This window comes from Rothia sp. SCPM-O-B-18226 (M350) (assembly GCF_058213595.1).
The window spans coordinates 402958-460143 of sequence record NZ_JBYQJS010000001.1; the positions used below are offsets into that span (position 1 = coordinate 402958).

49 protein-coding genes and 4 tRNA genes (1 of these 53 only partly in view) are annotated in these 57186 nt (G+C 63.6%); 24 read left to right on the forward strand and 29 right to left on the reverse strand.

Annotated features, from left to right (window positions below; translation table 11 throughout):
- Positions 1-17: 17 nt before the first annotated feature.
- The 6 genes from AC3E6W_RS01745 to gluQRS form a co-directional block, all read right to left on the reverse strand.
- Positions 18-470, reverse strand: coding sequence for a PLD nuclease N-terminal domain-containing protein (locus AC3E6W_RS01745; RefSeq protein WP_083309873.1), 453 nt, complete (start codon positions 468-470; stop codon positions 18-20).
- Between the two features lie 111 nt (positions 471-581).
- The gene (locus tag AC3E6W_RS01750) at positions 582-1496 is read right to left on the reverse strand and encodes a 1,4-dihydroxy-2-naphthoate polyprenyltransferase (RefSeq protein ID WP_070680060.1); all 915 of its coding nucleotides are present in this window, start codon (positions 1494-1496) and stop codon (positions 582-584) included.
- A 91-nt stretch (positions 1497-1587) separates the two neighbouring features.
- Positions 1588-2913, reverse strand: a complete 1326-nt coding sequence (locus AC3E6W_RS01755; protein ID WP_490652197.1) for an AMP-binding protein — start codon at positions 2911-2913, stop codon at positions 1588-1590.
- A gap of 153 nt (positions 2914-3066) precedes the next feature.
- Positions 3067-4020, reverse strand: a complete 954-nt coding sequence (locus tag AC3E6W_RS01760) for a 1,4-dihydroxy-2-naphthoyl-CoA synthase (protein WP_070680066.1) — start codon at positions 4018-4020, stop codon at positions 3067-3069.
- A 207-nt stretch (positions 4021-4227) separates the two neighbouring features.
- Positions 4228-5715: a sodium/proline symporter PutP gene (gene putP / locus AC3E6W_RS01765; protein WP_070680069.1), complete on the reverse strand. Its 1488-nt coding sequence runs from the start codon at positions 5713-5715 to the stop codon at positions 4228-4230.
- 419 nt (positions 5716-6134) lie between these two features.
- On the reverse strand, positions 6135-7139 hold the full coding sequence (gene gluQRS / locus AC3E6W_RS01770; protein WP_490652198.1) for a tRNA glutamyl-Q(34) synthetase GluQRS: 1005 nt from the start codon (positions 7137-7139) through the stop codon (positions 6135-6137).
- 177 nt (positions 7140-7316) lie between these two features.
- Between gluQRS and AC3E6W_RS01775 the strand changes: the two genes are divergently transcribed.
- Complete coding sequence (locus AC3E6W_RS01775; RefSeq protein ID WP_049331743.1) at positions 7317-8225, forward strand: MBL fold metallo-hydrolase; 909 nt, start codon at positions 7317-7319, stop codon at positions 8223-8225.
- Between the two features lie 164 nt (positions 8226-8389).
- On the opposite strand, the gene AC3E6W_RS01780 is transcribed toward AC3E6W_RS01775, so the two are convergent.
- The 3 genes from AC3E6W_RS01780 to AC3E6W_RS01790 form a co-directional block, all read right to left on the reverse strand.
- Complete coding sequence (locus tag AC3E6W_RS01780; RefSeq protein WP_070680078.1) at positions 8390-9409, reverse strand: glycosyltransferase; 1020 nt, start codon at positions 9407-9409, stop codon at positions 8390-8392.
- A 224-nt stretch (positions 9410-9633) separates the two neighbouring features.
- Positions 9634-11526, reverse strand: coding sequence for a 2-succinyl-5-enolpyruvyl-6-hydroxy-3-cyclohexene-1-carboxylic-acid synthase (gene menD, locus AC3E6W_RS01785; RefSeq protein ID WP_049343222.1), 1893 nt, complete (start codon positions 11524-11526; stop codon positions 9634-9636).
- Between the two features lie 128 nt (positions 11527-11654).
- Positions 11655-12692 carry an o-succinylbenzoate synthase gene (locus tag AC3E6W_RS01790; RefSeq protein WP_049343249.1) on the reverse strand — a complete coding sequence of 346 codons (1038 nt, stop codon included), beginning with the start codon at positions 12690-12692 and terminating at the stop codon, positions 11655-11657.
- 400 nt (positions 12693-13092) lie between these two features.
- Here AC3E6W_RS01790 and AC3E6W_RS01795 point away from each other — a divergent pair, with 400 nt between their 5' ends.
- Positions 13093-14517 (forward strand): phosphatase PAP2 family protein, encoded by a 1425-nt coding sequence (locus tag AC3E6W_RS01795; RefSeq protein WP_080978737.1) that lies wholly within the window; start codon positions 13093-13095, stop codon positions 14515-14517.
- A gap of 188 nt (positions 14518-14705) precedes the next feature.
- Positions 14706-15083 carry a cupin domain-containing protein gene (locus AC3E6W_RS01800; protein WP_049331751.1) on the forward strand — a complete coding sequence of 126 codons (378 nt, stop codon included), beginning with the start codon at positions 14706-14708 and terminating at the stop codon, positions 15081-15083.
- A gap of 209 nt (positions 15084-15292) precedes the next feature.
- On the opposite strand, the gene AC3E6W_RS01805 is transcribed toward AC3E6W_RS01800, so the two are convergent.
- The 3 genes from AC3E6W_RS01805 to AC3E6W_RS01815 all read right to left on the reverse strand — a co-directional run bounded on the left by AC3E6W_RS01805 (position 15293) and on the right by AC3E6W_RS01815 (position 17876).
- Positions 15293-16072, reverse strand: coding sequence for an amino acid ABC transporter ATP-binding protein (locus AC3E6W_RS01805; protein ID WP_049343223.1), 780 nt, complete (start codon positions 16070-16072; stop codon positions 15293-15295).
- 34 nt (positions 16073-16106) lie between these two features.
- Positions 16107-16910, reverse strand: a complete 804-nt coding sequence (locus AC3E6W_RS01810) for an amino acid ABC transporter permease (RefSeq protein WP_049343224.1) — start codon at positions 16908-16910, stop codon at positions 16107-16109.
- A 126-nt stretch (positions 16911-17036) separates the two neighbouring features.
- Positions 17037-17876 (reverse strand): ABC transporter substrate-binding protein, encoded by an 840-nt coding sequence (locus AC3E6W_RS01815; protein ID WP_049343225.1) that lies wholly within the window; start codon positions 17874-17876, stop codon positions 17037-17039.
- Between the two features lie 276 nt (positions 17877-18152).
- Between AC3E6W_RS01815 and AC3E6W_RS01820 the strand changes: the two genes are divergently transcribed.
- The 4 genes from AC3E6W_RS01820 to AC3E6W_RS01835 all read left to right on the forward strand — a co-directional run bounded on the left by AC3E6W_RS01820 (position 18153) and on the right by AC3E6W_RS01835 (position 22142).
- Positions 18153-18884, forward strand: a complete 732-nt coding sequence (locus tag AC3E6W_RS01820; RefSeq protein ID WP_049343226.1) for a demethylmenaquinone methyltransferase — start codon at positions 18153-18155, stop codon at positions 18882-18884.
- A gap of 104 nt (positions 18885-18988) precedes the next feature.
- Complete coding sequence (locus AC3E6W_RS01825; protein ID WP_049343227.1) at positions 18989-20050, forward strand: polyprenyl synthetase family protein; 1062 nt, start codon at positions 18989-18991, stop codon at positions 20048-20050.
- Between the two features lie 356 nt (positions 20051-20406).
- The gene (locus tag AC3E6W_RS01830; protein WP_049331769.1) at positions 20407-21990 is read left to right on the forward strand and encodes a sodium-dependent transporter; all 1584 of its coding nucleotides are present in this window, start codon (positions 20407-20409) and stop codon (positions 21988-21990) included.
- An 8-nt stretch (positions 21991-21998) separates the two neighbouring features.
- On the forward strand, positions 21999-22142 hold the full coding sequence (locus AC3E6W_RS01835) for a methionine/alanine import family NSS transporter small subunit (RefSeq protein WP_080974908.1): 144 nt from the start codon (positions 21999-22001) through the stop codon (positions 22140-22142).
- Between the two features lie 108 nt (positions 22143-22250).
- Here the strand turns inward: AC3E6W_RS01835 and rarD are convergent, their stop codons facing one another.
- Entirely contained in the window at positions 22251-23276 is a 1026-nt protein-coding gene (gene rarD, locus AC3E6W_RS01840) for an EamA family transporter RarD (protein ID WP_049343228.1), read from the reverse strand.
- A 184-nt stretch (positions 23277-23460) separates the two neighbouring features.
- Positions 23461-24774, reverse strand: a complete 1314-nt coding sequence (locus tag AC3E6W_RS01845) for a DUF6882 domain-containing protein (RefSeq protein WP_049343229.1) — start codon at positions 24772-24774, stop codon at positions 23461-23463.
- 348 nt (positions 24775-25122) lie between these two features.
- Here AC3E6W_RS01845 and AC3E6W_RS01850 point away from each other — a divergent pair, with 348 nt between their 5' ends.
- On the forward strand, positions 25123-26457 hold the full coding sequence (locus tag AC3E6W_RS01850) for an SseB family protein (RefSeq protein WP_049331777.1): 1335 nt from the start codon (positions 25123-25125) through the stop codon (positions 26455-26457).
- Between the two features lie 133 nt (positions 26458-26590).
- Here the strand turns inward: AC3E6W_RS01850 and AC3E6W_RS01855 are convergent, their stop codons facing one another.
- Positions 26591-27187, reverse strand: a complete 597-nt coding sequence (locus tag AC3E6W_RS01855) for a Fur family transcriptional regulator (RefSeq protein ID WP_193389467.1) — start codon at positions 27185-27187, stop codon at positions 26591-26593.
- A gap of 239 nt (positions 27188-27426) precedes the next feature.
- Between AC3E6W_RS01855 and AC3E6W_RS01860 the strand changes: the two genes are divergently transcribed.
- Positions 27427-27690, forward strand: coding sequence for a hypothetical protein (locus tag AC3E6W_RS01860; RefSeq protein WP_049346852.1), 264 nt, complete (start codon positions 27427-27429; stop codon positions 27688-27690).
- Between the two features lie 147 nt (positions 27691-27837).
- Entirely contained in the window at positions 27838-28722 is an 885-nt protein-coding gene (htpX, locus tag AC3E6W_RS01865; RefSeq protein WP_049346850.1) for a zinc metalloprotease HtpX, read from the forward strand.
- 207 nt (positions 28723-28929) lie between these two features.
- On the opposite strand, the gene AC3E6W_RS01870 is transcribed toward htpX, so the two are convergent.
- Positions 28930-29421, reverse strand: a complete 492-nt coding sequence (locus AC3E6W_RS01870; protein ID WP_049343233.1) for a YajQ family cyclic di-GMP-binding protein — start codon at positions 29419-29421, stop codon at positions 28930-28932.
- Between the two features lie 140 nt (positions 29422-29561).
- Between AC3E6W_RS01870 and AC3E6W_RS01875 the strand changes: the two genes are divergently transcribed.
- The 3 genes from AC3E6W_RS01875 to AC3E6W_RS01885 all read left to right on the forward strand — a co-directional run bounded on the left by AC3E6W_RS01875 (position 29562) and on the right by AC3E6W_RS01885 (position 30892).
- Positions 29562-29951, forward strand: a complete 390-nt coding sequence (locus AC3E6W_RS01875) for a hypothetical protein (protein ID WP_049346848.1) — start codon at positions 29562-29564, stop codon at positions 29949-29951.
- A gap of 177 nt (positions 29952-30128) precedes the next feature.
- Positions 30129-30210: transfer RNA gene (locus AC3E6W_RS01880), tRNA-Tyr, on the forward strand.
- Between the two features lie 304 nt (positions 30211-30514).
- Positions 30515-30892: a thioredoxin family protein gene (locus AC3E6W_RS01885; protein WP_049346847.1), complete on the forward strand. Its 378-nt coding sequence runs from the start codon at positions 30515-30517 to the stop codon at positions 30890-30892.
- 87 nt (positions 30893-30979) lie between these two features.
- Here the strand turns inward: AC3E6W_RS01885 and AC3E6W_RS01890 are convergent, their stop codons facing one another.
- A complete protein-coding gene (locus AC3E6W_RS01890; RefSeq protein WP_490652199.1) occupies positions 30980-32218 on the reverse strand; it encodes a DNA-3-methyladenine glycosylase family protein in 1239 nt (412 codons plus the stop codon).
- A 169-nt stretch (positions 32219-32387) separates the two neighbouring features.
- On the opposite strand from AC3E6W_RS01890, the gene AC3E6W_RS01895 reads away from it, so the two are divergent.
- The 5 genes from AC3E6W_RS01895 (at position 32388) to AC3E6W_RS01915 (ending at position 37445) form a co-directional block, all read left to right on the forward strand.
- Positions 32388-34175: a DUF2079 domain-containing protein gene (locus AC3E6W_RS01895; RefSeq protein WP_490652200.1), complete on the forward strand. Its 1788-nt coding sequence runs from the start codon at positions 32388-32390 to the stop codon at positions 34173-34175.
- Positions 34176-34819: 644 nt separating this feature from the next.
- Positions 34820-36934 carry a DEAD/DEAH box helicase gene (locus tag AC3E6W_RS01900; protein ID WP_080975277.1) on the forward strand — a complete coding sequence of 705 codons (2115 nt, stop codon included), beginning with the start codon at positions 34820-34822 and terminating at the stop codon, positions 36932-36934.
- 258 nt (positions 36935-37192) lie between these two features.
- A tRNA-Thr gene (locus AC3E6W_RS01905) sits at positions 37193-37264 on the forward strand.
- A 34-nt stretch (positions 37265-37298) separates the two neighbouring features.
- Positions 37299-37372 (forward strand) — tRNA-Met (locus AC3E6W_RS01910).
- 1 nt (position 37373) lies between these two features.
- A tRNA-Thr gene (locus AC3E6W_RS01915) sits at positions 37374-37445 on the forward strand.
- 170 nt (positions 37446-37615) lie between these two features.
- Here the strand turns inward: AC3E6W_RS01915 and AC3E6W_RS01920 are convergent.
- Entirely contained in the window at positions 37616-38617 is a 1002-nt protein-coding gene (locus AC3E6W_RS01920) for an LLM class flavin-dependent oxidoreductase (RefSeq protein ID WP_490652201.1), read from the reverse strand.
- 193 nt (positions 38618-38810) lie between these two features.
- Between AC3E6W_RS01920 and AC3E6W_RS01925 the strand changes: the two genes are divergently transcribed.
- The 3 genes from AC3E6W_RS01925 (at position 38811) to AC3E6W_RS01935 (ending at position 41077) form a co-directional block, all read left to right on the forward strand.
- Positions 38811-39263 carry a MaoC family dehydratase N-terminal domain-containing protein gene (locus AC3E6W_RS01925; protein WP_070483612.1) on the forward strand — a complete coding sequence of 151 codons (453 nt, stop codon included), beginning with the start codon at positions 38811-38813 and terminating at the stop codon, positions 39261-39263.
- Positions 39263-39724 (forward strand): MaoC family dehydratase, encoded by a 462-nt coding sequence (locus AC3E6W_RS01930; protein ID WP_049346397.1) that lies wholly within the window; start codon positions 39263-39265, stop codon positions 39722-39724. Before AC3E6W_RS01925 ends, AC3E6W_RS01930 begins: the two co-directional genes overlap by 1 nt.
- 246 nt (positions 39725-39970) lie before the next feature.
- Positions 39971-41077: a UDP-N-acetylmuramate dehydrogenase gene (locus tag AC3E6W_RS01935; protein ID WP_490652202.1), complete on the forward strand. Its 1107-nt coding sequence runs from the start codon at positions 39971-39973 to the stop codon at positions 41075-41077.
- Positions 41078-41265: 188 nt separating this feature from the next.
- Here the strand turns inward: AC3E6W_RS01935 and AC3E6W_RS01940 are convergent, their stop codons facing one another.
- Positions 41266-42210, reverse strand: a complete 945-nt coding sequence (locus AC3E6W_RS01940) for a histidine kinase (protein WP_490652203.1) — start codon at positions 42208-42210, stop codon at positions 41266-41268.
- Between the two features lie 117 nt (positions 42211-42327).
- Positions 42328-43731, reverse strand: a complete 1404-nt coding sequence (locus AC3E6W_RS01945) for an MFS transporter (protein WP_490652204.1) — start codon at positions 43729-43731, stop codon at positions 42328-42330.
- Positions 43732-43943: 212 nt separating this feature from the next.
- Between AC3E6W_RS01945 and AC3E6W_RS01950 the strand changes: the two genes are divergently transcribed.
- Positions 43944-44321, forward strand: a complete 378-nt coding sequence (locus AC3E6W_RS01950) for a TIGR02611 family protein (protein ID WP_049331811.1) — start codon at positions 43944-43946, stop codon at positions 44319-44321.
- Between the two features lie 114 nt (positions 44322-44435).
- Here AC3E6W_RS01950 and asd read toward each other — a convergent pair whose 3' ends face one another.
- From asd to AC3E6W_RS01985, 7 genes are all read right to left on the reverse strand, one after another.
- Entirely contained in the window at positions 44436-45575 is a 1140-nt protein-coding gene (gene asd / locus AC3E6W_RS01955) for an aspartate-semialdehyde dehydrogenase (protein WP_049331813.1), read from the reverse strand.
- 188 nt (positions 45576-45763) lie between these two features.
- Positions 45764-46453 (reverse strand): dihydrofolate reductase, encoded by a 690-nt coding sequence (locus tag AC3E6W_RS01960; protein ID WP_490652398.1) that lies wholly within the window; start codon positions 46451-46453, stop codon positions 45764-45766.
- Positions 46454-46477: 24 nt separating this feature from the next.
- A complete protein-coding gene (locus tag AC3E6W_RS01965; RefSeq protein WP_490652205.1) occupies positions 46478-47362 on the reverse strand; it encodes a thymidylate synthase in 885 nt (294 codons plus the stop codon).
- Positions 47363-47497: 135 nt separating this feature from the next.
- Entirely contained in the window at positions 47498-48508 is a 1011-nt protein-coding gene (locus tag AC3E6W_RS01970) for an NUDIX hydrolase (protein ID WP_049331818.1), read from the reverse strand.
- Between the two features lie 255 nt (positions 48509-48763).
- On the reverse strand, positions 48764-51034 hold the full coding sequence (locus AC3E6W_RS01975) for an RNA degradosome polyphosphate kinase (protein ID WP_080975241.1): 2271 nt from the start codon (positions 51032-51034) through the stop codon (positions 48764-48766).
- 114 nt (positions 51035-51148) lie between these two features.
- The gene (mshD, locus tag AC3E6W_RS01980) at positions 51149-52183 is read right to left on the reverse strand and encodes a mycothiol synthase (RefSeq protein ID WP_143131605.1); all 1035 of its coding nucleotides are present in this window, start codon (positions 52181-52183) and stop codon (positions 51149-51151) included.
- A 122-nt stretch (positions 52184-52305) separates the two neighbouring features.
- Positions 52306-52983: a winged helix-turn-helix transcriptional regulator gene (locus AC3E6W_RS01985; protein WP_049343273.1), complete on the reverse strand. Its 678-nt coding sequence runs from the start codon at positions 52981-52983 to the stop codon at positions 52306-52308.
- A 502-nt stretch (positions 52984-53485) separates the two neighbouring features.
- Between AC3E6W_RS01985 and AC3E6W_RS01990 the strand changes: the two genes are divergently transcribed.
- Together AC3E6W_RS01990 and ygfZ are read left to right on the forward strand one after the other, a co-directional pair.
- Positions 53486-54178, forward strand: a complete 693-nt coding sequence (locus AC3E6W_RS01990; protein ID WP_049331824.1) for a heme-binding beta-barrel domain-containing protein — start codon at positions 53486-53488, stop codon at positions 54176-54178.
- A 70-nt stretch (positions 54179-54248) separates the two neighbouring features.
- Complete coding sequence (ygfZ, locus tag AC3E6W_RS01995) at positions 54249-55502, forward strand: CAF17-like 4Fe-4S cluster assembly/insertion protein YgfZ (RefSeq protein ID WP_490652207.1); 1254 nt, start codon at positions 54249-54251, stop codon at positions 55500-55502.
- Positions 55503-55599: 97 nt separating this feature from the next.
- Here ygfZ and AC3E6W_RS02000 read toward each other — a convergent pair whose 3' ends face one another.
- Together AC3E6W_RS02000 and AC3E6W_RS02005 are read right to left on the reverse strand one after the other, a co-directional pair.
- The gene (locus AC3E6W_RS02000; protein WP_049343271.1) at positions 55600-56631 is read right to left on the reverse strand and encodes a 6-phosphofructokinase; all 1032 of its coding nucleotides are present in this window, start codon (positions 56629-56631) and stop codon (positions 55600-55602) included.
- Positions 56632-56987: 356 nt separating this feature from the next.
- On the reverse strand, positions 56988-57186 hold the final stretch of the coding sequence (locus AC3E6W_RS02005) for a pyridoxal phosphate-dependent aminotransferase (protein ID WP_049343270.1). The gene runs 1004 nt beyond the window's last position; 199 of the gene's 1203 nt are visible here — the last part of the coding sequence; its start codon lies off the right edge, out of view — the gene reads right to left on this strand; its stop codon occupies positions 56988-56990.

Sequence of the window (57186 nt, forward strand, 5' to 3'; positions counted from 1 at the left end):
TGGGGAATCGTACCGGGCTATCGGCTCGGGTCGTCCTCCGGACGTTCGCCTTCGGTCCCTTCATTTTCGGACCGTTTATGTTCGGGGTTAGAATCCTCGTGCCCGTCGGTGCCGGCTTCTCGAGATGCGCGCTCCGCCTCGCGGCTGGCGCGTTCGCGCTCGGCCTTCGCCTTGAGCCAGCGCAGGTAGGCCTCATCGTCGTCGGGGGAAGCCATCGAGGGGGCGTTGCCTCGCTGAGCCGCGCCGGGCAGAGAGATAGAGCCGCGGGCGCCGCGCTCCCGCTTGGGGCGGCCCAGCAGCAACCACAGCACGGGACCCACCACAGGGAAGAACAGGGTGACGAGAACCCACAGCCACTTGGGCAGGGTACGCTCCTCGCGCGCGGGGGTGCGCACGGCATCCAGAAGGGCGTAGATGGTCAGGCCCACCACGAGGGCGCCCGCACCAATAATCAGCATGGCTCGAAACATAGAACCACTATGACATATCGCGGGTCGTCGCCAAAAGCGAGTCAGCTCAGGACTGATCCACCGCCGCCGTGCGGTATCGAAGGAGCAAAACTTTTGGAGGGCTCCGGCGGCTTAGTAGCCGGTGAACACCTGAATTTCGTGGCTGATGATATCCAGCGAACCCAGCCACACGGCCAGCGCCAGGAGCACCGAGTACACGAGCGCCACGATGCCAGCCTGCTTCAGCACGGGAATCAGCTCGCGGCCACCACGCATCCACACAGTCGTGCAGGAGTGAACGGTCGGGCCCACGAGCACGAAGACCAGCATGAACCAGGGGTTCTGGTCGAGCAGCAGGACGGTCAGGAGCAGCGCGAGGGCCATCTCCGCGATGTAGGCGACGCGCGACCAGCGCTCGCCCAGGCGCACCGCAAGGGTCAGCTTGCCGGCCTCGATATCGGTGGGGATGTCACGCACGTTATTCGCCATGAGCAGTGCGCAGGAAATCAGGCCAATACCGATAGCCCCCACCCAGCCCAGCAGGGTCAGCGTGTGGGCCTGCGTGTAGAGGGTGCCCAGGGTGGCGACCAGACCAAAGTAGACGAAGACGAACACATCACCCAGGCCCATGTAGCCGTAGGGGTGCTTGCCGCCCGTGTAGCCCCAGGCCGCAAAGACACTCGAGGCGCCAATCGCCAGGAACCACCACTGGTTTGCCAGGGCCACCAGCACCAGGCCCGCCAGCATTGCCGCACCGAAGCACGCGAATGCGGCGTACTTGACCGAACGGGGGCTGGCCACGCCCGAACCGACCAGACGCAGGGGCCCCACGCGGTCTTCGTCGGTACCCTTAATGCCGTCGGAGTAGTCGTTGGCGTAGTTCACACCCACCTGCAGGAAAAATGCGACCAGGAAGGCCAGGAAGGCGTACAGCGGCTTGTACTCGCCAATCTCGTAGGCAGCGGCCGAACCGGCAATAATGGGAGCGACGGCAAGCGGCAGGGTGCGCAGGCGCGCGCCTTCAATCCATTGAGCGGCAGTGGCCACGGGGGTTCCTTCCAGGGGTTGATGCGTTTGCGGTGAGGAGGGCTACGGGAGGTACGGGACGGCGCCGTGAGGCAGAACCGCGGCGCGAATACTATCCGCGCGAGGCCTCCCGATAGTCCCTGTCCAGGATACTGTATATTTCGCGGCGGTCCGGTTTGCCGGTGCTGGTAAGCGGGAAGTCGGGCAGGATGCTCAACAGCTTGGGCGCCGCCGCCACACCCAGGCGTTTGATGCAGAGGCTGCGCAGGGCCTCGCGTAGCTCCGCGTTCTCGGCGAGGGCCGTAGCCGCGCCCTCGGCCGGGGATACGAGCGTGAGGGCGGCCGTCACGGCGGAGCCCCAGCGTGCATCCGGCAGACCGCACACGAGGGCTTCGCGCACGGCGGGGTGGCTCTCAAGAGCCTCAGCTACCGCGCGGGCCGAAATTTTGACGCCGCCGGTGATGATGATGTCGTCGCTACGCCCCAGCACGCGTAGGATGCACGGCTCGCCGGGGGCGTGAGTGCTCAGCAGGCCGTAGTCGTCGGTGCGGTACCAGCGGGTGCCGTCGGCAGCGGCGAAGAAATGCTCTGCGGTACGACCGGGGTCGCCCAGGTAGCCCTGCGCCAGATGCGCGCCGCTGATCCAGATGCGACCAACATGCGCCGGGTCCTCAATCGTTAGCTCCGTACCCGCGGAGGGCACGCTCGGCATGCCCTCTTCCGGCACGAGCTCCACCCGCACGCCGGGCAGCGCCCGGCCGGAGTAGATGCACCCGCCGGCGGTCTCGGCGCTACCGTAGGTGGTCACGATGTTGAGCCCCAGCTCTTGGGCGGCTGCGAGCAGGTCAGCGCTGGCGGGGGCACCTCCGAGCAGAATCCCGGTAAAGGAGCGGAGCGCGGCGTAAATCTCTTCGCCCGTGCGCGGCTCGTTCCGGGCCGTCTCGAGAAGCTTGTGCAGCTGGGTGGGCACGAGCGAAACAAAGCGACGGGTGGAGCTCAGCCGCTCGACCGCCCGCAGGAAGACATCGGGGCTAAAGTGCACCGGCTCGGTCACGGAGCGTGCGATGACAGGCTCGGTTCCGGCCAGCACCGAGCGGGCCAGAACCTGGGCGCCCGCAACATAGTGCGCGGGTAAGGCTAGAAGCCACTGGGAGGCCTCGCTTCCCGCGCTCTTGAAGAAGCCCTCGGTAGCCTCCGCGCTCGCCCGCAGGGCCCGGGCGCTCAGCGCGGTGTGCTTGGGGATTCCGGTGGAACCGGAGGTACCCACGAGCAGGGCGACGGAATCCTGATCGTTCCCCGCGAAGATTCGCCCGAAAGAATCCAGAAGGGCCCGCGGATCGGCGGGCCGATCGGCCCGCAAGCGTACCGCGTGAGGGTGCAGGGCATCCTCCCCGGGGGCGGGTAGGGGCTCGAGCCCGGGTACGGGGGTGGTAATCATAGAAAGTCCTTAGCGGCTGTTCGTAGCGGCTGTGCTCTAGTGGCGTGTCATGCGCCGGGGCTGCAATAACGCGCCCAACAACGCGCCGGAGCCGGATTCTTAGCTGAGGGTCTCAGGGGTGAATCCGGCTCCGAGCCTGTTCATTTGAAGCTACTAGAAGTAGTAGGGGTAGTTGGACCAATCCGGGTCACGCTTCTGCAGGAACGCATCGCGGCCCTCCACGGCCTCGTCGGTCATGTATGCCATGCGGGTGGCCTCACCGGCGAAGACCTGCTGGCCGAGCATACCGTCGTCGGGCAGGTTGAAGGCGTACTTGAGCATACGGATTGCCTGCGGGGACTGGCGGGCGATGTGCGCCGCGTACTCCAGACCCTTGTTCTCGAGCTCTGCGTGGGGAACCACGTCGTTGACCGCGCCCATTTCGTACATGCGCTGTGCGTCGTATTCCTTGGCGAGGAAGAAGATTTCGCGGGCGAACTTCTGGCCCACCTGGCGGGCGAGTAGCGCCGAACCGTAACCCGCATCGAAGGAGCCGACGGTCGCGTCGGTCTGCTTGAACTTGCCGTACTCTTCGGAGGCGATGGTCAGGTCGGCCACCACGTGCAGGGAGTGACCGCCACCGGCTGCCCAGCCGGAGACAAGGGCAATAACGACCTTGGGCATGGTGCGGATGAGGCGCTGCACCTCCAGGATGTGCAGGCGGCCCGCGCGTGCCGGGTCGATGCTTTCTGCGGTCTCGCCGCTGGCGTAGTGGTAGCCGTCGCGGCCGCGGATGCGCTGGTCGCCACCGGAGCAGAAGGCCCAGCCGCCGTCCTTGGGGGAGGGGCCGTTGCCGGTGAGCAGTACGGTGCCCACGTTAGAGGTCATGCGGGCGTGGTCGAGGGCGCGGTAGAGCTCGTCCACGGTGTGCGGGCGGAATGCGTTGCGCACCTCGGGGCGGTCGAAGGCGATGCGCACGGTAGGCAGATCGCGCAGAATCTCGCCGTTTTCGTCGCGCTCAACCTGGCGGTGGTAGGTGATGTCGGTGAAGTCCTCGAAGCCCTCAACGACGCGCCAGTCGGCGGGGTTGAAGATATCCGAGACCTTTTCGGGAAGTTGTGCAGTCATAGACCCTATTTTACGGTGCCCGCGGTGCGGCTCGTCGAGGCCGGGGAACGAAGCACGCTCGACATAATATTCCAATAGCAGAATATGATGCGCGGGGAAGGGTCTCTGTCCTTGCGCTCATACCTGTATCTTGGCAGGTTAAGACCCTATAAACAGACCAAGGCCCGGACCGCGTGTGTGCGGCCCGAGCCTTGGGGAAGAGACTCTTTACTTGACCTTGGCGAGTTCAACCGCGCGGTCGAACTCTTCGTCAATGGCGTCGTTCTTCTTGTAGGTCATGAGCGAAACCACGATGGCGACAAGCAGCGCCGAAGCGAAGCCGGGAACCATTTCGTAGAGCACGGACTTCATGGGGCTCTGGCCCCATGCGAATGCCACAACGGCACCGGTAATCATGGAGGCCAGTGCACCCTGGGTGGTCAGCTTACGCCAGTAGAGCGAGAGCAGAACGGTCGGGCCGAAGGCCGAACCGAAGCCAGCCCAAGCGAATGCGACCAGCTGCAGAATGGAGCTGTTGGGGTTCCATGCCAGGGCACCGGCGACCAGCGCCACGATTGCCACGCCTGCACGGCCGAGCCACAGGGACTTGCCGGCGCTGAGCTTCTTCGAGGAGAAGATGCCGTAGAGGTCCTCCACCAGAGCGGAGGAGCACACAATCAGCTGCGAGGAGAGGGTGGACATAATTGCCGCCAGAACCGCAGCCAAGATGAGACCTGCAATAAAGGGGTGGAAGAGAATCTGCGAGAGGTCCAGGAACACGGACTCTGCGGTCTCGGGGTTGGTGAGGGACGCTTCGGGGTGGCGTGCAAAGTACGCGATACCCATGAATGCGCCGCTGAGTGCACCGAACACGGTCAGAACCATCCAGCTGATGCCGATGCGGCGGCCGGACTTAGCGTCGGCGGGGGTGCGCATTGCCATGAAGCGCACGATGATGTGCGGCTGGCCGAAGTATCCCAGACCCCAGGCGAGGGATGAAATAATACCGGCGAAGGTGGTGCCCGCGAAGATGCTCAGGGCGTCGGGGCGAACCTGGCTGATGGATTCAACCACCGGGCCTACACCGCCAAGATCGATGATGGTGATGACCGGCACGGCGATGAGTGCTGCAAGCATGAGCAGACCCTGAACCATGTCGGTGTAGGAGGCGCCCATGAAGCCGCCGAAGAGCGTGTAGAACACGGTGATGCCCGCCAGCAGGAGCATGCCGGTGTGGTATTCCTGGCCGAAGGAGGACTTGAAGAACAGGCCGCCGGACACCATACCGGAGGAGACGTAGAAGGTGAAGAACACCAGAATCACGACACCGGAGACGATGCGCAGCACACGCTTGGTGTCCTTGAGGCGGTTGCTCAGGAAGACGGGGACGGTCACTGCGTCGCCGGCAACTTCGGTGTAGCTACGCAGTCGCGGTGCCACGAACTTCCAGTTGCACCACGCACCGATGGTCAGGCCGACGGCGAGCCAAGCCTGGGAGAGGCCGCTGAGGTAGACGGCGCCGGGCAGGCCCATGAGGAGCCAGCCGGACATGTCGGATGCGCCAGCCGAGAGCGCGGCGACGGTGGGGGAGAGCTGTCGTCCACCCAGCACGTAGTCGTCGAGGCTGTTGTTCTTGCTATTGGCCCACAGGCCGATCGCAATCATGGCGACAAAATATATCGCCAGCGCGATGATTTGGTATGTACTCGCGGCCATTGTTTTCCTTCTCTCCTGGTGTTGGTGAGCGTCTGTGTGTATTTATACGCTACTCCATAACTTTATAAGTGGTCTGGGATACATTCTAGATTCTTCAGAACGGAAAATAAAACCGTCGTTGCGAAATTTAGTTATGCGGTAAACAAATAAATATGCATAAATAGAATATTGCGGGTAACCGTATGTGTGGGAGACAGTGGGATTCTGTGCGAAAAAATGCCCGAAAACCCGGGGTGATAGGGCTTTCGGGCATTGTGCCACGGGCTTAGCTATGCAAAGGCAACACAAACGCGCATCGGCATATTCAATGCAAACGAAGAAAACGAAAAGTTTAAAAACCTTGACGGGGTGTCGTCTAACGTGTCGCCCATAGAAGGGGGTACGGGGCAGGAAGAGCCCGCGTTACGTGGTGTGAAGGTCTAAAGATTACGCACGACCCAGGGCTCACGCGACATGAGGGCCGGGTCAAAACGCTCCAGAATCACCGAAGCATCCGGCACCGGAACCCGACCCTCATGCGGGCGGCCCGAATCGTCCAGCACCGGAATGGATGCAGCAATCCAGCCGAGCACCTCGGGGATGGTCACCCCCGCCTCCTGAAGCTGAGGCAGGGTGACCGCCCCGTCACGCTTGGCCAGGCGCTTACCCTCCTCGTTCAGCGCCAGGGGAACGTGCGCGTAGCGCGGCTGCGGCAGACCCAGCAGGCCCGCCAGATACGCCTGGCGAGGCGCGGAGGGTAGCAGGTCATCGCCGCGCACAATCTGCTCAACCCCCACGAAAGCGTCGTCCACCACGGAGGTCAGGTTGTACGCGTAGGTGCCGTCGTTGCGTACCAGCACGAAATCGTCCACCAGCCCGGTGTAGGGGCCGTAAAAATCATCATGCACCGTGTAGCTCGTGCGCTCGGCGCGCAGGCGCAGAGCCGGCGGACGCTGGGCGCGGCGCTCCTCGCGCTGCGCCTCGCTCAGCCCGCGACAGGTGCCCGGGTAGGCGCCCGGGGCGCCGTGCGGTGCGCTCGAGGCCTCCTGAATCTCGCGACGGGTGCAGTAGCACTCGTACACGAGGCCCGCCTCGCGCAGGCGCTGAACCGCACGCTCGTAGGCGGCAAGGCGCGTGCTCTGGTAGAGGACGCCGGCCCTCTTACCCTCGGTACTCTCTGCCGCGCTGCCCGGGCTGATATCCCAGTCCAGGCCCATGGCTTGCAGATCGGCTAGCTGGCGTTCCGCAGCACCGGGCCGCACACGGTCCAAATCCTCAACGCGCACGTAGAAGGGCTTACCGCCGCGGCGAGCCATCGCCCACGCCAGAATCGCGGTGCGCAAATTACCCAGGTGCAGGTCGCCGGAGGGGGAGGGGGCGTAGCGTCCCGTGCCGCTGGGAAAAACCGTGCCGGAAATATCGTTCGAAGAATCTGGAGAAATCATGGTTCCATCCTACGCGGAAAGCACTGCAACCAAGGCGGACCCGGGCCGGGCGGCTGGGGTTCCGGAACCCGAAAACCTCTCGGAGTGTGCCCAATTTCCTTTTCCAAAAAGGGAAATCTTGCTCTCTGAGAGTGCAATGGCGCAACATCGCTCAAAAATTCCAGTAGGGTTGTATCTATGGCTCGCACAATTGAACTTGCCGACGGCGTGTATCGCATCGCGACGGATAACTACCGACTCAATACCGGACTGGTTCTCGGACTGGAACGGGCACTGGTCGTAGATACCGGCGCCGGTCCCCGTCAGGCCACCGAAATTTATGATGAGGTTCGCCGCCTCACCCGACTTCCGATTACCGTAGTGAACACCCACGGCCACTACGAACGTTTCTTTGGTAACGACGTCTTCGCGGCTATGGGGGTCGAGGAGTTCTGGGCGCATCCCCGCGCCGCTCGCGCCATCCGCAAGTACGGCGCGGCGCAGCGATCCTACGTTGAGACCCTCGAGCCCGAGATGGCGCACCACCAGGGTGCCGCCACCGATATCGTCGTGCCCAACCACCTGGTCGCTAACAACGGCGACGGCATCACCTTTACCCCGATCGACCTGGGCGAACGTAGCGCAACCCTCATGTACATGGGTCCCGGCCACACGGACGGCGACATCATGGTTGGCGTTGAGGACGTGCTCTTCATGGGTGGCCTCATTGAGGAAGGCACCGACCCGTACTTCGAGGATTCCTTCCCTGATCGCTGGATTGACACCCTGGGTGCCGTGCTGGAATTCGACCGCTACCGCGTGTTCGTGCCCGGTAACGGCGAGCCCGTGGACCGCACCTTCGTGGAGCGCGAACGCAACACCATGATTAGCGCAATCAAGTCTATTCGTGCTTCGACCCTGGACCGCGAGGACGAGGCGACCACCGCCGCAATGTACCAGCTGCCCTATGCGCCGGGCGCGACCCGCTTCCTGCTGGACCGTTTGGCCCAGCTCGAGAACGCCCCCGACTCTGAGAGCTTCGACGTGGAGCACCCGGACACGAGCGGCTTTACGGGCCCGATTACGCTGGGCAAGGCTGCCTACTAGGCCCTGTACTCCGCGATGGGTGGGGGACGTAGAGTGCCCCACCGCCTTACCGGAGCCTCAGCGTATTCAATATAGCCGATACGGCATAAACGCAGGTGCGGGCCGGTTTCTTCTCAGAAACCGGCCCGCACCTGCGTTATATATCAGTCGTGCGCTAGGGGGATCTACGCCGCGGCGTACTCCGCGCGCATGGCCTCACAATCGGTCTTCAGCGCAGCGGGAACTTCGCCCATCGCGCCGCAGAGCTCCACGAAGCGGTGGCGCCAGTCCAGGTGCTCCAGGGCGCGACGAATCTGACGCTCACCCTGTTCGGGGGTCCAACGCGAGGCGGCCTCGGCAACCTGGGCGAGGCCCGCGCGAGCATCAGCGTGATCGATATCGACGGTCGCACCGTCCCAGAGAATCTCGCGTACGGTGCTCGTGTTCGGAACCTGACCCACCACGGTGACGCCGGAGGCCAGAGCATCGGTCCAGCGGCCGGTGATGTACTCCTTCGTGGGGTGGGTGTAGGGGGCGGGGCTCACCGAAGTGGAGAAGGCCAGCAGGAACTTCGCGCGGTTCAGCGAATCCTGCAGGTGCTGCGCCGACTCGCGGTCGTTCGCGCCAAAGGGCGGGCGGCCCTCGAAGCTCAAACCCAGCTCCTTGGCCAGGCGGGCGGTTGCCTCGTCGTCCTCGTATGCGGCGGGCTGTCGGCCCACGCGCAGCAGATCGGTGGTCTTGGAGGGCAGGGTCGCAAGACGCTCCGAGAAGGAGCTCCACACATCCGCGCCCCAGGGCAGCACGCCCGGGGTCTTCACGCCGGCCGCGGTCCACGGCTGGACGTCGTCGGCGTCGGCGACGAAGATACGGTCGTAGACCGAGGACTTCGCAATGGCGGGAATACGGTCGTCCCAGAAGCTGTCAATGACCCAACCGTAGATGGCACCGTAGCGGCGGAACGCGAAGGAACGCTGCGCGACGGCGTAGAGCTGGCCGGGGTCGGAGGCGATGACCACGCAGCGGCGAGAGCCGCCCTTGAGCCGCGGTAGGCGAGCCAGAAGCTTCGTTTCTTTGGACAGAGAAGCCCCCACGTCGACGGTGTGGACGGTGCCGCCGGTGTAGCGGGCCAGGAGGTCCGCCATGGCGTGCACCGGAACCCAACCGGCGCCGGAGGGAACGGCAACAATAATATCGAGTGAGCTCATAAGATTCCTTGAGAGGGATCCGGCCGGGGAAAATGCGCGCAATGCTCATCACAATTGGCGGGACAAGCGGCACGCTCCCGGAGCGGACGGACGACAGATATTTAAGTGGGAAAATCCCTTGCGGCGGCCCGATACCGGGTATTTGCCGGGTAAACCTGCGGTGGGGCGCACACAGTCTTCAGTATATCCGTAGCCCGTGGTTCTCCGGGGGTCAGCCTCGCCCGCTAGGGTGTGTGAATACGCACCTCGATACCCGATTCGGCGCCAAACCCTGCGGCCATGCGCGCCAGGTTGGTGTTTGGAGCGGCCGCGACCGTGAAGAAGCGGCTCACCGCGGCTGCGAATTGCTCGTCGCGGGCCAGCTCTCCGTGTTCCAGGGTCGTGAAGATGCCGCCGCCGGCATCGTCGAAGACCTCGATGCGCAGGTCGGGTAGCAGCTCGGTGCTCGGCAGATTGAGCGACGCAATGTCGTGCTGGAAGGTCAGGTCGCCGCAGAGCAGGGTCACCGGCAGGGCGGAGCCGCCAACGACGGGGCGGCCTTCGGAATCCGTCCCGGCGGGGTAGTAGCCCGAGAGGGAAACGCCGATGGCGGTTGCCGTGGTGCCGTCGATACCGGCCAGACCGCGGTTGGCGAAGACGCGTGCGGGGGCGGGCTCGCCCAGGGCGGGGGCCGCCGCCTCCAGATCACGCACAAGGTTGGAGGAACCCAGCACGAAGAGCCGCTTCTGCTCCACGGCTTCCCGCCAAACGCGGCGGGCGTAGGAGCGTCCGGCGGTGCGATTGCGGTAGTCGAGGTAGCGTTCCTCATCCTCTGGGCTATTGCCCGAGGCGCCGTCCGCGCGGTGCTCGTAGGTCTCAATTTCGCGCAGCGCGGCCTGCTGCAATTGCTTGCCGGCACGGATCCACTGCTGGACCCAGGTCTCGGCGGTTTCACCGGTTTCTTCTTCGGCGGGGTCGGTGCCCTCGGCCGGGGCGTCCTTGACACCTCGCGCGAACTCGGCGAGCCGCTGCGGGGTGGAGATTTCGATGAAGGAACGCGCTCCGGGCTCGTACCAGCTGGCGCGGCGCGGCGCGTAGTAGGCGCAGGTCACGCTCTCGTCGGCCAGTAGAGCGGTCACGGGACGCGAAAGGGTCGGGTGACCGAAGAGCATCACGCGCTCAATACGCGCGGCAGGCTCGAATCCCTCTGAGGAGAGCAACTGCGGGTAGTGCGGAATGGCGGTTGCGCCGTGGCGTGCCTCGGAGGAGGGCTCGGCCAGCAGCGGCAGGTTCAGCACGCGCGCGAACTCGGCGGCAAATTCCCCGGCCCCGTCGGCGGCCACCACGACGGTTCGCGCGGTGGTGGAGGGCGCGGGCGCATCCGCCTCAATGGTTTGGGCCCCGGTGCTGAGGGAGCTCAGAAGCCACTCCCTTTCTAGCGCGGAAAGCCCCGACCCCTCGGCGCGGTCGGTGCGCAGGCGAGCCTCCTCCTGCGGATCGTAGTCCTCGAGCAGGCTCTGGGCCCACTGCGGCAGGGCGTGCGCGAACTGCCCCGAAGGGGTGAGCGGCGTATCGAAGCAGAGGTTCAGATGAACCGGGCCGATGGGCTCAGCCGAGGGACGGGCCCAGTTTTCTGTGGCGCGGCCGGTCAAAGCGTTGAGGCAGGCAGCGAAGGCAAAGGTCTGCTCGCCTTCCTCCTGCTCGGGATAAGCGGTCAGGTCGGCCTCGGCGCGCACAAAGGGAGAGAAGAATCCGGCCTGGTGGGTGGTCTGGTTGACGCCGCTTCCACGCAGGCGCTCGGGGCGGTCCGCGCTCAGGATCGCGAGGGGCACGCCGGCGTGGTAGGCCTCCATGACGGCGGGCATGTACTCGCCCAGAGCGGTACCGGAGGTGCACACAAGGCCCACCGGGCGGCCTGAGGCTTTGGCGATGCCGAGAGCCGTGAAGGCGGCGGTTCGCTCGTCCACTCGCACGTGAGCGATGAGTGCTCCGGCTTCGGCGGCCGCGGCGATGGCGTAGGCCAGGGGCGCACTGCGGGAGCCCGGGGACACGACAATATGCCGCATTCCGGCGCGAATCAGCGAGTCGAGCACGGAAATTGCGGTCAGCATGGCGGGGATGGAGCGATGTTTAGTCACCGTACCATTCTAATGCCGCGCCCATATCGGGCCGGTATGGGTTACCTTCGCGCGCTGGTTCATGACGCACGGGTTCGTGGCAACGCGCGGTTCTTGAGAGGCTCAAGCCCCCATGCTCTAGCGGCGGTCTAGCCGCGGTGGATGCGTTCCAGCACGCGGTAGCAGCGGCTCACCCGCTCAGCCCACCACCGGCGGGTCGGCTCATCGGCGGCCAGGCGCTCGAGGCGCTGCGGGTTGGGCTCGACGGCTCGCACCCGCATGAGCCCGTCGTGGGCAATCATGGGGTCCTCGGCGACGTCCTCGGCCATGAGCGAGACGGTTCCCAGGCCGCACCCGTACTTCAGGGTCGGCAGGGAGGCCGCCAGGGCGGCACCGGTTGCGATGCCCACCGAAGTTTCCAGGGCCGAAGAGACGACGGTCGGAAGCTGTGCCTGCTCAACGATGGCCAGGGCACGGCGAACACCGCCCAGGGGAGCGGCCTTGATGATGATGAGGTCGGCGGCATTGGCGCGGGCCACGCGCAACGGATCTTCGGCCTTGCGAATCGACTCGTCGGCGGCGATGCGGACCGGCAGTCCCTCCTTGGCCACGGCGTAACGGAGCGTCGCCATGTCCTCGATGGTGGCGACCGGCTGCTCGGCGTAGATGAGGCCGTACTCGCAGAGTTTGCGGAGCGCCTCAAGAGCGCCGGAGAGGGTGTAGCCCATATTCGCATCGATCTTGAGGCGAGCCTCGGGGAGCGCCTCGCGCGCGGCGGCCACGCGGGCCACGTCGTCGGCGAGGCTCTGGCCCTTCTCCGCGACCTTGATTTTGAGCTCCCGGATGGTGCCGTCGTAGCGGGCGAGTACCTCGGGCACGCGTTCGGCGGGGACGGCGGGCAGGGTTGCGTTGAGCGGAATACTTTCGCGCACCGGCTCGGGGGCGGGGAGCCAGGCCGCTTCGAGGGCGCAGGCGAGCCAGGCGGCCGCCTCTTCGTCGCCGTATTCGAGGAATGGCGCGAACTCGCCCCAGCCTCGGGGGCCGCGAATGAGCGCGCTCTGGCGACGGTTCACACCGCGGAAGGTGACGTTCATGGGGATATCGACGACGGCTAGGCGCTCGAGCACCTCGTCCAGCGGGGGTAGCGGAAGCCCCGCGAGGCGGAAACCGTAGCCCAGGGGCGGCACGCCGCCCGGGGTGGACTCTGCGGGTGATGATGTGTGATGCACGCTCACTGTTGTCCTTTCCCCGCTAAAATTTTTTTAGCGGTTCAAACCCCTCGGATATGGGGCACGTCCCAACTCGAACCGGGCGCTCGGCACGCCGCTGACCAGGGCTTTTAACGGGAGGCTCGGGGAGCTCTCGATACCTCTCGCGTTAAGCCTGCGTATTTTGTGGAAACTCTCAGCTTAGCGACCCAAAAACTTTACCTTTTCATAGCTTAACCTGAGATAGTGAGGTAGTTACTCTATCAGCGCGGTGACCGCATTCGACTCGCGCGAAGGCTTGGGGGTCTTCGCCGCCGGGTGGACCGCCGCGAGGTAACGCCATGAGGGAGAAGGTACGAAACGAAGTGTGGAGGGGCTTATGAGCTATCGATGGAACGCGCACGAAACCGTCGCGAGCGGCGCGGTGAGCGATTCTGAGGCAACCCGCCCGCTCCAGACCGGCGATGATGCCCCTACCCTGCCCTTCTCCGCCGAGGCCGTCGCGGACCGCGCGGCCGAGCTCTCCGATACCCAGCCTATCTCTGCGACCCAGCCGATTTCGGCCGCCCGTTCCTCTTCCGCGCGCGCGTACGCGCACGATGCACAGGACCCCACCGAGGTGCTCCCCGCCCGAAGCCCCGACACCCGCTTGCTGTCGAACACTGACGGCTCCACCCGCCTCATGCAGGCCACCCAGACGCTTGAGGAGCCGACCATTCAGGCTTCTCGCTCGCCCTATGCGGCCCCCAGGGTTGAGCCCGCGACTCCGGCTGCACCCGCCGCGCCGGTGCCGCCTCGCGCGGCGAACCCCAACGTTTCCTACGGGGGAGCCTCGTATTCCGGCGTTCCCTACCCCAACGAGGCCTTCCCTCCCGCTTCTCAAACGGGCAACGTCTATTCCCAGGTTGGAGTGACCTCGATGAGCCCCATGGGCAACCCGATCCGCCCGGGTGAGGGCGACCCGAAGAGCTTCCCGAGTACCGGCCTTCTGATGCGGCATCTCTTTGCCCTGCTCTTCTTGGGGGCCTCGCTTTTCGGGGCCTTCCGTTTCTTCATCTACACGCACGTTGGCCAGCAGGTGGATGAGCAGGCCTACGCCGAGTACACGAACCAGTTCCTCAACTATCGCGGTCCGACCCTGACCGCGCTGGACTCGTTGCCGACGATTGTCGGTGTGGTGGCGGTGCTCGGCCTGATTGCGGTGCTGGTATGGAAGCACCGGTTCCTCCCGGCACTGGTGGGGGTGCTCTGCGGCGTGGGAGCCTGCGTCACGACCTACGCGCTGAAGAACTACATCATCGTGAAGCCCGACTGGGGTATTCAGGAGGCGGTGAGCAATTCGGCGCCCAGCGGCCACACGACGTTCGCGGCGGCGGCCGGTGCGGCCCTCTTCCTGGCGGCTCCCCGGTTGATGCGTCCGACCGTGGCCCTGTTGGCGGCGGTCGCGACCTGCCTGACGGGTGCCTCCACGATTATTAACGGCTGGCACCGCCCGGTGGATGTTGTGACCGCGATTCTCGTGACCTCCATGTGGACGGTACTGGGCATGGCCCTGCTGCGCTACGTGCGTCGCGGTGACTTTACGATTGCCTCGCGCGGCGGCCTGGTGTTGGTGCCGTTGTTGACGATTGCGACGCTTTTCCTTTCCTTCTGTTCCGTGATTCTGTACCTGATTGCGATTTTCTCGCCCATCCCGGGAGGCGCGTTTACCGCAGCGACCTGCATGATCGTGGCGGTGAGCTTCGGTACGACGGCGCTGACGGTGAATCTGTTGCGCGCGCGCAATAGCAAGCGTCAGGCGTAACACAAATGCGTGCCTCGCCCTCATGCGGCGGGGCACGCGTTTTTATTGGGCTTTGTGTGTGGGCGTTGCCTCGCGGGGGAGCGCAGAATACAATGGAAATAATTGGTATTTTTGATACCAAATAACAGTATTGGCGACTAGCCGCCGGGCCGCATACTCCGCCCGGCTCGAGTAGAAAGGTGCGTACCATGGCAGGTACCCATGAAGGCCGCGTCATCATTTTCCCCCAGCTCACCGAGGAGCTAAAGCCCTTCGAAGACAAGCCCCAGGCCCGCAAGATTGTGGACGCCGACGGCGGCAACCTGACCCTCATGGAGCTGGCGGCCGGCCAGTCCTGGCACGAGCACCACAGCGTGCACCCCATCTTCGTGCAGGTTCTCAAGGGCGAGGTGATCTTTCACGTGAAGGATCGCGATATTACCCTGGTCCCGGGCAAGCCGATTCACGTGACCGCCAAACTTCTGCACTCCCTGCGCGCCGTCAAGGATTCGACCCTGTTGGTGACCATGCTGACCGGCGAGTCGCACCCCGAGCCCAAGCTCACCGTTGAGGTGGAAGAGGTTTAAACCCCTCTGAAGGCTCTCCCCAAGCCAATTCCTTAGCCAATGAATCCCGCGTTCTCCACGGCTGGAGAGCGCGGGATTCTGCGTTTCTGAGCGGTCGGCGGTACTACCGGGGGCTGGGAGCAAAGGTACCGGGCATGGAAAAGCGGGCGGTGCTGTGCGAAACAGAATGTTTCGTACAGCACCGCCCGCTATATTTTCAAGAGCTAGTACTAGTTTACAACCGCGTGGGTCGGATCGAGCACTCGAGCCAAGAAAGCCCTGGTACGTTCGTGCTTGGGGGCGCCAATCACCTGGTCGGCAGGGCCTTCCTCCACGACCACGCCGTCGGCCATGAAGACGACCTTGTCGGCCACCTCGCGGGCGAACGCCATCTCGTGGGTCACCACAATCATGGTCATGCCCTCGTCGGCCAGGTTACGCATAATGCTCAGAACCTCGCCGACCATCTCCGGGTCCAGCGCGCTGGTGGGCTCGTCAAAAAGCATCAGGTCGGGGTGCATGGAGAGCGCACGGGCGATGGCCACACGCTGCTGCTGGCCGCCGGAAAGCTGAGCGGGAAAACGGTCTTCCTTGCCGGCCAGGCCCACCTTAGCGAGCTGCTCGAGGGCCACAGCCTCCGCCTCCTCCTTGGAGCGGCCCAGCACCTTAATCTGGGCAATCGTGCAGTTATCTAGGATGTTCAGGTGACCGAAGAGGTTGAACTGCTGGAACACCATGCCCATGTGGGTGCGCACGCGGTTAATGTCCACGTCCGGGTCGGTGACCTCGGTATCGCCCACCATGATGGTGCCGTCGTTCGGCTCCTCCAGCAGGTTCACGCAGCGCAGCAGGGTGGACTTGCCCGAACCGGAGGGGCCGATGAGGCACACGACCTCGCCGGGGGCGACCTCCATGTCGATGCCCTTGAGCACCTGGACCTTGCCGTAGGACTTGTGCAGGTTAGAAATGCGCACCGAGGAGGCGGCCATGGATGAAGTTGAAGCGGTCATAGTATCCGTAATCCGTTCTGTCTCGTCGTTACGCTTACTTGCGGCCGGTCAGCTGGGTGCGGCGCTCAAAGTATGCGGAGAGCTGGCCCAGCGGGACGGTGATGATGAGGTAGCACAGGCCGGCAACCACCAGGGGAGTCAGGCCCGCGTTAGCGGCGGTCAGGCCCTCACGACCGAACTTCGCCAGCTCGTACTGAGAAACCGTCACGCCCAGCAGGTACACGAGGGAGGAGTCCTTGGTCAGCAAGATAACCTCGTTGGTCAGCGGGGGCAGAACCATGCGGAACGCCTGAGGAATAATAATCGAAATCATCGCGCGAGTGTGGGACATACCCAGGGAGCGTGCCGCCTCCATCTGGCCCTTCGGAATGGCCTGCAGGCCCGCGCGCAGCACCTCGCTGATGTAGGCAGCCGAAACCATACCCAGAGACAGGGTCACAGGAATCAGGTTATCCACGAAGCGAATCTTGAAGGCCAGCGGAATACCGTAACCGAAGGCAAAGAAGACCAGCAGCGCCGGGATACCGCGGAAGAGCTCCACGTACAGGGTGGCAATCCAACGGTACGGGGCAATGGAGGAAATACGCATGAGCGCCAGCAGCAGACCGCCGGAGAGGCCCACAACAAAGCCCAGCGCGGTGTAGAGCAGGGTGTTCTTCAGCGCCACGGTGATGACGTCGGGGAACTGCTTGGCCGCCACATCGAGGTTGAAGACCTGCTGGCTGAGGGTCTTCCAGTCAGCCAGCAGAATGGTAGCCAGAGCAATAACGGCCAGGATGGCGTACTGTGCGTAGCGGAAGAGCTTCTGCTTCTGGCGGGGTGAAAGTTTAGAGGACATGCGCTTTCTTATCCAGTGCTGTTCGGTCAGAGCGTACTAAACGCTCGCGGAAAAAGGCTGGGACCTCCCCAACCCAAAAGTATTAGGGTACTCCTGAATTGGGGGAGGAACTAACCGATGAGGGAGTTAGGACGCGGAGGAGGAGGCGCTCGCGGAGGCCGAGGAGGTGGTGCCCACCCACTTGGCCTTCATCTTGTCGAGCTCGCCGTTCTTCTTGAGCTTGTCAATGGTGGCGTTGGCCTTGGCCAGCAGTGCCTTGTTGTTGGAAGAGACTGCTGCGGCAATCTGTTCGGTATTCTCGGAATCCTGGTAGGCAATCTTGAAGGAGTCCGGGTCGTTGGTCAGCGCCTCGGAAATCACGGAGAGGTTCGCGGCGACTGCCTTGACCTGACCGGTCTTCAGAGCGGAGAACATGAGGGAGGTGTCTTCGTACTGGATGACCTCTGCGCCGTTTTCCTTGGCGTAGGTCTCACCGCTGGTAGCCTGCTGGGCACCGACGGCCACGCCCTTCAGGTCGGCTGCGGAGGTGATGGAGGAGCCCTTGGGAACCAGGATGGCCAGGTTGTCGTCGAAGTAGACGGTGGTGAACTCCATCTTGCTCTTACGTTCGTCGGTCACGCCGATACCCGCCAGCGCGATGTCGCACTGGCCGGTGGACAGACCGGTGCCGGAGTCTAGGCCCTCGAAGCTGATGGAGGTCAGCTGTGCCTTCACACCCAGGTCGGAGGCGATGGCGTTGGCGATGTCTGCGTCCAGGCCCACGACGGTGCCGTTCTCTTCGTATTCGAAGGGCTTGTAGGGGGTGTTGGTGCAGACGCTGAGCACGCCGGACTTGACGAGGCTGACCTCGCCGTTGGCGTCGGAGTTCTCGTTGGCGGTGGAGACACAGCCAGTCAGTGCCAGGGGCAGTACCGCCAGCAGGGCCAGCGGCTTGAGGGATGCCTTTTTGAGGATTGCGGTGTTCATTGGGGTGCTCCTATGTGCGGTGTGCGTTCACTCGTTGAGCGGCGCGTTCTATGAAATCTAGAGTCTATTGTGCGCCTGCATGTTAAAAAATGCAAGCATATACATAAATATTCATAATATTTTGCTGAATATACATAAATTTACCCTCGAAGAATGAATAAAACCCCGCCTATGCGGCCCAAAAATCATCCGAGCGAGCCAGCGAACCCCTCCCATGACGTAACTACGGTTCACCCAACTATCGAATCCCCCAACCTCCATGCCACAATTGAGAGCGTGAACGCAGAGAAGAACACCCGCGCAACCCGCGCAACCCTAGACAAGAAAACCAGCGACATCGCCGCCATGTTCGATACCGTCGCCGAACGCTACGACCTGATGAACGGCATCCTTTCCCTCGGCCAGCACATCTACTGGCGCAAGCAGGCCGTCGCCGCCGTCGACGCGCACCCCGGTCAGAAGGTCCTGGACGTAGCCGCAGGCACCGGAGTCTCCTCCGAACCCTTTGCGGACGCAGGTGTAGACGTCATCGCCGCCGACCTCTCCGAGGGCATGCTGGACGTTGGTCGTCGTCGCCGTCCCGACATGACCTTCGTGCAGGCCGACGTCACCGCCCTGCCCTTTGAAGACGGCACCTTCGACGCGGTCACCATGTCCTACGGCCTGCGCAACGTCGCAGACTACCCCAAGGCGCTGAGCGAAATCTACCGCGTTCTCAAGCCCGGCGGCCGCATCGTGATTCTCGAGTTCTCGACCCCGACCTTCGCCCCCTTCGGCGCGGTGTACAAGAACTACATCATGAAGGCGATTCCGCCGATTGCGCGCGCAATTTCCTCCAACCCCGAGTCCTACGAATACCTCGCCGAGTCCATCATCGCCTGGCCCAACCAGCAGGCACTGGCCGAAAAGTTCAAGGAGGCGGGATTCACCTCGGTGCAGTACCGCAACCTGACCGGCGGTATCGTTGCCATTCACCGCGGCTTCAAGCCTGCGGAATCCAACGCATAACGTTCACACCACCCCGACATACCCACCGCACCGTTTTCACGCCGCCCCGATAGGACATTCCGAGGGACGGACCACTAGAAAACACCAAGAAGATAGAAGACACCGTGACCAACGCAGAGCAGCCCATCGCCGCCACCGACCTGCTGGGAGACCTCGATCTGAAGCTTCCCGCGGGCTTCGAACTGATCGCCGCAGACCCCAAGCTGGGTCCGCAGATCCTCTCGTCCCTCGCCCGTATTGAGGAGCGCCTGGGCGAGGCCATCGCGCAGACCGACCACCTGGCAGACGTCGCCTCCCGCCACCTGCTCCTGGCCGGAGGCAAGCGTGTGCGTCCCCTGCTGGCGCTGCTCTCGGCAGCCGTCGACGGCGAGATTAACGACGAGGTGATCGAAGCCGCCGTGGTGGTGGAGCTGACCCACCTGGCAACCCTCTACCACGACGACGTCATGGACGACGCCCCCAAGCGCCGCGGTGTGGACAGCGCCCAGATGATTTGGGGTAACTCCGTCGCAATTCTGACCGGCGACCTGATATTCTCCCGCGCCTCCCTGCTGGTGTCCGAGCTGGGTACCCGCCCCATGAAGATCCAGTCCCAGACCTTCGAGCGTCTGGTGCTCGGCCAGCTCTTTGAGACCACCGGCCCGCGCGAGGGCCAGGACCTACTTGACCACTACATCGCCGTCATCGAGGGCAAGACCGGCTCCCTGATTGCCGCGGCCGGCGAGTACGGCTCCCTGCTGTCGGGCGCTTCTGAAGACGTTATCTCCATGGTCAAGGCGTACGGCGAGCTGGTGGGTGTGGCCTTCCAGCTGGCGGACGACGTGATTGACATTGTGAGCGACGGCAAGACCAGCGGTAAGACCCGCGGCACCGACCTGCGCGAGGGCGTTCCGACCCTGCCGACCATCCTGCTGGACCGCGCTGTGGCGGCCGGCGATGAGTCCGCCCGCGAGGTACGCGCCCTGCTGGACGCCGACCTCAGCTCCGACGAGGCCCTGGAGACGGCCGTTGAGGCCCTCTCGGCCCACCCGGTCACCCAGGAAGCCTGGCAGATTGCCTACGACTGGGCCGATCGCGCGATTGAGGCGATCGCTCCGCTACCCGATTCCACCGCGAAGGCTGCGCTGGAGTCCTTCGCCCACGCCGTGGTTCACCGCGAGGGCTAGTCTCAGCTAAAGGCTTGCCTTCTGATTCTTGACCGTGAGGCCCCGCCCGTCCACCAGGACGAGCGGGGCCTCACGGTGTATCTGCGGGCAGAATTTTGTGTCGTGTCTCGTTTGAACGGGGCTCCGATATTTCGCATGGTGGGGTTGTGTGGGAATTTCTTGACCGGTTCTCGCTCTTTAAGGTAAACCTGAGAGTCATGTCTAAAACGTGCCACCACGTTCTGGACCCCCGACGGCTCCCTCGCCCACCCCGCGTTGGACGGGCCGTCGCTTCTCTTGGACGCGAGCAAGTCCCGCCAACCCGCGGTTCCCCTCGCACCAACCATCCGCGTCCCCACATCTAGAGGTTTACAACAATGGGAGCATCTACCCCTAAGGCGCCCGCGAAGCGCGAAGGCTTCTCGAGCCGCCGCGTCTTTATCTTTGCCGCCATCGGTTCTGCTGTTGGTCTGGGCAATATTTGGCGTTTCCCCTACATCGCATTCGACAACGGCGGCGGCGCCTTCATGATCCCCTACATTGTCGCCCTGCTAACCGCCGGCCTGACTTTCCTGTTCTTTGACTACGCCATTGGTCACCGTGCGCGTGCTTCGTCGCCGCTGGCCTTCCGCCGCCTGAACCGCAAGACCGAGTTCATCGGCTGGTGGCACATGGGTATTAACTTCGTGATCGCTATCTACTACGCCGCTATTGTGGCGTGGTCGTTGCGTTACATGGTTTTCTCCTTCACCAATGCGTGGGGCGATAACCCGAAGGCGTTCTTCCAGGGTGAGTTCTTGAAGGTTGCGGACACCCCCGGTGTCTCCCTGGACTTCAACATGAACATCCTGATTCCCATGGTTCTCGTCTGGGGTGTGCTGCTGGCTGTGATGGCTCTGGGCGTGCAGAAGGGTGTTGGCGCGGCCAACATCGTCTTTATCCCGCTGCTGCTGGTCATGTTCGTGGGCCTGGTGATTTACTCCCTGACCCTGCCCGGCGCAGTTGACGGTCTGAACGCGCTGTTCACCCCCAGCTGGGATTCGCTGGCTAACCCGGATGTGTGGGTTGCCGCCTACGGCCAGATTTTCTTCTCGCTGTCCATCGGCTTCGGCATTATGATTACCTACTCCTCCTACCTGAAGCCCAAGGCTGACCTGACCGGTTCGGGTGCCGTGGTTGGCTTTGCAAACTCCGGTTTCGAGCTGCTTGCGGGTATTGGTGTGTTCTCGGCTCTGGGCTTCATGGCTCAGGCTGCGGGCACCCAGGTGAGCGATGTCGCGACCAGCGGTATTGGTCTGGCGTTCATCGCGTTCCCGACCATTATTTCTCAGGCTCCCGGCGGTGTGCTGATCGGTATTCTCTTCTTCGGCTCCCTGCTCTTCGCGGGCTTCACCTCCCTCATCTCGATTCTTGAGGTGATTATTGCGGGTGTTCAGGACAAGTTCGCCACCTCGCGTCTTGCCTCCACCGCCCTGGTGATTATTCCGGTCGCCGTGATCTCGCTGTTGCTGATGCCGACCACCACCGGCCTGTACGTGCTTGATATTCTCGATAACTTCGTGAACCTCTTCGGTATTCTGGCCGCCGGCCTGTGCGCCATCATCGTCGTGGCGTACGTGGTGCGTGCGCTGCCCGCCCTGGCCGAGCACCTGAACCGTTACTCCTCCATCAAGGTCGGTAAGATTTGGATGGTTCTGCTGGCCGTCGTGACCCCGCTGGTTCTTGGCTACTCCCTGATTCAGAGCGTCATCAAGCTGATTCAGACTCCGTACGAGGGTTACCCGACAGATATGCTGGCAATCTTCGGCTGGGGTATGAGCGCGCTCCTGCTGGTCGGCGCGATCGTTGTTTCTCTCTTGCCCTGGTCGAAGAAGTCTCGTGCCGCTGAGAAGCCTCCGGCACCTCCGGTGATTGCCGGTCAGGTGGAGCACGACCACGTCGATACGACCATTACCCGTTAGGAGCCCTCATGTCTATCTCTGCAATTGTGATGCTGATTGTGGCCATCCTGATTATCTGGGGTGGCCTGGGCCTGGCGATGCTGAACCTGCACCGCCATCCGGACCTGGATGCCCTGGACGAAGCGGCTGAGGCTCAGGGCTCCGAGCTCTAGAGCGTAAACGCGACATACAGTGATGCCCCGCCGGCTTATAGCTGGCGGGGCATCACTGTATTTTATGCGGGTGTTGAGCGTGCCGAAGGGACAGAACGGGGGAGAGAACTATTTGTTCTCGGAGCGCTGGGTTTGCTCCTGCTCTTCCAGAAGAATCTGCGCATCCTCAGCCTGTACGTTTTCCGCCTGAACCAGCGGAATCATGCCGGTCTCCGGATCCGACAGCGCGGAGGCGCGGTAGGAACGAGAGGCGCGTAGCGCATCCACCGTGAAAATGATGAGCGCAACCCAGATGAGGCCCAGGCCCAGCACCTTATCGGGGCTCATGTGCTCGTGCAGCACGGTGATGGCCAGAACGAACTGGATGGTCGGGCCCAGGTACTGCACCATGCCGATAACCGAGAGCGGCAGGGCCTTGGTCGCCGCCGCAAAGAGCATGAGCGGCACAACGGTGACCACGCCGGTGGAAGCCAGGAGCCAGAAGTGCCCGGTGCCCTCGCTGAAGAGGGTCATCTGACCCTGTGCGTTGAGGACGAAGAGCGCAATAACGCCGAAGGGAGCCAGGATTAGCGTCTCGAGGGACAGCGAGACGATGGGGCTCACCTCATGGGCGATACGGGCCTTGAGCAGGCCGTAGATACCGAAAGTAAAGGCCACGCCCAGGCCGGTCCACGGCACCTGCCCGTAGATGAGGCTCATCATCAGCACAGCGATACAGGAAATCGCCACCGAGACCCACTGCGCGGCGCGCAGCCGCTCCTGCAGGAAAATTACGCCCAGCACCACCGAAACCAGCGGATTGATGAAATATCCCAGCGACACATCAATCGTGTGGCCGGTCGTCGTCGCTACCACGTAGATGAGCCAGTTTGCGCAGATGAGAATGGAGGCGGCCGTCAGCACCAGCATGATGCGGCGGTTCCGCAGGATTCGGCGGAATTCTGCGGTTGCCCGAACAAGAGGTAGTAGCAGGGCGCAGAAGATGAGGGAGAAGACCACTCGGGCCACGACGATTTCAATCGGCCCGGCCGGCGCCATGACCACGAAGTAGAGGGGAAGCAGACCCCAGATGAGGTAGGTACCGATGATGGTGATAAACCCGTTACGGGTGGCGTGTTTCTGCGTCTCTGACATGGTTTCTTCTTGAGCTACTTTCTTCTGTGCGTGTTCTTTGAGCGTTATTCGTCGGGTTGGGGCCGCACGCAATCAATCCCGCGCACTGCAGACATCCTCGTGGGGACCGGATAGAGGTGCTCCGGACGCCGTCAGGCGCGGTACCACGAGGATACCGCGCCTGACGGGGTGTTGTGTATTCGGTTTAGAGGCCGAAGAAGCGAGAGAAGAAGCCCTTCTTCTTGGGCTCGGGCTTCTGCTGCTCTTCCTCGCGGCGCTCCTCGAAGCGCTGACGCTCGTACTCTTCGTGAGCGGCTTCTTCGCGCTCGGCGGGCAGGTCGGGGGCGTCGCCGGCGTTGTGAATCGGCTCCACGTACTCGGCGATTTCCTCTTCGGTGTACTCGCCCTGTGCCTCGTAAGCCTCGGGCTCCTCGGCGTGCTGCTCTGCCGGTGCCTGCTCGGCGGGAGCCTCGTGAGTTTCAACGTGCTGCTCGTCCTCGGCACCAATCGAGGCGTCGGTGTAGACGCGGGCCTGCTCGGGCTCGTGCTCCTCGACGGGCTGTTCCGCCGGGGCGGGCTGAGCCTCGGCGACGGGTGCCTCGTACTCCTCGTGAGCTTCGGCGGCGGGTGCCTCGTAGGTATCAGCAACCGGTGCGTGCTCCGCAATCTCGACGGCGCGCTCGGCCTCGGCACGGGCGGCGGCGCGCTCGGCGGCCTCCTGCTCGCGCTGGGCGCTCTGAGCGGCGGCCTCGGCTGCGGCGATGCGCTCAATCTCGGTACGGGCGGCTGCGAGCGACTCGCGACGCTGGGCCGCGGCGGCGGCGCACTGCTCCAGAACCTCGGGGCCGACCTGCGGCTCGGCCTCCTCAATACCGCTGATGCGACCGTCGTCGAACCACAGGCGCAGTGCACCGTCGGTTGCGGTCAGCACGGCGGTTGCCTCGGTATCCCAGGCAATGTGGAAGCCGCGCTGCTGGGCGTAGGAATCCACCGCCAGAACCTGGTTGTGAATCTCTTCGCTCTGCAGGGTCTTGGCGATAACACGGCCGATGCCCTTGTAGGTGGGGGCCTCGAGGGCCAGCTCGTGACCCTCCAGCAGAGTCCACGCGCGCACACCGGCACCGGCGGGCAGCGGGTAGTGGGCGTAGAGACCGCTCAGGGTCTTGGCCGCCAGGGTGAGCCGGCGGGCCAGGGACTCCGAGAGGGGAAGCTCATCGGTGGTCAGCTCGACCAGGCCGTCGCGCTCGCCAGCTTCGCGGGCCTGAATGGCCGCGGAAACCACGGAGTCGGGGAAGTAGCCCAGTTGCTGCCAGGACCAAATCCAGGTGCCGCGGTTTTCGGATTCGGTGCCCAGCAGGTGCGGCTTGAGCGAGAGCGGGGGAACGGTCTCAAAGTCCAGGGACTGAGAAGTGAAGTCCACGTTCCACTCGGAGGTACCCACGAGCTCGGCGAGTCGAGCCTGGTACTCGGTGGAGATAAAAATCGATGCGTCGATAAGATCCTGCAGAGAATTCGTCATGATTTAAGATTATCAACCTTTTGAGGGTGTATCTGCCCTGTATCCCCCGTTTCGGGCGCTCTTTCGACGGATGCGTGGCGGGCAGGGCTCGACGGGGGAGGCCGCGGACCTCGGTTCAGCCTCTTGCTGAGGTTGAGGGCGGGGGGTCTGACTCGGGGTTTTAAGGAGCGTCGAGGAGAGGGCGAACATACATCTTTCGGCGTAAACTATCACCGTGAAGCTGGCACGTTCGTTAGAATCGAAGTGAGCGGCTTTTTCCGGCACCACTGCAAGCCCATAGATTTTTCACATGCAATCACGGATGCACTCTGCCGCGCCGTAATTCAACACTCAAGGATGTATGAACACATGACTGAACCCCGCCTCACCGAGACGAGTAGCCGCGCTGCGCGCATCCAGGACGCGCTCAATAACATTGGTAGCTGGCTGCTCGACGTTGTGAACGCCGACCCCGGCTGGAGCGAAATGGTACTCGACGTGAAGCCTCTCGCGGGGCAGATTTTTGTGCGGGTGCGCGAATTCCGTGACGGCGAGGAGTATATCGGTACGGTTGGCCCCCTCAAGGAGGGTTCGCCCATTATCGCTGAGGTGCGCAAGCTGCAGCGCGCAGCCTACGATGGTAACCGCGGCACCTGGTTCACCGCATCTATCGTGGTGGCGGCTACCGGCTGGCCCAACCCGCAGTTCAGCGTCGGCGCATCGTACAACCGCGACGACGAGCCGGATAACTGGAAGAACGAAGGCACCCTGACCGCCACGGACGTGCGCGAGCACCTGGCTGAGTTCCCGCGTGATGCTTCCCGCGTGCCCGAGTGGGCCCGCGAACGTATGGAGGGCCGTGCCCGACACTCGGCCGCAGCGGCTCTGGGTTCGAGCGAGCACGAGATTCCGAATCCCTACCTGGTGGCTGCTCTGCAGACCTTCCGCAACGATGTGCAGGAGCGCACCCTCATTAACGTGGTGCGCACGATGCTCGGCGGCGATGTTCTGCTGGACGCGACCGGTTCGCTGCTGATTCCCTCGGAGACCGACCCGATGGGCCCCGAATCCGTGCTGACCCACCAGGTGATTCGCATGCCTGAGACCGGCATGCAGGCCCTGTGCGTCTTCTCATCCTCGGAGCACGTGGGTAAGAGCTACGTGCGCCAGGAATCCGAGGGAGAAGAGCTGATTCTTCGCGAGCCCGCGATGAAGGTCTTCATGGATTTCCTCGCGAACGAGGCGCTCGACCTGATTGTGGTCGATCCCGGAACCGACCACGAGTGCTACATTGAGCGCGCTCAGGTGCAGTGGATTGTGACCTCTCCCCGCAACGATGGCGCGAAGATGGCGCTGACCCAGGACAACATGCAGATGCTGCTGGGTTCGCTCGTGTCTCCTGCCTCGGTGCTGCTGGTGGGCGTGGACCCGAACGACCCCTCGGGTTCCTCGTTCGTGTTTGATCCCGACGAGAACGGCAACCCGCAGAGTCTGCTGGTCTTCACCTCGCCGATTGAGATTGCGGCGCTGGACCCGCATATTGAGGTGCGTTCGGCGAACGCCCTGGAGATTCTGCGCTACGCGCTGGAGATTGGCGCCCCGAGCGTGAAGGTAAACGCGATTAACCCCTCGACCGTGCTGAGCGCCCAGCAGATTCGTGAGCTGCTGGAGATCGTGGACTCGCAGCCCCGTCCCGGCATGTAGCTTCAACATACTTAAAACAGCTGACCGCTAGCGGCGACCCGATGGTCGTCTCTAGCGGTCAATCTTTTAGCAGGCGGATGCGCTCCGGGATCCAGCCGACGCGTAGGATGCGGGGCGCCGCCGCGCTTAACGGTTAGTTACCCAGCAGCTGGGCCGCCGCCTCACGCTGGGCGCGGGCGAGCTTGGCCTCTTCCTCGGTCTGGCAGTCGGTGCAGACGCCCTGGTAGAGCACATCGGCGCTGAAGAGCGCCATTCCGTGAAAATCGCTGGGGGTCAGGCAGGGGGCTGAACCCACGGCGCAGTCGACGTCTTCAACCTTGCCGCAGCGCACGCAGAAGGCGTGGTGGTGGTTGTCGCCGGTACGGGTTTCGTACAGGGCGGGGGTTCCGGGCGGTTCGAACTTGCGGAGCAGGTCGATATCGGTCAGGTCCGCGAGAATGACGTAGACGGACTGGACCGTGATGGCGGGGATGCGCTCGCGCACGGCCTGCACGATGGTGTCCGCGGTGGAGTGTGGGTGGTCCTGCACGGCGTGGAGCACTGCGAGTCGCTGCTTGGTGACGCGGCGTCCGTGGGTGCGCAGGCCGGTGGTCCAGGCTTCCTCGAGCTGCTCGTCGCTCATGGGGGAGAGGACGGGTAGCCCGGTGAGGTGTGCGCATCCGGGTCCGGCTAGTTGTTGTTCTGGGATGGGGGTTGTCTTCAGGTCTGTGGTGTTGTGTACGTCTGTCATGGTCCCATTTTACACGTTATTATGAGGTATTCATCATAATATTATGATGAATTCATAATAAATCTCCGAGGGGTCTCAGCGGCAACTCACCGTTTTTCGGCCCCCCCCTTCCAGTTCTCGAGGAATCGGCGGCGACTCCCGTTCCCGTACCGAGCGATGCCGTACAATCGGGAGCGAAGGGCCGCGCAACGAAGGCGCGACCGATAAGTCGTCGAGGAGCCACCGGGGAGGGTACGAGCGTGGTCTACAACTTCACGAACCCCATCTACATCCTGCTGATGGTTCTGCTCTTTGGCACGCCCCTCATAACTCCCGTTCTCTACGCCCACTACCGTAGCGTCAGGTCCGGTTTCGACCTGGAGGGGCAAATTATGCTGGGCCTGCTCTTCACTATCTTTCTGGGTGCCTACGGTACCATCCTCCTGCTGGGTATCTTCCCCACCGCGACCGCGCAGGTCCTGGAGCAGGTGCCGCTCGTGACCATCCCCGGGGCCATTCCTTAGCCGCTCGAACTTCCGGTTGCGTTCTAACGCTCTGGGTGAATCTGTCGCTTCCGGGGATGCGCGCGGCGGACCGCTTCCGTATCCTGAAGAGTCAAGCGCGGTCTACCCGCGCTGTCCACCCGCACTTTGGAGCTCAGGAGGTTCCTCATGCATCGTCACCACAACGGCCTTAAAACCACCCTTCTTATGGGGTCCATGGTGGGCCTTATGCTGCTCATTGGCGGCCTGCTGTCGGCAGCCTTTAAATCCTCATCCTTCATCTGGATTATGGGCCTGCTGAGCCTGGGCGGCGTCGCGTACACCTACTGGAACTCCGATAAGCTGGCTCTGCGTTCGATGAACGCCTACCCGGTCACCCGCGATGAGGTGCCGGTGCTCTATGACATCGTGGAGGAGCTCTCGCGCACCGCCGGCCAGCCGATGCCCCGCCTCTACGTGGCCCCCACGATGACCCCGAACGCGTTCGCGACCGGCCGTAATCCGCAGAACGCGGCCGTGTGCTGCACTGAGGGCATCCTGCAGTTGCTGGACGAGCGTGAGATGCGCGGCGTGCTCGGCCACGAGCTCATGCACGTGTACAACCGCGATATTCTGACCTCCTCCGTGGCGGCGGGTATCGCCTCCATTATCGGCATGATCGCCCAGGTGCTTTCTTTTGGTGCGATGTTCGGCGGCTCGAACCGCGACGATAACCGGGCCAACCCCCTTGCGGCGTTCGTGATTGCTCTGCTGGCCCCTATTGCTACGCAGGTGATTCAGATGGCCATTAGCCGTACCCGCGAGTATGACGCGGACGAGGATGGCGCACGTCTGACCCGTGACCCCATCGCCCTGGCCTCCGCCCTGAATAAGCTTGAGCACGGCGTCTCTCTGTACCCGATGGACCCGAACAACCGCAGCACTCAGGCGGCAAGCGCCATGATGATTGCGAACCCCTTCGGCTCCCTGCAGAACGTGATGTCCACCCACCCGCCGATGAATCAGCGCATCGCACGCCTGCAGCAGATGGCCCGCGAAATGGGTCAGTACTAGGCTGAGCAAGCCCGCATAGTTTTTTCGTCAAACCCGCCGAGTCGGAAGATGACCCGGCGTGACGATTGTGACCCGCGATGACGGGGCTACAGACAAAAATCCTCGGGGTGGCTACTGTGGAAGTAGTCGTCCCGAGGATTTTTTGCGCTCGATGGTGCGCGTCGGATGCGACGGGTGCATCCGCCGGCTCCATTGGACCCCGAGCGCTTAGCGGTAGTTGACGAACTGGAGGTCGACGTCGAGGTCGGCGGACTTGAGCATGGCGATAACGTCCTGCAGATCGTCGCGAGACTTGGAAGAAACGCGCAGCTCGTCGCCCTGGATGGTCGCCTTCACGCCCTTGGGGCCCTCCTCGCGGATCATCTTGGAGATTTTCTTTGCCTGGTCCTGCGCGATGCCTTCCTTGATGGAGCACTCGATGCGGGTTTCCTTGCCGGAGGCGTAGGGCTTGCCCGCGTCCAGGGACTTCAGGGAGATGCCGCGCTTGACCAGCTTCGACTGGAACACATCCAGTACGGCCAGGGCGCGCTCTTCGGCGTTTGCCTTAATGAGGATCTTGTCGCCGGAGTAGTCGATTTCGGCGCCGACGCCGCGGAAGTCGTAGCGCTGGGAGATTTCCTTCTGGGCCTGGTGCAGGGCGTTGGATACTTCCTGCTTGTCGACCTTGGAGACGATATCGAACGAAGATTCGCTAGCCATGGATATTCCTTTCGTGAACGGGGTGCCGGGGCACCGGTTAGTACTAGCCTACCGGGTCTACGGAGTTGTTCACAGCTAACTAACAGAAATGCCGACCTGTTTTACAGGTCACTCTAACCTTTGAAGAGGATAATAGAAGTATGACCACTTATGACCTGTCCGTGACGGACGTGCAAGCGAGCGAAGAAGCTCGAGACCTGCAGACCCTTCTCTTTATGGACTTGCATAATTCTCTGAGTCCTGAACCCGAGGATATTCCCGAGGCCGAGCGCCTCGCCCCCGAACCTTCCCTGGAAAGCCTTCAGCTCGAGCTCCCCGACGAGGATTCTGAGCCCTCTCCCTTCGACGGTATTGGCATCACCCTGACGGAGCCTTCGCTCGTAGCTCGATTCTGCGGCGTTCGTCGCGACCTGGAGCGCGAAATTTCCGGCGGCATGTGCACGGTTGAGCAGGCGCGCCGCTACCTGGAGCACCTTGAGATTGTGCTGTTGCTTGAGCAAGACGGCGATATACCCTCCCGTTCCTTCTAGGCTGGGTGCCTCCCAGACTGATAGTCGTGAGGTTTGCCGTTCTTACGGGGCTCCGGACCAAGAGCCATCATCGAGTATAACCTTCGTCACAAATCTAGCTCTGAAGTGTACACGGCTCGCAATCTGCTGTAGAGTAGTCTCTGTTCGCGTGAGCGAGCAACTAGCACCTAGCTAGGCGGCAGGTTACCCGAGCGGCCAAAGGGGGCTGACTGTAAATCAGCTGGCACTGCCTACGGGGGTTCGAATCCCTCACCTGCCACAAATAGCCCGGTTACGAAAGTAACCGGGCTTTTGTGCATCTAAAACCAAAAGCTTAGCGGTGAGGCGCATCTGCGCGATGATGCTCCTCAGCGAAGTCCCGGTACGGTTTGTGCCTGCCGGGTAGCGCGCCTCCACAATCGGCCACAGGAACCTTCACTGGAGTTCCCGCGGCACGCCTAAAACTCGGCGGAAACTACCGCGTAAAGAGCTAACTATGACGGCTGCTTGTCATATCTTTCACAATGTTTGAATCCCAGGGCGAACAATTAGCGATTGGGGTGTAGAAGGTGTAGCGTTATCACATGGCTACTATTGAAATTACTCAGCAGAACCTGACTTCTACCGTTGAGGGCAACGACATCGTCTTCCTGGACTTCTGGGCAGATTGGTGCGGTCCCTGCAAGCAGTTCTCCCCCGTCTACGAGGCGGCTTCGGAGAAGCACAGCGACATCGTTTTCGGCAAGGTTGACACCGAGGCCCAGGGCCAGCTCGCCCAGGCCGCAGGCATTACCTCCATCCCCACCATCATGGGCTTCCGTGGCGGTATCCTGGTGTACCAGCAGGCTGGTGCACTGCGCGCGGACCAGCTCGAGACCGTGATTAGCTCGATCCGCGAGCTCGACATGGACAAGGTCCGTGCAGAGATTGCAGCGGCTGAAGGTTCCGCAGAGAAGAAGTAAGCTCAACCACGCATCAGAGCTTGAACGGGGCGTACCCACCGGATTAGCCGGAGGGTGCGCCCCGTTGCTTGTGCTCTCACCGGGCACTCAGCGCTCGCGGTGATCCTCAATGCTCATGCGCGCGCCGAAGCGCTGCTTCCAGAAGCCCGAGGCGTACATGTAGCGCACCACGCGCTGCCGGTGCGGGCTGTAGGGGGCGAGCAAGGCGAGCATGCCCGCATCATCGGTGCGGCGGCCCCCGAGCAGTTCGCCAACCGAGTGGGCCAGATGGTAATCGCCGACGCTGATAGCGTCCGGATGCCCGCAGACGCGCTGGAGGGTTTCGGCAATGCTCCACGGGCCTACTCCGCGTAGCGTGTTGAGCGCCCGGGCCAGGGCGGTGACATCGCCGGTGCCGGCAACCCGAGCGATGGCGGGGGCGGAGCGGGCGTAGGCGCGCACCGCATCGTAGCGGCTCTTATCCACGCCAGCCCGGTGCCAATCCCAGGTGGGGATGGCCGCCAGGGTGCGGGCCGTGGGGTAGACGCGCATGCCCTCGGGCTGAGTGGGTAGGCCGCTTGCCGGGGCAGGTTCGCCGTGCCGGTACAGAATCCACCGCAACGCCCTGAAGGCTTCGGTCTGCGTGATGCGCTGTTCCACGATGGCGTTGAGTACGTGCCGGTCCAGCTGGCCCGAGGCGCTTAGCCGTAGCCCGGGGTTGGCCCGCCACGCGGTACGGACGCGCTCGGGGAGCTCCCCGAACGAGGGAAGGGACGCGAAATCCTCGGGACGGTCGTGCAGACCCAGCCAGTAGGTCATCTCATCGGCCAGCGCTCGTACGTCGTGGCGCGCCGCCAGCTGCCGCTCGGCGGAGTCGTAGGAAGCCCAGATGCGAACGCGGACGGGGCGCATCAGCAGCCGGTGCAGGGCCGGAAGGGCGGCCGCCGCGGAATCGGGAGAGCCCGTCGCGGAATCGGGAAGGCGCTCTGCGAAGAGCACCGCGGGAAAGTTATGTTCCGGCGTGCGGGCCGTAATCCAGATGCGTTCGGCTCCGGCCTCTCGGCTGAGCGCGCGGTAGGCCGGATCGCTCGCGCCTCGGCTCAGCGCACCCAGCGTCTGCGCCAGGTGCACGGGAACCTGCGGCTCGACGATAACCTCGCAGGACTCGGGCGCGAGGGTGCCCGACAGGGAGCGCGTACCCGCGGGGGAGAGCGAGCGAATCGTCACGCGCGGTTCGGCACGCAACGGTCCCGGGGCATAGGGCAGGCGCGCCGCGGCCAGCGGGTGCGGGTTAGCGCCCGGCGCCGGGGGCAGCGTCCGGGGGGTCGAGGGGGGTTGCGTGCTCACAGCACCAGTCTACGCGGCCGGGTTCTGGGCTTCGAGCCGACGGAGCCCGGCGATGGAGCGTCCCGGACTCATACGCTACCCTAGAGTGATAAGGAGTGTGTACAGTGCATCACAGGGCTGGCGGTGAAACCCGGGCTTCGACGGATGCGCTCCCGAGGGAAGGACGCCCATGGCATCGGAAGAGACGGAAGTGGCCGCACAGAGCGCGGCTCCGACGAGGCCTCGAACCACCGGCGGCTCAGCTTCCCGGTCGGGCGTCGCCGGGGGCCTCCGCGAGCGCCTCAAGCGCATCCGTCTGCTTGACCTGCTCCCCGGACTGGTGCTGGGCGTGGCCGTTATGGCGCTGTACACCTACTACTCGCTGCAGCAGGTTAAGCACTGGGTGACCCCCTCGTGGGACCTGGCAATCTTCACGCAGATGGCCCAGGCGTACTCGCACTTCTCCGCACCAATCGTGCCGGTTAAGGGGCCCGGTTTTAACCTCTGGGGCGATCACTTTCACCCCATTCTGATGCTGCTGGGGCCGATTTACGGGATGTTTCCCTCGCCCACGACCCTGCTCGTTGTGCAGAACGCCCTAATTGCGGCCGCAACGAGTGCCATCGTCTTCTTCACCCAGCGTGCCTTTACCCTGGCTCGAGCCTCCCGAACCGGTGAGGAAGCTGAGCCGTCCCGGTTCCAGCGGTTCGTGCCGACGCTGACCGGTCTTCTGCTCGGTGCGGGCTTCGCCCTGAGCTTTGGCGTGCAGCAGGCCGTCGCCGCACAGTTCCACGAAGTGGCCTTTGCCGTGCCCCTGCTGACCGTGAGCCTGGGCTATCTGGTGCTCGCCTCGCGCGTGAGCGGCGACGAACGAAACCGATACCTTGCCCGCGCCTGCTGGTGGGCGCTACCCATCGCCTTCGTCAAGGAGGATATGGGCGTAACCGTGGCCGTCATCGGCGTTGTGGCCCTGATTCGTAGCGGTTGGTTGGGTGTCGCGTACGATATTCTGCTGCCCCGCCTCTCTGAGGGAGAACCGGCTTCGTTCCGCGTTCGCCTGCGTTCCCTATACCACTCCTGGGCCCGCACTCGCGCGGTTGCCGAGTCGAGCATGGTAATTGTGTGGGGCATCTTCTGGTCGGTGGTCTCAATCGCCGTGATTCTGCCCTACTTCAACAGCGGCGGAACCTTTGACTACGCCGACAAGGTGAATGTTGCCGCTGCCGTTGGGGATCCCTTCGGCTCCCTGATTCAGATGATGAATAACAACACGAAGATGGCGACCCTGGGCCTGCTACTCATCACGGGTGCGGTGCTGTGGGTTGGTTCGCCCCTTGCGCTGGTGGCTCTGCCGACCATCGCGTGGCGTCTGCTCTCCACGATGGAGTCCTACTGGGCCAGCACCTGGCACTACTCTCTGGTGCTGATGCCGGTCGTCTTCTGCGCCCTGCTGGATACCGTGCTACGGATGCGCTACGGTGCGATTCCGGCCCGCAAACTCGCGGAGCCCGCCGAGGTTCCCGACGCCCCCAAGGAGCCTTCCGGTCGCAGCCGCATCCGGGTTCGCAACCTGCCGGTGTGGATTCTTCCTGTCGTAGCGCTTTTCTTGGCCGCTTCCCCGATTTTCGTGCCGGGCTCTACGCAGCCTCTCGCAGCCCTGGCGAACTCGCAGTTTACCGACTCCGCTTTGACCTCCAGCGATCAGATGAAACTCAAGGCCGTGCAGCAGGTGCCCGAGGGCGTTACCGTGGCCTCGGATTTGTCCATTCTGACGCAGCTGATTCCTGGTCGCACCGTCTACTGGATTGGTCATACCGGCGAGCCGGCCCCCGAGTACGTGGTGATTGACCGCAGCAATAACTCCTGGGGTGGTAATCCTCCGGCGAATGTGGCCCAGTACGCCGCTGACCGCTACGGCCACTCCTATGCTAAGCACGCGACCGTCGGCACGATCGATATCGTGCGCCGCGTCGACTAGCCCCTCGGCTAAGCCTCTAGATGAGCGCCCACCCTCCAAGAGTGAGGGTGGGCGCTCGTGCCTAAGAGATGAGGTTTTAAGCACCTTTTTATAGCCGAGGAAGGGACCCTGCGGTACACTGTATAAACACGGGAACCCCCGATGAAGGTCTTGTGCGCACCGAGCACCCCAGGTGGTGTCATTTCGGAAAGTGCGCCGTACTCACCATCACCGATTGATACGCCCCGAAAGTTGCGGCTCCGCCGCACTCGGGCTTCTCTGAACGATCTCTGGTCAAAGCCTCCTGACGCGTCTGCTGTTACAGACTGATACACCATACGGGTGAGGCCCCACGCCAGGAATACGTGACGCCTTATGTGAGCACAATTGACCGTACCCCTCTCCGTCCCGCGCGCCCGGTGCGCGTTCTCGGCGCGATGACGTACGAGTCTCCAATTGTGTAGCGAGAAATTCAAGACCGCTCCCAGCAGTAACCCTCACACCCTCACTGTGCCCTCTGCGCCCCGCGCGAGGGGATAACCGGGTGTGTGCGGTGAAACCGTCGGCCGAACTGAACGCCGGACGCATGTGACTGGGCCGTGAAGGGGACACCCGGTAAGCGCCGAAGAGCGTGCGCTATCCACCCCTACCGTATAGAGGAAAAATTGACTGAGAATACCGCTACCCCGGCCGAACTGAACGCCGAGGCAGAGACCGTTGTGACCGCTGAGAACAACGTTGAGACCCCCGCCGCGGAAGAAACTGCGGCGGAGACTACCGCAGAAACCACCGCAGACGCCCCCGCCGAAAAGGCTGAGGAAGCGGGCGTGCGCTTTACCGACCTGGGCCTGGACGCCCGCGTCCTGGCCGCTCTGGAAGAGGTCGGCTACGAGAAGCCGTCCCCCATTCAGGAACAGACCATCCCGCTGCTGCTTGAGGGCCGCGACGTGGTCGGTCTGGCGCAGACCGGTACCGGTAAGACCGCAGCCTTCGCGCTGCCGGCCCTCTCCCGCATGGCTGAGCTCGCCGACATCAACGGCGTCTCCCGCGACACCCAGGTGCTGGTCCTGGCCCCCACCCGCGAGCTGGCCCTGCAGGTTGCAGAGGCCTTCTCCTCCTACGCAACCCATATGGAGGACTTCACCGTGCTGCCGATTTACGGCGGCTCCCCCTACGGCCCGCAGCTGGCCGGCCTGCGCCGCGGTGCGCAGGTCGTCGTCGGTACCCCCGGCCGCGTGATTGACCACCTGGAAAAGGGCTCCCTGGACCTGTCCAACCTGCAGTACCTGGTTCTGGACGAGGCCGACGAAATGCTTCGCATGGGCTTCGCCGAAGACGTGGAGAAGATCCTCGAAGGCACCCCCGACAGCAAGCAGGTGGCCCTGTTCTCCGCCACCATGCCCAACTCGATCCGCAAGATCGCTCAGCAGTACCTGACCGATCCGGTCGAGATTCGCGTGAAGGCTAAGACCACCACCAGCGCCAATATCTCCCAGCGCTACATGCAGGTTATGCACTCCCACAAGCTGGACGCCATGACCCGAGTGCTCGAGGTTGAAAACTACGACGGCATTATCGTCTTCGTGCGCACCAAGAAGGAGACCGAGGAGGTCGCCGACAAGCTGAAGGCCCGCGGCTTTGCGGCGGCTGCCATCAACGGTGACATTCCCCAGCAGCTGCGTGAGCGCACCGTGGATGCCCTGCGCGACGGCCGCATCGACATCCTCGTGGCAACCGACGTGGCGGCACGCGGCCTGGATGTGGAGCGCATCTCCCTGGTCGTCAACTACGACATCCCCCACGATACCGAGTCCTACGTGCACCGCATTGGCCGTACCGGTCGTGCGGGCCGCGAGGGTGCCGCCATTCTGTTCGTGACCCCGCGCGAGAAGTACATGCTGCGCCAGATCGAGAAGGCTACCCGCCAGAAGGTCGAGCCCATGCACATGCCGACCGCGGAGGCCGTGAACGAGACCCGTAAGCAGCGTTTCGCCCAGCAGATTACCGAGACCATCGAGTCCGAGGACCTGAGCTTCTTCCGCCAGATTATTGAGGACTACGAGAACGAGCACGACACCACCGCCGAGGATATCGCGGCCGCACTGGCCGTTATCGCTCAGCAGGGTCGCCCGTTCTTCCTGGACGAGTCTGAGGACATCGCCCGCAACTCCCGCCCCTTCTCCGACGATGATTCGGATCGCGGCGGCCGCAAGGGCAAGCGCGTGCACAACGACGAGGGCATGGTCAACTACAAGCTGAACGTTGGCCGTTCCTCCCGTGTGACCGCGGGCGCCATCGTGGGTGCGTTGGCTAACGAGGGCGGCATCAAGGGTTCGCAGATTGGCTCGATTGATATCCGTCAGCACTTCACCATTGTGGGCCTGCCCCAGGACCTGCCGCGCGACTTCTTCGATCGTCTGCGCGACACCAAGATTGCCGGTGAGTTCATCAACATCCGTAAGGACAACGGCCCCAAGGGTGGCGGACGCGGCTTCGGCGGCGGCCGTCGCGAGGGCGGCTACCGCGACTTCGACCGCCGTGAGGGTGGCCGTAATAACCGTCGTGACGATAACCGTCGCGAGGGTGGTTACCGCGGTAATCGTGACGGTGGTCGTGACTTTGGCGGCGACCGCGACTTCAAGCGTCGTGACGACCGCGGTGCTCGCCGCGATGACCGCGGCGGCCGCGAGTACGGTAACCGCGACTTCGGCGGCCGTAATAACCGTCGTGACGATAACCGTCGCGACGGCTACCGCGGCGGTCGCGGCAAGCGCTACTAAGCGGGTGTTGTAGCCCGGAAGCCGTATCCCGCGCCGCGTGACCGGAGCGTCGCGTAGCGCGGGGAGGGCCCAAAGCATCCAGGCCGGTGGGGGACGAATTATCCGTTTCTCCGCCGGCCTTTTGCCTGTCTTAGGCGTCCGGCTGCGGCGGCATGGCGGGGAGAGTGGAGGAGCTATTTCCCGAGGATAAAATTGTGGTGTATGCCATACTATTCGCGCTTGCGGGTGCCCCCAAAGCCATGTATAGTTTTACCTGTTGCCCCGATAGCTCAGTGGTAGAGCGCCATCTTGGTAAGATGGAGGTCCCGGGATCGATTCCCGGTCGGGGCTCTGTCATTAGCCCGTTATGCGGCGTTAATGATGTGGCGGTGTAGCTCAGCTGGTTAGAGCGCACGACTCATAATCGTGAGGTCGACGGATCGAGCCCGTCCACCGCTACGCCCCGATAGCTCAGTGGTAGAGCGCCATCTTGGTAAGATGGAGGTCCCGGGATCGATTCCCGGTCGGGGCTCAGATAAGCCTGTCTCTTCGGAGGCAGGCTTTTTTGTTTGCCAATTTTGTCTGCCTATTTTCTTTACCTGAAGCCCGGTCTGCAGGTGCCCAGCGCACGGCTCGATACCGGGCATAGCGAAGCCCCCGAGAAAAACTCGGGGGCTTCATCTTTATGCTCTGATCAAAGCGTTAGGAGGCGCGGCGCACCACCGGCAGCTGGGACAGCAGCTCGTAGGAGCGCAGGCGGTCCTCATGCTCCCATGCCTCGGTCATGACGATGAGCTCATCAGCGCCCGTGCGTGCCACCAGGTCCTCAATGCGAGCCTGCGCGGTTGCGGGGGAGCCGACGATCGCCTCAGCGGTCATGCGGTCGATGTGCATCTTCTCCGTCTCGGTCCAGATGGCGTCCATGTCCTCTACCGGGGGTGCGAAAGACAGATTGCCGCGCACCACGCCCAGGAAGTGCTGCTGCTGGCTCGTGTACAGGTAGCGTGCCCGCTCATCGGTATCGGCGAGCATTGCGGTCACGCCCACCATGACGTAGGGCTCGGCCAGGTGCTCGGAGGGCTTGAAATTCGCGCGGTAGGTATCAACAGCCTCCTGCAGCATGGTGGGCGCAAAGTGCGAGGCGAAGGCGTAGGGCAGGCCCAGCTGCGCGGCAAGCTGCGCGCCGAAGAGGGAGGAACCCAGAATGTACATGGGAACCTTCGAACCCTGGCCCGGGATGGCGTGCACGCGATGCATGGGGGAGGGCTCGCCCAGGAAGCGCTGTAGCTGCTGAACCTCCGCGGGGAAGCTCATGGCGGCCGAGTCATCGCGGCGTAGCGCGGCGGCGGTCATCGGGTCGGTACCCGGCGCGCGGCCCAGACCCAGGTCGATGCGGCCGGGGTGGAAGGCGTTGAGGGTGCCGAACTGCTCGGCCACCACGTAGGGGGCGTGGTTGGGGAGCATGATGCCGCCCGAGCCCACGCGGATGCGCTCGGTCGCGGCGGCAATCTCGGCCATGACCACGACGGTTGCGGAGGAGAGCAGGGAGCCGGCGTTGTGGTGCTCGGCAACCCAGAAACGCTCGTAGCCGAAGGATTCGGCCGCGCGCGCCGCGTCGATGGTGTTGAGCATGGTCTGGTGCTGGCTCTGATCGGAGCGGTGCGGCATCAGGTCGAGAACCGAAATTTTTACGTTGGAAGACACAATTTTTCCTTCTTGATTGATTGCGGGTACTCGCCCAGCCTACGCCTGCTTGGGCTGGATGGGTAGGGGCCTTCGCTAGCAGGTAAAAATGCGACGAAATACTGCACGCCTGCATGCCGGTTACTTGCACAGCGGTCTGTCCACTCTGCGCGTTCGAGCTGAACACTGTGCACAAGAACGGTAGACTGAAATCATGAGCATTAACCCTGAGATTGTGGGCAGGGTCTACCCGTCCGAGAACACCTACGTTGTCGGTCGCGAAAAGATCCGCGAGTTTGCCCGAGCAGTTCACGCAGAAAACCCCCTCCACCACGACGTTGAGGCAGCCCGCGCGGCAGGGTACGCAGATGTGATTGCCCCGCCGACCTTCGCCATTATCCTGGCGCAGGCAGCCGACGCGGCACTCATCAACGACGAGTCCGCGGGCATCGACTTCTCGCGCGTCGTGCATGCCGACCAGCGTTTCACTCACCACCGCCCCATCGTGGCCGGTGACGAGCTGCGCACCGAGGTTCACGTGGACTCCGTGCGCGTTATGGGTGCCGGCGCAATGCTGACCACCCGCGAAGAAATCGTTGACGCCCAGGGCGAGCCGGTCACCACCTGCATTTCTTCCCTGCTGGTTCGTGCCGAGGAGGAAAACTAATGGTGCGTTTTGAAGATCTTGAAAAGGGCCAGGACATCGGTTTGCGTACCGTGGAGCTTTCCCGCGCTTCGCTGGTGCGTTACGCTGGCGCATCCGGTGACTTCAACCCGATTCACTGGAACGAGCGTTTTGCTCAGTCGGTGGGTCTGTCCGGCGTGATTGCTCACGGCATGCTGACCATGGGTACCGCCGTGCAGCTCGTGAGCGACTGGGTGGGCGACCCCGGCGCGATTGTGGACTACCAGACTCGATTCACCAAGCCCGTTCCCGTGGCGGATGCACCCGGCGGCGAAAACCCCGACACCCCCACGAACGCCCTGACTATCAGCGGTAAGGTGGGCGCCCTGAATGAGGAGGAGCGCACCGCCCGCATCGACCTGACTGTCACCGCTCGTGATGAGGAAGGCAAGGAACAGAAGGTTCTGATGAAGAGCCAGGCTCTGGTGCGTCTTTCGGCATAGTCCCTCGGCACAGAGTTTCTGTGCTCGCAGATAGCTGTGTGAAAGCCCCGACGCTACCCGTTGCGGTGGTGCCGGGGCTTTTGCATGCTCGGCTGCACGCTCACCGCTTTTGTGCGCTTACCGGCGGGGTAGTTGCGTTTTCTGAGAAAGGTGCGGCGGAAAATGAAGGTAAAATCACCATAAGGTTTCAGTGACTTTAACGCGTGGCGGGTGTTGACCTCCCGCAACGCCCGCTATTCTTAACCTATGACTGAAAAGCTGTTGAGCGAACTGACCACCGCCCAGGTAGGCGGCCCCGCTAAGACCTACGTCCGCGCCACCTCCGAGGCAGAAATCATCGAAGCAGTCTCCGCTGCAGACGCCGCCGGTGACCCCGTCCTGATTGTCGGTGGAGGCTCCAACCTCCTGGTTTCCGACGCGGGATTCGACGGAACCGTCGTGCACATCGCCTCCGACGGCGTGGAGAAGCTACCCATTCCCGCCTGCGGCGGCGCCAACGTGCGCGTCCAGGCCGGCACCATCTGGGATGACTTCGTAAAGCTCAGCATCGAGAACGAATGGGTCGGCCCCGCCGCCCTCTCCGGCATCCCCGGCACCGTGGGTGCAACCCCCGTGCAGAACGTGGGAGCCTACGGCGTGGAGGTGGGCGAGTTCATCGCCTCCGTACGCACCTGGGACCGCGAGAAGAACGCCCTGAAGACCTTCGCGAGCGCAGACCTGCGCTTCGGCTACCGCGACTCGGTACTTAAGCGCGCAACCGTCAACGGCTCGCCCCGCTACGTGGTGCTGACCGTCGATTTCCAGTTCACCCTGGGTAGCCTCTCCTCCCCGATTAAGTACGCCGAGCTGGCTAAGAGCCTGGGCGTGGAGCCCGGTCAACGCGCCGACTCCGCGCTGGTACGCCAGAAGGTTCTGGAACTGCGCGGCTCCAAGGGCATGGTGCTCAACCCCGAGGACCGCGACACCTTCTCGACCGGTTCGTTCTTCACCAACCCGATTGTGCCCCGCTCGACCCTGGAGTCCCTGCCCGAGGGCGCCCCGAACTTCCCGGTCATTACCAAGGTGAACCCCTTCGGCCCTGGCACCGAGGACCCGGACCGCGTGAAGCTCTCTGCGGCCTGGCTGATTCAGCACGCCGGTTTCGACAAGGGCTTCGGTCTGGAGGGTGAGTCCCGCGAGATTGCCCACGGCCGCGCAAGCCTGTCGACCAAGCACACCCTGGCCATTACGAACCGCGGCGGCGCCTCCGCCGAGGATATCTTCGCGATTGCTCGCGCCGTGCGTGACGGCGTGCGCGAGCGCTTTGGCGTGACCCTGGTTCCCGAGCCCGTCGTGGTCAACGGCGAAATCTAGACGCCATTGTAGTGACGATGCCCCGGTTCCGTTTCGTGTGAAGCGGAACCGGGGCATCGTGCGTTAATGGGGAAGCGGTTATTCCGCCCGGAGCCTGCCTGACCGCAAGCGACTGTGCCGGAAGTGACCGTGCCGGATGCAACCTAACGGGGATCGGCCGAGGGGGACTCGCCGGGGGCCGGTAGGGTCTAGCTCCGCGGAGGGGCCTTGCGGTCGGTAGCTGCGGGAGCCTCGGGCAGATGCCGCACGAGTGCCTGTACGGCAAAGGGGACCCGTTCGCGGGGGCAGGGAGCGTGGAAAATCGGCTTGTGCCTCACGGGGCGGTAGGGGAAGTATTCGGCGTCCTCGCGGGTGGACCAGACGATATTGCCGAACTCGTTCGGCACGGGCGAGAGCACGTTGGCGTAGTAGGCTTGGGCCTCGCCGCCCGCGGATTCATCCTGCTCAATGATGAGCGCGCGCACCATGCCCGCGGAAACCTCCCGGCCCGCCTCTGCCTCATCCGGGCGTTCGGAGGGGTTCAGATGTACAGCCCGCAGCCTGTCCCCGAGTTCGTCCACGCGGGCCTCGCCGGGGGCCAGAACAGCGGCCTGCGCCGTGAGAGATGCACAGAGGCCTTCACAGAGTGCACGAATCAGCGCCATGCGGGCCGGGTAGATGTCGGTGATATTCCAGCCGAGCAGAGGCGGGGCGGAAGAGACCTCGGGGGAAGAAGCCCCCGCCTCGCCCCGGTTCTCATTGTGCCGGGGCGTTCCGGGCGCATCCAGCGGAAGGTAGCCGCGGGCTATCAACCCGCGCTCCACCGCGCGACCGTCACGCTGCTCCCAGAAGCTACGCGAGGACACGCTGAAAAGGAGCTGCGCATCGCGCACCTGCACGGTGAGCACGAAGTCCTGCGGGTAGGAGTTCTTGTACCGGGGTCTCAATGCAATCGGCTTATCGGTGGGCCCGAAGTTCTCCGGCCAGTCCAGGTAGTAGCTCATGGAAGCCCCGTCGCTACGATGCACCGTGAGCTCGCCGGGGAGCAGCTGGGCTTCGGGCGTTCCCGCGCGGCGGGCGGTGGCGTAGCGCTCGCTTACGGGCCATGGCGTGAACTCTGTCCGGTAGGCGGTGGGTACAAAAGAATCAAGCATTGTGGTGACCCCTCACAGACGTATTCTAGGTCTTCAACCATTATGGCCCACAAGAACGCCGTGCCCTCCCCAAAAGCTGCGGGAGGGCACGGCGTGCGGGTTTACAGCGAATCGCGGTTAGAGCGACTGGCCGCGACGTTCAGGCAGGAAGAACACCGTGGTTGCGGCGGTCAGGAAGGCCAGAGCGAAGAGCGTGAACAGCAGCGGGGTGCCGCCGAAGGCCACGAGCGGGGGCACGACGAGCGGTGCCGCAATCGAGGCCAGGCGTCCAATACCGGCCGCCGCACCGGTGCCGGTGCCGCGCAGGTGAGTCGGGAAGATTTCCGGGCTCAGGGCGTAGAGCGCACCCCAGGCACCCAGGTTGAAGAAGGAGAGCAGGCAACCGGCGATGATGATGAACACGTCGGAGTGTGCCAGGCCGTATCCCGCCGCGGCCAGCGCGGATCCAATCAGGAAGGCGGCCAGGGTAGCGCGGCGGCCCCACTTCTCGATGAGGTAGGCGGCCATGGCGTAACCGGGCAGCTGCGCGAGGGTCATGATGAGTGTGAACGCGAAGGACTTGACCAGGCTGAAGCCCTGAGCGCTCAGCAGTGCCGGAATCCAGATGAAGGCGCCGTAGTAGGAGAGGTTAATGCAGAACCAGATGATGCACAGGGCAATGGTCTTGCGGCGCTGACCAGCGGCCCAAATCGAGTGAATCTTGGCGGACTCGGCGTTGTCGGTGCTCTCCTCGGTACTGTGGATGGCGGCCTCCTCGGCCTTCTGCGCCTTGGGGAAGAGAGCGGGGGAGGCTTCGAAGCGCTCGACGACGCGGCGGGCCTCATCGTGCTTGCCGACGGACTCCAGGAAGCGCACGGACTCGGGGGTGCCCATGCGGACCACCAGCGAGTAGATGGCGGGAATCAGGCCGATGGCCAGGGCCCAGCGCCAGCCGTTGGCCTGGGGAACGACAAAGGTGCCGATGACGGCGGCCAGAATCCAGCCGACGGCCCAGAATGCTTCAAGAGCGACCACGACGCGACCGCGGATGGAGCGGGGCGAGAACTCGGAGATGAGCGTGGAGGCCACGGGCAGCTCGGCACCCAGACCCAGGCCGACCAGGAAACGGAAGACGAGCAGTACACCCAGGGAGGTTGCCAGGGCGGAGGCGCCGGTCGCCAAGCCGTAAATCAGCAGGGTGAGGGCGAAGATATAGCGGCGGCCGAGCTTATCGGCGAGCAGACCGCCGAAGGTTGCGCCGAGTGCCATGCCGGCGAAACCGATGGAGCCGAGCCAGGAAGCCTCGGTGGGGCTGAGGTGCCATTCCTTGAGGAGCGCGGCCATGACGAAGGAGATAAGGCCTACGTCCATGGCGTCGAGTGCCCAGCCGAGGCCCGAGATGCCCAGGAGCTTGCCGTGGGCGCGGGTGAAGGGGAGGTTTTCGAGGCGCTCGTTGAGAGTGGGTGCGGCGTTGCGTTCCGTGGCGGGCGCAGCGGCGTTGGTGCTGGATGAGTCCGTTGAGACGGGACGGGAGGAGGACACGGTGGTGGGTCGCTTCCTTAGTGTTTAGGCGTAATGCCGGTGAATTGTTTCCCCTACAGTGTATAAAGGTATTTTCGACTTGAACACTATAGAAACGAAAAAACGTGAAGATGACAAAAAATCTCATAGATTAAGAAATCCTTCACAGCCCCCGCCCAGCAGCAGATGATATTCTCTAACCAGCCCGCCGCTCGGCGAAACTCGCCGCCCGTTTGGAAGGACCACCCCTGAAAACCATCGAAGACGAAGTCAAGGAAAGCGAAACCAGCCGCTTTCACCGCTGGCTCGAAGCCCGCAAGGAGCGTATGAACGCGCATCCGGTCCTGCGGCACCTCTACAAGCCCCTCGTGATCGGTGTGGGTGCCTTCTGCTTCATCGCCGGGCTCATCATGCTCGTCACCCCCGGCCCCGGCTGGCTCTTCATCTTCATCGGCTTGGGCATCTGGGGCACCGAATTTACCTGGGCCCGCCGCGCCAACCGATTCATGAAGCACGTGGTGCTCACCGCCTGGTACCGCTACCGCGCCTGGAGCCAGCAGCGTAAGGAACGCAAAGCCGCACGCAAGGCGGCCCGAGCTCAGCAACGCTAGAGCCCGCCTCACGCCTGCATCCCATCCGCCGGCGCTATTGACAGAGCAAAAGCCCTCGCCTCCATCCGTCGGGGATGGAAAGCGAGGGCTTTCGTATGTTCTAGTCAGCGAGCTTTAGAGCTTGCCCACGGCAATCTGCAGCATGCGGCGAATCGGCTCGGCGGCACCCCACAGCAGCTGGTCACCCACGGTGAACGCGCTAATGTACTCGGGGCCCATGGCCAGCTTGCGCACGCGGCCAACCGGAATCTCCAGGGAGCCGGAGGCGGCCACGGGGGTCAGCTGCTCCATCGAGGCCTCGCGCTCGTTCGGCACGAAGCGAACCCAGGGGTTATCCTCGGCGATGATACGCTCGATTTCCTCCAGCGGCAGGTCCTTCTTGAGCTTGATGGTCAGCGCCTGAGAGTGCGAGCGCATCGCGGCGATACGGACGCACAGGCCGTCCATGGTGACCTTATCGTCGGCGGAACGGCCCAGAATCTTGTTGGTTTCGACCTCAGCCTTCCACTCCTCACGGGACTGGCCGTTACCCAGATCCGAATCAATCCAGGGAATCAGGGAGCCGGAGAGCGGCACACCGAACTGGGTGGAATCCAGCTCGCCGGAACGCTGCTTGGCCAGAACCTTGCGGTCAATGTCCAGAATTGCGGATGCGGGGTCGTCCAGCTCGGCGGCCACCTCATTGCCCAGGTCGCGGAACTGTGCGAGCACCTCGCGCATGTGGCGGGCGCCGCCGCCGGAAGCGGCCTGGTAGGTCATAGAGGTTGCCCACTCGACCAGATCGTTCTTGAAGAGACCGCCCAGACCCATCAGCAGGCAGGAGACGGTGCAGTTGCCGCCGATGTAGTCCTTCACGCCGGAGGCCAGGCCGCGGTCGATGACGTCGCGGTTAATGGGGTCCAGCACGATGATGGAGTCATCGTTCATGCGCAGGGTAGAGGCGGCGTCAATCCACAGGCCGTCCCAGCCGGCCGCGCGCAGCTTCGGGTGCACGGCCTCGGTGTAGCCACCGCCCTGAGCGGTCACAATAATCGAGTGCTTACGCAGCTCATCAATGTCGTAGGCGTCCTTCAGCTCGGACGGCTCGAGAACGCCGTCGAAGGTGGGCGCCTGGCCACCAACGTTAGAGGTGGTGAAGAAGACGGGGGTAATGCCCTCGAAGTCGCCTTCCTCAACCATGCGCTTCATGAGGACCGAGCCCACCATGCCGCGCCAGCCAACAAAACCTACAGAGTCACCGGGATTAAAGTTCATGGTTCCCAGTGTACTCTCAGGTTGGCGCATCCGGGATAACACCGTACAAAAAATCTGGTATTCGGAACGGAACATCCCGCGGAGGCGCGGAGCTTACCGCCGAGGCTTATCCTCGGGGTGCTCGGGGCGGGTTAAACGCTCAAGCCCGCGGCACTCCGGGTGAAGTATCCGCGGGCTTGAGATGCAGTTTACGGGATGCGTCCTTTAGGGAGACGTTCGAGCCTCTGGAAGGAGAAGTACATGGGGTTCTTCGTGCCCGACTCATCGAGCAGATACCCCTTCTCGCTCTTCTCCCAGGCCGTCTCGGAGACCACGTGCCAGCATCCGTTCGGGGAGCCTACCGCGCAGTTTCCGTGAGAGTCCGCGAGCTGCAGTTCGGGCGCTCGCGTATCGCCGGTAATCTCGTTGCCTTCCTGGCAGTAGAAGAACGTACGCTCCACCACTTCCACCCGACCGAAGGCGGGCAGGTCGTTGCGGGAGAGCGCCTCCGCGTACACGGAACCGCCGCCAATAATCCAGGCATCAACGGTAGGGGTGTTAGCCGCGGTGCTTTCCGGCAGTTCGGGATTCGGCTCAATCGGTGCGCCCACGGCGTCGCGAGCCGCGTACAGGGCCGCATCCAGCGAGGGAACCCACAGGGCACCATCGCGTTCTTCAGCCTCAGAAACCGAACGGCTAATCACAATATTCGTGCGGCCCGGCAGCGGACGGAAACGCGGCGGGAAGGACTCCCACGTGCGGCGCCCCATGATGACCGGAGCCCCCAGGGTGACCGCCTTGAAGTGCGCCAAATCCTCCGGGGCGCGCCAGGGCATATCCCCCGCGCGGCCAATGACTCCGGCATCGGTTTGAGCCCAAATAGCACCCAGACAATACATCATGCCTCCTAGAGCTACCTGTAGTTAGACCGCAATCGGGGCGGCAATGCCCGGGTGGTGCTTGTAATCCACCAGCTCGAAGTCTTCGTACTCGTAATCGAAAATAGAAGGCTTCTTGGTTTTAATAACGAGCTTCGGGTACGGGTAGGGCTCGCGCGGCGGGTAGGGGTTGCCCTCCGGATCGGTGCCGTAACCCAGCTGCTTCTTCACCTGCTCCAGGTGGTTCGAGTAGATGTGGCAGTCGCCGCCAGTCCACACGAACTCGCCCGGAACCATGCCGACCTCTTCGGCGATCAGGTAGGTCAGCAGAGCGTAGGAGGCGATGTTAAAGGGCACGCCCAGGAACATGTCCGCGCTACGCTGGTACAGCTGGCAGGAGAGCTCCTTCACGCCGTCCAGGCGCTCGTGCACGTAGAACTGGAAGAGCGCGTGACAGGGCGGAAGCGCCATGTTGTCCACCTCGACCGGGTTCCACGCCGAAACGATGTGGCGGCGCGAGGCGGGGTTGTTCTTGAGCGAGTCGATGACCTTGGCAATCTGATCGATCGTGCCTCCGTCGGGGGTCGGCCAGGAACGCCACTGCACGCCGTACACCGGACCCAAGTCACCGTTCTCGTCGGCCCATTCATCCCAAATGGTCACGCCGCGCTCCTGCAACCAGCGGACGTTCGAGGAACCGCGCAGGAACCACAGCAGTTCAATTGCCACCGACTTAAAGTGCACGCGCTTGGTGGTAATCAGCGGGAAGGAATCCCGCAGGTCGAAGCGCATCTGGCGGCCAAACACGCCGAAGGTGCCGGTGCCGGTGCGGTCGGAACGCTGAGCGTCGGCGGCGATGGCGTCCTTGTTTTCCTCGAGGATGTCGCGCAGAAGATCTTCGTACGGGGTGGGGATGGGTGCGTCGCTCATGATAAGCCTTCGTGGTAGTCCGTGCGGGATGGCCGGGCGCGGTTCGTGCCGGGCCGTTTATCCATTGTAGAAGCGCGCGAACGCGCCGAGGAGTAAGAATCGGCGCGTTCGCGGTCAGAAGTTAAAAGCGGAGGGCTAGTCCAGGGCCGGGCGTACCCGCTCCACCGAAACGATGCGCGGGTTCTCACCCTCGGTCACCTGCAGCACCAGGGCATCGCCGGGCTCCAGGTAGGGGTCGGCGGCCGGCAGGATATCAGCGGGCGATCCCTCCCACAGGTGCTCGCCCAGAACCTCCATGACGATGGGCAGCACGGGGCGGTGCGTGCACAGCAGCGAGGGGGCGTCCTTCTCGAAGAGGGAGGCCACGGTACGGGTCGTGCGCGCCGGGTGACGCTGAGCGCCGGCCTCCGAGAGGGACTTCTTCTCCTTGACCGCCACGCCGTGCTCCACGGAGTAGGGGGTCACCGTCTGCAGGCAGCGCAGCCACGGCGAGGAGAGGATTCGGTTGGGCGCCCAGGCGGCGTACAGGCCGCTGGAGGCGAGGGCCTGGCGCTTACCGGTGCCGGCCAGCGGACGGTCATCCTCGGCGGCGGCCCAGTGCGAACGCGGCTTGGCCTTCGCGTGGCGGGCAATGATGACGGGGCGGGTGCGCAGCGCATCCGCCTCGCGCAGAGCCTCGAGGGAATCCAGCGGGCCCAGGTCATCACGGTTGGTCAGCAAGGCGCGGGCCACCTCGGGGGTCACCCAGCGCAGCTCGTCCACTTCACCCTCATCGGCCAGGGCGCGAGCGCCCTCGGGGAGCTGAGCGGACCAGTAGAAGACATCCTTGGGACGGCCGCCCACGGGGTAGGAGGTGACAGCCAACGGCACGCCCAGGGTCACCTGCAGGCCCACTTCCTCACGAATCTCGCGGATTGCGGTTTCTGCGAGGGACTCGCCCGGGTCCTGCTTGCCCTTGGGCCAGGACCAGTCGTCGTAGTTGGGTCGGTGAATGATGAGCACCTCGAAGACATCGTCGCGCACGCGCCAAATCAGCGCGCCGGCAGCAACGATTTCTGCGGTGTTGGCGGGGGAACGGTCGACGCTGTTCACCGCGTCGAAGCGTCGGGCCGAGTAGTAGATGGAGGAGGAATCCTGCGGGGCCATGTCTCTCTAGTCCTTGGTGGTTGGGTCTGCACGGCGCGGTGGAAGCGCCGGGTTCCGCGTCTTATTGTACGGGAGAAAAACCACAACCTGTCACCTTGACGTAACCTTCTGTTCACCTTTGCGTCCGGGTTGCATCCGGGTTATGTCTGGGTGGGCGTGCGGGAACCGGCAAACCGACGCAGGATAGCGAAGGAGCCCCGCTCCCCACCGTACGGGGTGGGAAGTGGGGCTCCTTGTGGAAGGGACGATACCGGCCTAGACCTTATCCACGTTCTTACGCGAGCGCGAACGCAGGTAGTAGGACTGCACATCCTGCAGGGGCTTGCCCTCGCTATCGGTGTTGTGACGGGTCCAGGTGCCGTCCGCGGCCAGGTGCCAGGTGCGCGAGGAATCACTCATGTAGATGGTGAACATATCGAGCAGGTACTTGATGTGGCGCGGATCCTTGATCTGTACGAGCGCCTCGATGCGGCGGTCCAGGTTGCGGTGCATCATGTCGGCCGAGCCGATGTACACGACCGGATCGCCCGCATTCTCGAAGGCGAACACGCGCGAGTGCTCCAGGAAGCGGCCCAGAATCGAGCGCACACGAATGTTTTCGCTCAGACCGGGAACGCCGGGGCGCAGGGCGCAGATACCGCGTACGACCACATCCACCGGCACGCCCGCCTGGGAAGCGCGGTAGAGCGAGTCGATGACGGCTTCGTCCACCATTGAGTTGCACTTGATCTGAATCTTGGCCGGCTTACCCGCCTGGTGGTTCTCAATCTCGCGGTCGATGCGCTCAATCAGGCCGCTACGCAGGGAGCGGGGTGCAACCAGCAGCGACTTGTAGCTGGTCTTCGGGGCGTAGCCGGAGAGCTGGTTGAACAGGCGCGAGACGTCCTCGCAAATCTGCTCGTCGCAGGTGATGATGCCCAGGTCCTCGTAGAAACGGGCCGTGGAGGGGTGGTAGTTACCGGTGCCGATGTGGGCGTAACGACGCAGGTGGTTGCCCTCGCGGCGCACCACCAGGGAGAGCTTGCAGTGCGTCTTCAGGCCCACGATGCCGTACACCACGTGCACGCCGGCGCGTTCGAGCTTGCGAGCCCACGAGATGTTGGCCTCCTCGTCGAAGCGGGCCTTAATCTCGACCAGCGCCACGACCTGTTTGCCGGCCTCGGCGGCCTCAATCAGGGCGTCCACGATGGGGGAATCGCCGCTGGTGCGGTACAGGGTCTGCTTGATGGCCTGCACGCGCGGGTCGGCGGCGGCCTGAGCCAGGAAAGCCTGCACACTGGTGGCGAAGGAATCGTAGGGGTGGTGCAGCAGCACGTCGTGGTCGCGGGCTGCGGCGAAGACATCCGCTTCCTTGGCGGTCTCGGCGGCGTTGAGCCAGCGGGAGGTGTGCGCAATGTGCTTGGGGTAGTGCAGCGCCGGACGGTTGGCGCGCACGATGGCACTCAGGCCACGCAAATCCAGCGGGGCCGGCAGGCGGTACACCTCGGACTCGTCGATGTTCAGTTCAGAAATCAGCAGGTCGAGGATGGTGGGGTTAATAGTATCCTCAACCTCCAGACGCACCGGCGGGCCGAAGCGGCGGCGCAGAAGCTCCTTCTCCAGGGCCTTCAGCAGGTTCTCGGCGTCGTCCTCTTCCACCTCGAGATCCTCGTTACGGGTCACGCGGAAGACGTGGTGCTCCACAACCTCCATGCCGGGGAAGAGCGTGTCGAGATGCTCCGCGATGATGTCCTCAAGCGGAATGTAGCGGCTCTCGCGGCCGGCGGTGTTGGCGGCGCGGGCACCGTCCACGGAGACCATACGGTCCAGCTGATCGGGTACCTTGACGCGGGCGAAAAGCTCCTTGCCGGTCTGCGGGTTGCGCACCAGCACGGCAAGGTTGAGCGAAAGACCCGAGATGTAGGGGAAGGGGTGAGCCGGGTCCACGGCCAGCGGGGTCAGAATCGGGAAGATGTCGCGCATGAAATCCTGGCGCAGGCGTACCTTGGCGTCGGTGTCCAAATCCTCCCAGCTCACGATGCGGATGTTCTGCTCCTCCAGGGCGGGCAGCACCTGCTCGTGGAATACCTTGGCGTGGCGCTCCTGCAGCTTGTGGGCGCGCTCGGCAATCTCCTCCATCTGCTCCTCGGGGCTCAGACCGGCGGCGGAGGGCACGGCCAGTCCGGTGGCGATGCGGCGCTTCAGGCCGGCCACGCGCACCATGAAGAACTCGTCGAGGTTGGAAGCGACGATGGACAGGAAGTTCAGGCGCTCCAGCAGGTACAGGTCCGGATCCTCCGCCAGCTCCAGCACGCGGGTGTTGAAGTCGAGCCAGCTGCTCTCGCGGTCGAAGAAACGCTCGGGGCCGAACTCTTCCTCCAGGCTGAAGTAGGATCGCTTCTCGCCCTTCTCGATGCGGTCGCCGCGGGAGTCCGCGCGCTCGATCTTGGAGATGTCGTTGCCGATGTGGATAACGCCGGTCATGGGCGCCGGCTCGGTGGGCTTGGGTTTGGGTGCCTTATTCAGACCGTTAGGGGCGGGTACCATACTGTACTTCCTTTCCTGTGTAGTGGTTAGCTAAATCGGTGGGCGCACCCGCGGCGGCGCGCCGGGGCGGGCCCGGCATGCAATGAGGCCTGAGCGGGCTCGCGTGCGGGAGGGCTAGGCGGCGTGACCGGGAGCGTACATACGGTCCACCGTGGCCACGCTGAATCCCAACGAGGTGTACAGCGAGTAGGCCGCGGTGTTGTCGGCATCCACGTAGAGCTCGATGGCGTGCAGGGGCTCGCCCGATTCGTCGGCGGCCAACGCCAGGTAGGCCAGCGCTCGCAGGGTCAGGGTGCGGCCCAAGCCGCCTCCCTGCGAGTCGGGGTTCACTCCCACCACGTAGATTTCGCCGGCGGGGGAGAGCTCGCCCCTCACCTGCCCGGTCGGAATCTTGGTCCAGGTAAACGCAGCAATCGAAGCGTCGTCTTCCTTCTCGGAGGCGATGAAGAAGCCCTCGGGACGGAACCAATCGGAGCCGGTGCGCTCGCGCAAATCGGCCAGGGTGAGCTTGCCCTGCTCAGGATGGTGCGCAAAGGCGGCCGCGTTGACCCGCAGCCAGGGGAACTCGTCCGCGCCCGTGTAGGTGCGCATCCGCAGGTTCTCGGGGAGCGCGCGCGCGTCGGAGCGTTCAACGAGGTCCTCGCGGGTTGACTCGTCCAGCGGCAGAACCATCTTGTACAGAACGCGCACCGGGCTGAACCCGTGCAGGGTCGCGAAGGCGTGCGCGGGGGTTTCGATGCCGGTGTCGTTGGCGCTTCCGTGCACCCAGAGGCGGTATCGCACGGCGTCCTCCCCGAGCTGACGGACGGCGTGCTCGAAGAACGCGCTTCCCGCGCCGCGACCGCGGTAGGCGGGAGCCACGGCCGCCTCGATGACGCCGCCGTCCTCATCGGAGATGGGAGTGAGGGCCACGAAGGCGGCCGCGATGGTGCCGCCGTCCTCGGCCAGGAAGAGGCGGGGAGGGGTGAGGGTGCGCTCGCGCAGGGCCTTGGTGAGTTCGATGCGGGTCTGCTCGGAGAACGCCGAGACGCCGTCGTGGAGCGCAACCTCGCGGGCAAAAGTATCGAAACGGTCCAGCAGCTCGGCGGTGAGTGCGGGTTCGGTGTAGACAAGGTCGGTTGAGGGAGGGGTTGTCTGACTGGTGGCCATCATTGCCTTCTTTCGTAGCCTTCCCTTTAACTCTACCGGGGAATATTGTTCTTTGAAGAGTTTGGTCTAGGTTACGAACGAATATGACGGGAACCGACCGTCCTACGCCCCTCGCGTGTCGGTTAACGGGTCGAGCTGAAGGAATATCCCACGTTGCGGACGGTCGAAATCATCTGCTCGTGCTCGGTGCCCAGCTTCGATCGCAGGCGACGCACGTGCACGTCGACCGTGCGGGTGCCGCCGTAGTAGGAATCGTAGCCCCAGACCTCCGAGAGCAGCTGCGCGCGCGAGAAGACGCGGCCCGGGTGCATGGCCATGAATTTGAGGAGCTCAAACTCCTTGAAGGTCAGGTTGAGCGCGGCCCCGGAGAGATGTGCCGAATAGGCCTGCGTGTCGATAACCAGGTTGCCGGCCCGGATGATGCGTTCCTGCGTCGAATCGTCCTGGGGCTCGGCCTCACTCACGATGGCCAGGCGCAGGCGGGCGTCCATTTCGGAGGGGGAAGCCTGATCCGAAACGATGTCGTCCACCTGCCAGGAGGAGGCAACCGCCGCCATGCCACCCTCGTTAAGAAGCGCGATGAGGGGGAGCTGTAGGCCGGATGCACGGAGCAGCTGGGCGCTGTGGCGAGCCTGCACGAGCGCGGTGCGGGCATCCAGTATGACCAGGTCAAACCCCTGATCCTCGAGGACCTTATGCGCCGTGTCGAGGGGGAAGAGCTGCACCCGGTGGCTGAGGAGGCTCAGAGAGGGAACGACGTCCTGAGCCGTGGTGTCGCTCAGAAGCGCAATACGGTACACGTTCTCTCCCTTCCTACACGTCACGCGGCGGCTTGATAAATCTCTTCTAGTGTACCCGCCCGGCCCCCAACCGCCGGGAGCGGCGCCAGCCTCAGACTAAGGACACCCCGCCGCCAGCCCCTCGTGCGCTCTTTCGCGCTGGGGCGTGTGGTAGCTTTAAGACATGGATAACAATCTTATGGCTCTCGAAGCTTTCTTCATGGTGCTGATGGCTATCATCTCCGTGTGCATCGCAATCGGTGCTTTCGCGGTGTTGCGCGGCCTCTTCAGCGGTCAGAAGTAATCTTCCGATAAGGGCAGAAGTATAAGCCTGACATAGGGCATTGGGCGGTTCGCGAGCCGCCCGCGCCAATGACGGCGTAAACCCCCGTCCGGGTTCATCCGGGCGGGGGTTTCCTATGCCTGTTTTCTCCGGTGGGCTACCGGCGGTAGGCTTCTGGGCCGCTGGCGAACTCGTAACATATCTCTATCCGTTGCCTGCCCTAGCCGGTAAAATGTGGGTATGGCTATTGAAATTCCTTCCAACCTAACCCCTGAACTCGTTCCCTTTGCGTGGCTCCTCGGCACCTGGGAAGGCACCGGAACCATGTGGTACGAGGGTCAGGAAAACACCCCCTTCGGCCAGATTATTACCTTTGAGCAGGATGGCCTGCCCTTCATTGAGTACCGCGCCGAATCTTTCCTCCTCGACGACGAGGGTAAGAAGCTCCGTCCCATCACCGTAGAGACCGGCTTCTGGCAGATCGATCGCCCGCTCACCGATGCCGACGGCGGCTTCGGCATCGTGCCCAAGGACGTTGTTCCCGCCTTCGCCGACGCGGAGAGCGTCGAGACCCTGCGTAACGAGGACGACGGCTTCTCCCTGCTCGCAACCATCGCCCACCCCGGCGGTATCAGCGAGAACTACGTGGGCATGGTTAAGGGCCCGGTCGTGCGCATGCAGACCGGCAACCTGCTGCGCGACGAGATTTCCCACGAGTACGCCGGCTCGGTGCGCCTGTGGGGCCTGGTCAACGGTAACCTCATGTGGGACTGGGAGATTGCGGACGCCGAGGGCAAGCTGCACAAGCACGCTTCCGCCGAGCTGCGCAAGACCTCCTCGATGACCGGCGATTCCTTGGGAACCTCGATGTTCGGTTCCCTGGACGGCGAAGAGCCCACCGGCGAGCCTTCCGATAAGCCCGCCGCCGAATAGTTTGTGCCAATCATCAGAGCCTGCCCCGCTCCCCGGTGGGGTGGGTTCTTTCGTGTGAAAGGTTTCCTCCGTGACTGAATCTTTGACCGACCCGGTCCGGGCCGAACAGGACCGGACCGCACGCCTCGCAAGCCCCCTGCTTTCGGTGAGCGGGGCTTTCGCCGCCGGCGGCCCCGACGAGGGTGTGGCGGCCCACTACGGCGACCCCATCCACGAGCAGCGAGCCCTGAGCCGCGACCGTTCCGCCGGGGCGGACGAACCCCTGGTGGTGGTAGACCGCTCGTCCCTGGGTATCGTGCGAGTGACGGGCCCGGACCGCCTGACCTGGCTGACCTCCATCGCCTCGCAGATTCTGAGCGATATGAAGGCCGGCGATAGCCGTGAATTCCTGCTGTTGACCCCGCAGGGACGCATCGAATACGCCCCCGCAGCCTTCGAAGACGGTGAGGCCCTCTGGCTCATCGTCGAGGGTGACCAGGCCGAATCCCTGGAGGAGTACCTCAACCGCATGAAGTTCATGTTGCGCGTCGAGATTCAGAATCTCAGCGACGAGTACGCGGTGCTCGAGACGAGCCGCGATCCCCGCGGTGCTGATGGAGTAGTACATCCGGCCCTGGCCGCGGCGCTCGCCGGTGCCTCCGCCGAAGGCCTGCCGGTGTGGGAGGACCCCTGGAACACCCCCGCCCCGGGTGGCTACCGCTACGACGAGGCCGGGGATGCGCACCCGGGTGCCGACTACGTGCGGTTCTGGACGATTGTTCCCCGCGGGACGCTAGATGCCCTGGCGGAGAACCGCGAGGGCGTTCGTCTCGCGGGTGTATGGGCCGCCGAGGCCCTGCGCATCGAGGCCTGGCGTCCCCGCTACGGCACCGAGGTGGATGACAAGAGTATTCCGCAGGAGCTGGACTACTCCCGCACTGCGGTGCACTTCGATAAGGGATGCTACAAGGGGCAGGAGACGGTCGCGCGCGTGCACAACCTGGGCCGCCCGCCGCGCCGCCTGGTATTCTTGGACATCGACGGTTCGGAGCACACCCTGCCGGCCGTCGGTAGTGAGCTCTTCGTGGAGGGCAAGGCCCGCCCGGTTGGCTGTATCACTTCGGTGGCGCTGCACCACGAGGCCGGGCCCATCGCCCTGGCCGTCATTAAGCGTGGCGTTGATCCGAAGGCGCCCCTGCGCGCGGTAGACGGTGGGGATTTCCTGCCCGACGGGTCCCCGGCACCGGCCACGGAGTATGCGGTGGCTCAGACGACTGTGGTTTCGCCCGATTCGGGCGAGGTGGCGCGCCGCTCCCTCTCCGGCCAGGAGTTCTTGAAGCGTTAGAAACCGACTCTCTGTTCTTTCTGGAAGCGTAGAAACCGCTGAGGCGGGCACTCGCGATGGAGTGCCCGCCTCAGCGGTTTTGTGTACGGGGAGCGGCTTAGCGGCCGAAGAGAACGGAGGCCTCGTCCCAACGTTCCTGCGGAACGGACTTCAGGCCGTCCAGAGCCTCTTCCAGCGGCACGTACTTGACGACGGTGCCCTGGACCGAAACCATCTTGCCCCACTGCTTCTGGGCAACCATGTCCACGGCGCCCATGCCCAGGCGGGTTGCCAGCACGCGGTCGAAGCCGGTGGGGGCGCCACCGCGCTGGATGTGGCCGAGGATGGTGTTACGGGTCTCGATGCCGGTCATGCGTTCGATTTCGTGGGTCACGTATTCACCAATGCCGCCGAGGCGCGGACGACCGTCCTTCTCGGTGCCCTTGTTGGCCATGACATCGTCGAAGCCCTCGGGGATGAAGCCCTCGGCAACGACGACCAGGGGAGAACGGCCGCGGTCGTGTACCTCGGTGACCCACTCGGCGACCTGGTCCATGGAGACCTTGACCTCGGGAATCAGGATAGCGTGTGCGCCTGCCGCCATGCCGGAGTGCAGCGCAATCCAGCCAACGTGACGACCCATGACCTCTGCGACCATGCAACGGTGGTGCGACTCACCGGTGGTGCGGATGCGGTCCATAGCCTCGGTTGCGATGGAGACTGCGGTATCGAAACCGAAGGTGTAGTCGGTCGCGCGCAGGTCGTTATCAATGGTCTTGGGCACGCCGATGACGGGCAGGCCGGCGTCGGCCAGGCGCTTGGCGCCGGCGAGGGTGCCTTCACCGCCGATGGCGACGATGGCGTCGATGCCGTGACGCTCCATCATGATTTCGATGTTTTCGGGGCCGCCGTTGGGGCCGTCGAAGGGGTTGGTACGGGAGGTGCCGATGATGGTACCGCCCTGGGCTGCCAGGCCGCGGACCTTCTGGCGGGGCAGGTCCATGTAGTCGCCCTCGACGACGCCTCGCCAGCCGTCACGGAAGCCGACGAATTCGTAACCGTACTTCTTGACACCGTTGAGCACGGCACCTCGAATGACAGCGTTCAGGCCGGGGCAGTCGCCGCCGGAAGTAAGCAGACCGATCTTCATGTTGGCTCCTTGTGAATGTCTGCGCGTCGGGGGTGTGTTGCGCGCGTATATAACTATGGCCTCCACGAAGTCGGCACGCACGAAAGTGCCGCTCGGGAGGTCATTCTCTTGGTCTCTATTTTAGCGGGGTTTGGGATGTGTGGGTAGTGGTGGATTAGGGTGGGAATGGCCTCATTCCGGCATAAAAGTTCAGGTGCTTTACACCCTCAGTCGGCATATTTTGAGCGGGTGATTGCTGCATCCGCGCCCTGACAACGAAGAGAGGCCCGGGGCCTGCCTCCGCCGCAGCGGTAGAGGCAGGCCCCGGGCGCTCAAAAAATATTTAACGATTCATGAAACGCACTCGCGAGAGGCGACTAATCGCGCGCACGACCCAGTAGTTCCTGCAGGCGGGCAACGCCCTCGGCCAGGTCATCATCTCCCAGGGCGTAGGACAGGCGCAGGTAGCCGCTGGGGCCGAAGGCCTCGCCGGGGACAACGGCAACTTCGGCCTTCTCGAGGATGAGCTCGGCGAGCTCGGCGCTGGTCTGCGGGCGTACGCCGTCGATTTCCTTG

What these genes read in the sequence shown, in the direction of transcription:
- AC3E6W_RS01875 (WP_049346848.1), top strand. Translation starts at nt 29,562, where the DNA reads ATGACCACTTATGACCTGTCCGTGACGGACGTGCAAGCGAGCGAAGAA.
- putP (WP_070680069.1), bottom strand. Translation starts at nt 5,715, where the DNA reads ATGGCCGCGAGTACATACCAAATCATCGCGCTGGCGATATATTTTGTC.
- gluQRS (WP_490652198.1), bottom strand. Translation starts at nt 7,139, where the DNA reads ATGATTTCTCCAGATTCTTCGAACGATATTTCCGGCACGGTTTTTCCC.
- AC3E6W_RS01815 (WP_049343225.1), bottom strand. Translation starts at nt 17,876, where the DNA reads ATGAACACCGCAATCCTCAAAAAGGCATCCCTCAAGCCGCTGGCCCTG.
- AC3E6W_RS01835 (WP_080974908.1), top strand. Translation starts at nt 21,999, where the DNA reads ATGTCTATCTCTGCAATTGTGATGCTGATTGTGGCCATCCTGATTATC.
- AC3E6W_RS01800 (WP_049331751.1), top strand. Translation starts at nt 14,706, where the DNA reads ATGGCAGGTACCCATGAAGGCCGCGTCATCATTTTCCCCCAGCTCACC.
- AC3E6W_RS01810 (WP_049343224.1), bottom strand. Translation starts at nt 16,910, where the DNA reads ATGTCCTCTAAACTTTCACCCCGCCAGAAGCAGAAGCTCTTCCGCTAC.
- AC3E6W_RS01960 (WP_490652398.1), bottom strand. Translation starts at nt 46,453, where the DNA reads ATGTATTGTCTGGGTGCTATTTGGGCTCAAACCGATGCCGGAGTCATT.
- AC3E6W_RS01745 (WP_083309873.1), bottom strand. Translation starts at nt 470, where the DNA reads ATGTTTCGAGCCATGCTGATTATTGGTGCGGGCGCCCTCGTGGTGGGC.
- AC3E6W_RS01990 (WP_049331824.1), top strand. Translation starts at nt 53,486, where the DNA reads ATGGCTATTGAAATTCCTTCCAACCTAACCCCTGAACTCGTTCCCTTT.
- AC3E6W_RS01970 (WP_049331818.1), bottom strand. Translation starts at nt 48,508, where the DNA reads ATGGCCCCGCAGGATTCCTCCTCCATCTACTACTCGGCCCGACGCTTC.
- AC3E6W_RS01755 (WP_490652197.1), bottom strand. Translation starts at nt 2,913, where the DNA reads ATGATTACCACCCCCGTACCCGGGCTCGAGCCCCTACCCGCCCCCGGG.
- AC3E6W_RS01855 (WP_193389467.1), bottom strand. Translation starts at nt 27,187, where the DNA reads ATGACAGACGTACACAACACCACAGACCTGAAGACAACCCCCATCCCA.
- AC3E6W_RS01795 (WP_080978737.1), top strand. Translation starts at nt 13,093, where the DNA reads ATGAGCTATCGATGGAACGCGCACGAAACCGTCGCGAGCGGCGCGGTG.
- AC3E6W_RS01975 (WP_080975241.1), bottom strand. Translation starts at nt 51,034, where the DNA reads ATGGTACCCGCCCCTAACGGTCTGAATAAGGCACCCAAACCCAAGCCC.
- rarD (WP_049343228.1), bottom strand. Translation starts at nt 23,276, where the DNA reads ATGTCAGAGACGCAGAAACACGCCACCCGTAACGGGTTTATCACCATC.
- AC3E6W_RS01845 (WP_049343229.1), bottom strand. Translation starts at nt 24,774, where the DNA reads ATGACGAATTCTCTGCAGGATCTTATCGACGCATCGATTTTTATCTCC.
- AC3E6W_RS01760 (WP_070680066.1), bottom strand. Translation starts at nt 4,020, where the DNA reads ATGACTGCACAACTTCCCGAAAAGGTCTCGGATATCTTCAACCCCGCC.
- AC3E6W_RS01940 (WP_490652203.1), bottom strand. Translation starts at nt 42,210, where the DNA reads ATGCTTGATTCTTTTGTACCCACCGCCTACCGGACAGAGTTCACGCCA.
- AC3E6W_RS01805 (WP_049343223.1), bottom strand. Translation starts at nt 16,072, where the DNA reads ATGACCGCTTCAACTTCATCCATGGCCGCCTCCTCGGTGCGCATTTCT.
- AC3E6W_RS01780 (WP_070680078.1), bottom strand. Translation starts at nt 9,409, where the DNA reads ATGAGCTCACTCGATATTATTGTTGCCGTTCCCTCCGGCGCCGGTTGG.
- AC3E6W_RS01870 (WP_049343233.1), bottom strand. Translation starts at nt 29,421, where the DNA reads ATGGCTAGCGAATCTTCGTTCGATATCGTCTCCAAGGTCGACAAGCAG.
- AC3E6W_RS01965 (WP_490652205.1), bottom strand. Translation starts at nt 47,362, where the DNA reads ATGAGCGACGCACCCATCCCCACCCCGTACGAAGATCTTCTGCGCGAC.
- asd (WP_049331813.1), bottom strand. Translation starts at nt 45,575, where the DNA reads ATGAACTTTAATCCCGGTGACTCTGTAGGTTTTGTTGGCTGGCGCGGC.
- mshD (WP_143131605.1), bottom strand. Translation starts at nt 52,183, where the DNA reads ATGGCCACCAGTCAGACAACCCCTCCCTCAACCGACCTTGTCTACACC.
- AC3E6W_RS01885 (WP_049346847.1), top strand. Translation starts at nt 30,515, where the DNA reads ATGGCTACTATTGAAATTACTCAGCAGAACCTGACTTCTACCGTTGAG.
- AC3E6W_RS01935 (WP_490652202.1), top strand. Translation starts at nt 39,971, where the DNA reads ATGACTGAAAAGCTGTTGAGCGAACTGACCACCGCCCAGGTAGGCGGC.
- AC3E6W_RS02000 (WP_049343271.1), bottom strand. Translation starts at nt 56,631, where the DNA reads ATGAAGATCGGTCTGCTTACTTCCGGCGGCGACTGCCCCGGCCTGAAC.
- AC3E6W_RS01830 (WP_049331769.1), top strand. Translation starts at nt 20,407, where the DNA reads ATGGGAGCATCTACCCCTAAGGCGCCCGCGAAGCGCGAAGGCTTCTCG.
- AC3E6W_RS01775 (WP_049331743.1), top strand. Translation starts at nt 7,317, where the DNA reads ATGGCTCGCACAATTGAACTTGCCGACGGCGTGTATCGCATCGCGACG.
- AC3E6W_RS01925 (WP_070483612.1), top strand. Translation starts at nt 38,811, where the DNA reads ATGAGCATTAACCCTGAGATTGTGGGCAGGGTCTACCCGTCCGAGAAC.
- AC3E6W_RS01850 (WP_049331777.1), top strand. Translation starts at nt 25,123, where the DNA reads ATGACTGAACCCCGCCTCACCGAGACGAGTAGCCGCGCTGCGCGCATC.
- AC3E6W_RS01930 (WP_049346397.1), top strand. Translation starts at nt 39,263, where the DNA reads ATGGTGCGTTTTGAAGATCTTGAAAAGGGCCAGGACATCGGTTTGCGT.
- AC3E6W_RS01895 (WP_490652200.1), top strand. Translation starts at nt 32,388, where the DNA reads ATGGCATCGGAAGAGACGGAAGTGGCCGCACAGAGCGCGGCTCCGACG.
- htpX (WP_049346850.1), top strand. Translation starts at nt 27,838, where the DNA reads ATGCATCGTCACCACAACGGCCTTAAAACCACCCTTCTTATGGGGTCC.